Annotated in this window: 43 protein-coding genes, 4 tRNA genes and 2 pseudogenes (1 of these 49 running past the window's edge); 18 read left to right on the top strand and 31 right to left on the bottom strand. The window is 61.0% G+C overall.

All coding sequences use genetic code 11. The annotated features are described in order from the left end of the window. Positions 1 to 218: pseudogene (locus tag F6S08_RS10285) on the top strand (IS481 family transposase); the annotation flags it as partial. Positions 219 to 353: 135 nt separating this feature from the next. On the opposite strand, the gene F6S08_RS10280 reads toward F6S08_RS10285, so the two are convergent. The 4 genes from F6S08_RS10280 to F6S08_RS10265 all read right to left on the bottom strand — a co-directional run bounded on the left by F6S08_RS10280 (position 354) and on the right by F6S08_RS10265 (position 3,530). After that, positions 354 to 1,133: an ABC transporter permease gene (locus F6S08_RS10280; protein ID WP_012723134.1), complete on the bottom strand. Its 780-nt coding sequence runs from the start codon at positions 1,131 to 1,133 to the stop codon at positions 354 to 356. Continuing rightward, positions 1,130 to 2,062, bottom strand: a complete 933-nt coding sequence (locus tag F6S08_RS10275; protein ID WP_027607098.1) for an ABC transporter ATP-binding protein — start codon at positions 2,060 to 2,062, stop codon at positions 1,130 to 1,132. The genes F6S08_RS10280 and F6S08_RS10275 overlap by 4 nt, the downstream gene beginning before the upstream one ends. A 134-nt stretch (positions 2,063 to 2,196) precedes the next feature. Further along, a complete protein-coding gene (locus tag F6S08_RS10270) occupies positions 2,197 to 2,814 on the bottom strand; it encodes a glutathione S-transferase (RefSeq protein WP_315871354.1) in 618 nt (205 codons plus the stop codon). A 56-nt stretch (positions 2,815 to 2,870) separates the two neighbouring features. Beyond that, positions 2,871 to 3,530, bottom strand: coding sequence for a transglutaminase-like domain-containing protein (locus F6S08_RS10265; protein ID WP_065924519.1), 660 nt, complete (start codon positions 3,528 to 3,530; stop codon positions 2,871 to 2,873). Positions 3,531 to 3,721: 191 nt separating this feature from the next. On the opposite strand from F6S08_RS10265, the gene F6S08_RS10260 reads away from it, so the two are divergent. Beyond that, complete coding sequence (locus tag F6S08_RS10260; protein ID WP_065924518.1) at positions 3,722 to 6,169, top strand: acyl-CoA dehydrogenase; 2,448 nt, start codon at positions 3,722 to 3,724, stop codon at positions 6,167 to 6,169. Positions 6,170 to 6,244: 75 nt separating this feature from the next. After that, a complete protein-coding gene (locus tag F6S08_RS10255; RefSeq protein ID WP_010567536.1) occupies positions 6,245 to 6,652 on the top strand; it encodes a PA2817 family protein in 408 nt (135 codons plus the stop codon). Positions 6,653 to 6,721: 69 nt separating this feature from the next. On the opposite strand, the gene F6S08_RS10250 is transcribed toward F6S08_RS10255, so the two are convergent. Next, positions 6,722 to 7,654, bottom strand: a complete 933-nt coding sequence (locus F6S08_RS10250; RefSeq protein ID WP_315871353.1) for a LysR family transcriptional regulator — start codon at positions 7,652 to 7,654, stop codon at positions 6,722 to 6,724. A gap of 89 nt (positions 7,655 to 7,743) precedes the next feature. On the opposite strand from F6S08_RS10250, the gene F6S08_RS10245 reads away from it, so the two are divergent. Beyond that, entirely contained in the window at positions 7,744 to 8,370 is a 627-nt protein-coding gene (locus F6S08_RS10245; protein WP_065924517.1) for a hypothetical protein, read from the top strand. A gap of 145 nt (positions 8,371 to 8,515) precedes the next feature. Further along, the gene (locus tag F6S08_RS10240; protein ID WP_065924553.1) at positions 8,516 to 10,255 is read left to right on the top strand and encodes a dipeptidase; all 1,740 of its coding nucleotides are present in this window, start codon (positions 8,516 to 8,518) and stop codon (positions 10,253 to 10,255) included. A 64-nt stretch (positions 10,256 to 10,319) separates the two neighbouring features. Here F6S08_RS10240 and F6S08_RS10235 read toward each other — a convergent pair whose 3' ends face one another. The 5 genes from F6S08_RS10235 to F6S08_RS10215 form a co-directional block, all read right to left on the bottom strand. Continuing rightward, positions 10,320 to 11,057: a hypothetical protein gene (locus F6S08_RS10235; RefSeq protein ID WP_065924516.1), complete on the bottom strand. Its 738-nt coding sequence runs from the start codon at positions 11,055 to 11,057 to the stop codon at positions 10,320 to 10,322. A gap of 144 nt (positions 11,058 to 11,201) precedes the next feature. Next, positions 11,202 to 11,277: transfer RNA gene (locus F6S08_RS10230), tRNA-Gly, on the bottom strand. 3 nt (positions 11,278 to 11,280) lie between these two features. Then, positions 11,281 to 11,356, bottom strand: a tRNA-Glu gene (locus F6S08_RS10225). 105 nt (positions 11,357 to 11,461) lie between these two features. Further along, positions 11,462 to 11,537 (bottom strand) — tRNA-Gly (locus tag F6S08_RS10220). Between the two features lie 3 nt (positions 11,538 to 11,540). Continuing rightward, positions 11,541 to 11,616 (bottom strand) — tRNA-Glu (locus tag F6S08_RS10215). Between the two features lie 359 nt (positions 11,617 to 11,975). Between F6S08_RS10215 and F6S08_RS10210 the strand changes: the two genes are divergently transcribed. After that, on the top strand, positions 11,976 to 12,746 hold the full coding sequence (locus tag F6S08_RS10210; RefSeq protein ID WP_027607090.1) for a hypothetical protein: 771 nt from the start codon (positions 11,976 to 11,978) through the stop codon (positions 12,744 to 12,746). Positions 12,747 to 12,872: 126 nt separating this feature from the next. Then, a complete protein-coding gene (locus F6S08_RS10205; protein ID WP_315871352.1) occupies positions 12,873 to 13,685 on the top strand; it encodes an alpha/beta fold hydrolase in 813 nt (270 codons plus the stop codon). A gap of 36 nt (positions 13,686 to 13,721) precedes the next feature. Here F6S08_RS10205 and F6S08_RS31375 read toward each other — a convergent pair whose 3' ends face one another. From F6S08_RS31375 to F6S08_RS10190, 4 genes and pseudogenes are all read right to left on the bottom strand, one after another. Beyond that, positions 13,722 to 14,564 (bottom strand): methyl-accepting chemotaxis protein, encoded by an 843-nt coding sequence (locus tag F6S08_RS31375; RefSeq protein WP_370671245.1) that lies wholly within the window; start codon positions 14,562 to 14,564, stop codon positions 13,722 to 13,724. Between the two features lie 18 nt (positions 14,565 to 14,582). Then, a pseudogene (locus F6S08_RS31370) lies at positions 14,583 to 14,780 on the bottom strand (HAMP domain-containing protein); the annotation flags it as partial. A 1,024-nt stretch (positions 14,781 to 15,804) separates the two neighbouring features. Then, positions 15,805 to 17,217, bottom strand: a complete 1,413-nt coding sequence (locus F6S08_RS10195) for a PLP-dependent aminotransferase family protein (RefSeq protein WP_065924513.1) — start codon at positions 17,215 to 17,217, stop codon at positions 15,805 to 15,807. A 202-nt stretch (positions 17,218 to 17,419) separates the two neighbouring features. Beyond that, complete coding sequence (locus F6S08_RS10190; protein ID WP_065924512.1) at positions 17,420 to 18,181, bottom strand: SDR family oxidoreductase; 762 nt, start codon at positions 18,179 to 18,181, stop codon at positions 17,420 to 17,422. A gap of 228 nt (positions 18,182 to 18,409) precedes the next feature. On the opposite strand from F6S08_RS10190, the gene F6S08_RS10185 reads away from it, so the two are divergent. Beyond that, on the top strand, positions 18,410 to 19,417 hold the full coding sequence (locus F6S08_RS10185; RefSeq protein ID WP_065947280.1) for an NADP-dependent oxidoreductase: 1,008 nt from the start codon (positions 18,410 to 18,412) through the stop codon (positions 19,415 to 19,417). A 49-nt stretch (positions 19,418 to 19,466) separates the two neighbouring features. On the opposite strand, the gene pyrF is transcribed toward F6S08_RS10185, so the two are convergent. Next, positions 19,467 to 20,165 (bottom strand): orotidine-5'-phosphate decarboxylase, encoded by a 699-nt coding sequence (gene pyrF / locus F6S08_RS10180; RefSeq protein ID WP_065947279.1) that lies wholly within the window; start codon positions 20,163 to 20,165, stop codon positions 19,467 to 19,469. A 259-nt stretch (positions 20,166 to 20,424) separates the two neighbouring features. Between pyrF and F6S08_RS10175 the strand changes: the two genes are divergently transcribed. Beyond that, entirely contained in the window at positions 20,425 to 21,189 is a 765-nt protein-coding gene (locus F6S08_RS10175) for a response regulator (protein WP_065924552.1), read from the top strand. Then, entirely contained in the window at positions 21,189 to 22,226 is a 1,038-nt protein-coding gene (locus F6S08_RS10170) for a sensor histidine kinase (RefSeq protein ID WP_315871351.1), read from the top strand. Before F6S08_RS10175 ends, F6S08_RS10170 begins: the two co-directional genes overlap by 1 nt. Here the strand turns inward: F6S08_RS10170 and F6S08_RS10165 are convergent. The 8 genes from F6S08_RS10165 to F6S08_RS10130 form a co-directional block, all read right to left on the bottom strand. Further along, positions 22,223 to 23,284 (bottom strand): AI-2E family transporter, encoded by a 1,062-nt coding sequence (locus F6S08_RS10165; protein ID WP_065947278.1) that lies wholly within the window; start codon positions 23,282 to 23,284, stop codon positions 22,223 to 22,225. The two genes, F6S08_RS10170 and F6S08_RS10165, sit on opposite strands and share 4 nt — an antisense overlap. A 71-nt stretch (positions 23,285 to 23,355) precedes the next feature. After that, positions 23,356 to 24,174 (bottom strand): DUF4892 domain-containing protein, encoded by an 819-nt coding sequence (locus F6S08_RS10160; RefSeq protein ID WP_065924507.1) that lies wholly within the window; start codon positions 24,172 to 24,174, stop codon positions 23,356 to 23,358. 102 nt (positions 24,175 to 24,276) lie between these two features. After that, positions 24,277 to 25,131, bottom strand: coding sequence for an alpha/beta hydrolase (locus F6S08_RS10155; RefSeq protein WP_315871350.1), 855 nt, complete (start codon positions 25,129 to 25,131; stop codon positions 24,277 to 24,279). Further along, on the bottom strand, positions 25,128 to 25,931 hold the full coding sequence (locus tag F6S08_RS10150) for an alpha/beta fold hydrolase (RefSeq protein ID WP_027607078.1): 804 nt from the start codon (positions 25,929 to 25,931) through the stop codon (positions 25,128 to 25,130). The genes F6S08_RS10155 and F6S08_RS10150 overlap by 4 nt, the downstream gene beginning before the upstream one ends. A 97-nt stretch (positions 25,932 to 26,028) precedes the next feature. Continuing rightward, positions 26,029 to 26,472, bottom strand: a complete 444-nt coding sequence (locus tag F6S08_RS10145) for a hotdog fold thioesterase (protein ID WP_065924505.1) — start codon at positions 26,470 to 26,472, stop codon at positions 26,029 to 26,031. A gap of 118 nt (positions 26,473 to 26,590) precedes the next feature. After that, the gene (sixA, locus tag F6S08_RS10140; RefSeq protein ID WP_315871349.1) at positions 26,591 to 27,040 is read right to left on the bottom strand and encodes a phosphohistidine phosphatase SixA; all 450 of its coding nucleotides are present in this window, start codon (positions 27,038 to 27,040) and stop codon (positions 26,591 to 26,593) included. Then, positions 27,037 to 27,384: a DUF4389 domain-containing protein gene (locus tag F6S08_RS10135; RefSeq protein ID WP_065939916.1), complete on the bottom strand. Its 348-nt coding sequence runs from the start codon at positions 27,382 to 27,384 to the stop codon at positions 27,037 to 27,039. Before F6S08_RS10135 ends, sixA begins: the two co-directional genes overlap by 4 nt. Before the next feature lie 10 nt (positions 27,385 to 27,394). Then, positions 27,395 to 28,420: an NAD(P)H-dependent glycerol-3-phosphate dehydrogenase gene (locus F6S08_RS10130; protein ID WP_065924502.1), complete on the bottom strand. Its 1,026-nt coding sequence runs from the start codon at positions 28,418 to 28,420 to the stop codon at positions 27,395 to 27,397. 195 nt (positions 28,421 to 28,615) lie between these two features. Here F6S08_RS10130 and F6S08_RS10125 point away from each other — a divergent pair, with 195 nt between their 5' ends. From F6S08_RS10125 to fabB, 5 genes are all read left to right on the top strand, one after another. Then, positions 28,616 to 30,736: a TonB-dependent receptor plug domain-containing protein gene (locus F6S08_RS10125; RefSeq protein WP_323146955.1), complete on the top strand. Its 2,121-nt coding sequence runs from the start codon at positions 28,616 to 28,618 to the stop codon at positions 30,734 to 30,736. Between the two features lies 1 nt (position 30,737). Further along, the gene (locus tag F6S08_RS10120) at positions 30,738 to 31,667 is read left to right on the top strand and encodes an ABC transporter substrate-binding protein (RefSeq protein WP_315871348.1); all 930 of its coding nucleotides are present in this window, start codon (positions 30,738 to 30,740) and stop codon (positions 31,665 to 31,667) included. Continuing rightward, the gene (locus tag F6S08_RS10115) at positions 31,664 to 33,565 is read left to right on the top strand and encodes an ATP-binding protein (protein WP_137212855.1); all 1,902 of its coding nucleotides are present in this window, start codon (positions 31,664 to 31,666) and stop codon (positions 33,563 to 33,565) included. Before F6S08_RS10120 ends, F6S08_RS10115 begins: the two co-directional genes overlap by 4 nt. A gap of 249 nt (positions 33,566 to 33,814) precedes the next feature. Continuing rightward, positions 33,815 to 34,330 carry a 3-hydroxyacyl-[acyl-carrier-protein] dehydratase FabA gene (gene fabA, locus F6S08_RS10110; RefSeq protein ID WP_003210552.1) on the top strand — a complete coding sequence of 172 codons (516 nt, stop codon included), beginning with the start codon at positions 33,815 to 33,817 and terminating at the stop codon, positions 34,328 to 34,330. A gap of 11 nt (positions 34,331 to 34,341) precedes the next feature. Continuing rightward, a complete protein-coding gene (fabB, locus tag F6S08_RS10105) occupies positions 34,342 to 35,562 on the top strand; it encodes a beta-ketoacyl-ACP synthase I (protein WP_074844724.1) in 1,221 nt (406 codons plus the stop codon). Between the two features lie 105 nt (positions 35,563 to 35,667). Here the strand turns inward: fabB and F6S08_RS10100 are convergent, their stop codons facing one another. Next, positions 35,668 to 36,690 carry an amidohydrolase family protein gene (locus tag F6S08_RS10100; RefSeq protein ID WP_315871347.1) on the bottom strand — a complete coding sequence of 341 codons (1,023 nt, stop codon included), beginning with the start codon at positions 36,688 to 36,690 and terminating at the stop codon, positions 35,668 to 35,670. Positions 36,691 to 36,831: 141 nt separating this feature from the next. Between F6S08_RS10100 and F6S08_RS10095 the strand changes: the two genes are divergently transcribed. Both F6S08_RS10095 and F6S08_RS10090 read left to right on the top strand, forming a co-directional pair. After that, positions 36,832 to 37,248, top strand: a complete 417-nt coding sequence (locus tag F6S08_RS10095) for an OsmC family protein (protein WP_065924497.1) — start codon at positions 36,832 to 36,834, stop codon at positions 37,246 to 37,248. 64 nt (positions 37,249 to 37,312) lie between these two features. Beyond that, on the top strand, positions 37,313 to 38,179 hold the full coding sequence (locus tag F6S08_RS10090) for a pirin family protein (protein ID WP_065947273.1): 867 nt from the start codon (positions 37,313 to 37,315) through the stop codon (positions 38,177 to 38,179). Positions 38,180 to 38,225: 46 nt separating this feature from the next. Here F6S08_RS10090 and F6S08_RS10085 read toward each other — a convergent pair whose 3' ends face one another. From F6S08_RS10085 to F6S08_RS10070, 4 genes are all read right to left on the bottom strand, one after another. Continuing rightward, positions 38,226 to 38,954, bottom strand: coding sequence for a dienelactone hydrolase family protein (locus F6S08_RS10085; protein ID WP_315871346.1), 729 nt, complete (start codon positions 38,952 to 38,954; stop codon positions 38,226 to 38,228). A 179-nt stretch (positions 38,955 to 39,133) separates the two neighbouring features. Further along, on the bottom strand, positions 39,134 to 41,038 hold the full coding sequence (htpG, locus tag F6S08_RS10080; RefSeq protein WP_315871345.1) for a molecular chaperone HtpG: 1,905 nt from the start codon (positions 41,036 to 41,038) through the stop codon (positions 39,134 to 39,136). An 89-nt stretch (positions 41,039 to 41,127) separates the two neighbouring features. Beyond that, positions 41,128 to 41,580, bottom strand: a complete 453-nt coding sequence (locus tag F6S08_RS10075; RefSeq protein ID WP_065924493.1) for a PaaI family thioesterase — start codon at positions 41,578 to 41,580, stop codon at positions 41,128 to 41,130. Continuing rightward, positions 41,577 to 42,053, bottom strand: coding sequence for a PaaI family thioesterase (locus F6S08_RS10070; RefSeq protein ID WP_065924492.1), 477 nt, complete (start codon positions 42,051 to 42,053; stop codon positions 41,577 to 41,579). Before F6S08_RS10070 ends, F6S08_RS10075 begins: the two co-directional genes overlap by 4 nt. A gap of 158 nt (positions 42,054 to 42,211) precedes the next feature. Between F6S08_RS10070 and F6S08_RS10065 the strand changes: the two genes are divergently transcribed. Further along, positions 42,212 to 42,463, top strand: a complete 252-nt coding sequence (locus tag F6S08_RS10065) for a hypothetical protein (RefSeq protein ID WP_010211724.1) — start codon at positions 42,212 to 42,214, stop codon at positions 42,461 to 42,463. Positions 42,464 to 42,557: 94 nt separating this feature from the next. Here F6S08_RS10065 and F6S08_RS10060 read toward each other — a convergent pair whose 3' ends face one another. The 3 genes from F6S08_RS10060 to sucD all read right to left on the bottom strand — a co-directional run. Further along, positions 42,558 to 43,295, bottom strand: coding sequence for a DUF599 domain-containing protein (locus F6S08_RS10060; RefSeq protein WP_027607062.1), 738 nt, complete (start codon positions 43,293 to 43,295; stop codon positions 42,558 to 42,560). Positions 43,296 to 43,438: 143 nt separating this feature from the next. Next, positions 43,439 to 44,752, bottom strand: coding sequence for a branched-chain amino acid transport system II carrier protein (brnQ, locus tag F6S08_RS10055; RefSeq protein WP_065924491.1), 1,314 nt, complete (start codon positions 44,750 to 44,752; stop codon positions 43,439 to 43,441). 416 nt (positions 44,753 to 45,168) lie between these two features. Continuing rightward, positions 45,169 to 46,027, bottom strand: partial view of a succinate--CoA ligase subunit alpha gene (gene sucD, locus F6S08_RS10050; RefSeq protein ID WP_003172813.1) — the 3' portion only. It continues 23 nt past the right edge of the window; 859 of the gene's 882 nt are visible here — the last part of the coding sequence; its start codon lies off the right edge, out of view; its stop codon occupies positions 45,169 to 45,171.

The following is a 46,027-nucleotide window of genomic DNA, read 5'->3' as shown; positions in this document are numbered from 1 at the left end:
CCGATGTGGAATATCCGGCAGAAATGAAAGTTCGAAGCGTCAGGCAGGACGGATCGATCAAGTGGAACGGCAAGTTGGTATTTATCAGCGAGGCGCTGTCCGGGGAAAGGATAGGGCTCAAAGAAGCTGAAGATGAAGCTTGGGATTTGTACCTGTGTGATTATCCCTTGGGGAGGCTGGGACGAGGTATGACCCGCGTCCAGGCCTCAAATGTGTAAACGATGTCCCCGGTTTCAGATGTAAACGATGTCTACGGTTCTACATCCCGATAGCGGTATGTCAGTCAGCTTATCTGTAGCTGACACATCGCAATCGGGAGCAAGCCCCCTCCCACATTTTTTGACCGCGTTTTATCAGGTACGCATCCCGCGCCCGCTCACCAGCAGCTTCGCGCAACCGATATACAACACCACAGTCGCCACCAGCATGAAGGTGATCGCCACGCTGATCTTGATATCCGACACGCCCAGGATGCCGTAGCGGAAGGCGTTGACCATGTGCAGCACCGGGTTGGCCAGCGACACGGTCTGCCAGAACGGCGGCAGCAAGGTGATGGAGTAGAAGACCCCGCCCAGGTAGGTCAGCGGCGTCAGCACGAAAGTCGGGATGATCGAGATGTCATCGAAGTTGCGTGCAAACACGGCGTTGATAAACCCCAGCAGCGAGAAGATGGTCGCCGTCAGCACCACCACCAGAATGGTGACGCCGAGGTGATGCACCTGCAGGTGGGTGAAGAACAGTGATAGCAGCGTCACGATCACGCCCACCATCAAGCCGCGCAGTACGCCACCCAGGGTGTAGCCGATCAAAATGGTATGCGGCGACACCGGCGAGACCATCAGCTCTTCGATGGAGCGCTGGAACTTACTGCCGAAGAAACTGGAGACCACGTTGCCGTAGGAGTTGGTGATCACCGACATCATGATCAGGCCCGGCACGATGTACTCCATATAGGTGAAACCACCCATGTCGCCGATCTGCCGGCCGATCAGGTTACCGAAGATCACAAAGTACAACACCATGGTGATCGCCGGCGGCAGCAGGGTCTGCGGCCAGATCCGGGTAAAGCGCTTCACTTCGCGGTAGACGATGGTCTGCAGTGCGACGAGGTTGGGTTGCAGCTCAGAACTCATACCGCCACCTTCGTCAGATTTTTCTCCACCAGGGACACGAACAACTCCTCAAGGCGATTGGTTTTATTACGCAGGCTCAGCACGTCGATGTTCTGCGCCGCCAACTGGGTGAACAACGCAGTGATGCCCATGGCTTTATCCACCTGGACTTCCAGGGTGTGGCTGTCCACCAGGCGGCTGGGGTAGCCGAGCAGTTGCGGCGGTGCCGACAGGTTGTTCTTCAGGTCGAGCAGGAAGGTTTCCACATGCAGTTGGCCCAGCAGGTTACGCATGCTGGTGTTCTCGACGATGGTGCCGTGGTCGATGATGCCGATGTTGCGGCACAGCTGCTCAGCCTCCTCCAGGTAATGGGTGGTGAGGATGATGGTGATGCCCTTCTCGTTCAGCTCGGTGAGGAAGGTCCACATCGAACGACGCAGTTCGATGTCCACGCCGGCGGTGGGCTCATCGAGGATCAACAGGCGCGGTTCATGCACCAGTGCACGGGCAATCATCAGGCGACGCTTCATGCCGCCGGACAGCGAGCGGGACGGCACGTCGCGCTTGTCCCACAGGCCCAACTGGGTCAGGTATTGCTCGGCGCGCTCCTTGGCAACTTTCGCCGGGATGCCGTAGTAGCCAGCCTGGGTCACGACAATGTCGAAAGTCTTTTCGAACTGGTTGAAGTTGAATTCCTGGGGCACCACACCGATGGAGCGCTTGAGCGCCGCCGGGGATTTGTCCAGGTCGTGGCCGAAGATATTCACCGTGCCGCTGGTCTTGTTGACCAGAGTGGAGAGGATACCGATGGTGGTGGATTTGCCGGCGCCGTTGGGGCCGAGCAAGGCGAAGAAGTCACCTTCGGCAACGTCCAGATCGATACCACTCAGGGCCTGGAAACCGTTGCCGTAGGTTTTGGTTAGCTGCCGGATGGACAGAGCGGAACTCATATCGGAATACGCACCAAAGAAGGGAATAGAAAGAGTAGATGAGGGCGCAGCGCAGGTAGTTCAACGGCGGCGCATGACAGGCATGGTGCTTGCCCGCGCCGCACAAGTACAGTCACCTGTATTAATAGTCAGTATTAAGTCAACGCGGTCATGACCGCCTTGCGGTAGGCCGGGCGCTGTTGCAGACGCTGATACCAGGCCTCTAGGTTGGGCATCGCAGGGCGTTCGATGGGCATCTCGAACCAGGCGTAGATAAAGCAGCCCAGGGGAATATCACCTACGCCGAAGGTGTCGCCCGACAGGTAAGCCTGCTCGGCCAATGCATTGTCCACGGTGCTCAGTGCATCGATACAGGCCTGACGCCCGGCGTTGATGCTGTCCCAGTCCTGCTTCTGCGCCGGGGTGCGCACAACGCCCCAGAACACGGCCTTGAACGGCTCGGCGAGGGTCGAGGTGGTCCAGTCCATCCATTTCTCGGCGCTGGCACGCGCCTGCAGGTCGCTCGGGTAGAACGCCGACGCGTGCTTGGCGCAGAGGTAGCGCACGATGGTGTTGGACTCCCACAACACAAAGTCGCCATCCTCGATCATCGGCACGCGGCCATTCGGGTTCAATGCCCGGTATTGCGGCGTGTCTACCACGCCAAAAGCCCCGCCCGCATCAATTGCCTCATAGTCCAGGCCGAGTTCCTCGGCGCACCACAGTGCTTTCCTGACGTTTGATGAATTTTTACGACCCCAGATCTTCAGCATGACCGCGCCTTTTTGTTGATGAACATGGCTGGATGAACGCAGCAGCATACGCCGGTTCACCCGCGGCTCAAATCGCTCGGCAAGTCGCCCGACAAGATCGGCATCTGTTCAGCAAACAGGTGTGGGTAACATTTCTCCAGATGGGCGAAGAAGAAATCCTCGGGCACATCGGGAAACTGCCCATGGTCCACCACGTACTCCATCGAGCGCTGCCCCTGGCGGTTGAATGCATGGAATACGCTGTCGCTGATCCCGTCGAAGTCCAGTGGTGGTACGTCGAACACCTCACAGAGTTGGCGGTTGAACGCCGGCGTCGCCTTGACCCAGCGGCCGTCCAGGTAAAGCTCGGTGTAGCCATGCATGGCAAACACATCGCTTTTGAGCAACGCGATCAGGCGCGGTGTCGACAGGTGATTGCGCACATCCGCAAGACCGATGCGCGCCGGGATGCCGCAGTGACGGGCGCAGGCGGCGAGCAAGGTGGCCTTGGGCACGCAATAGCTTTCGCCGGCGGCCAGGGCGAAGCTGGCATTCAAGGTGGCGGGATCGCGGCTGAAGGTGTAGGGGTTATAGCGAATCGCCTCACGCACGGCGTAATAGAGACTGACCGCCTGGTCACGTAAATTCGCGCTGGAGCCGCGGTGTTTTTCGGCGAACTCCACCACCGCAGGGTGGTCACTATCGATGAAGCGGCTGGGACTCAGATACGTATCCATGAGCTTGATCTCCGAAGGAAGCCTGGAGTTTAACGACAGGTCCGCCACGGAGATAACGACGATTCGGCCAAATGTCGGCGCCTGATGCCAGGTGTTCCCAGTACAACTTGTAACACCCTGATCACCCCGCTTGTTCGGATGCCGACTAAGCTCCCTGGTGGTTTCGCCCCTGGTTTCACGGAGGATTGAATATGCTGTTGTTGTGGATACTGGTTCTGGTGGTCGGCATTGCCTACCTGGCACATCGCCGCGTCGCCCCCCTGCCCGCCCTGGGCGTGGTCGCCGTTTACCTGCTGGCGATGGGCGCCTGGAGCCATGCACCGGGTTGGCTGCTGCTGATTTTCTGGGTATTGATCGCTGTGGTGGCCGCGCCCTTGCTGCTGCCGGACCTGCGCCGCCAATACTTCACCAAGCCGCTGTTCAGCTGGTTCCAGAAAGTCTTGCCGCCGATGTCCGAGACCGAGCGCGACGCCATCGACGCCGGCACCGTGTGGTGGGACGGCGAACTGTTCAGCGGTCGTCCCGACTGGGACAAGCTGCTGGCCTACCCCAAGGTGCAACTGACCGAGGAAGAACAGGCCTTTATCGACGGCCCCACCGAAGAACTCTGCGCCATGGTCAGCGACTGGGAAATCGGCCAGGCCATGGACCTGCCGCCGGCCGCGTGGGAGCACATCAAGACCCACGGTTTCTTCGCCCTGATCATTCCCAAGGAATATGGCGGCAAGGGCTTCTCCGCTTATGCCCACTCCCAGGTCGCGATGAAACTCGCCACCCGCAGCGGCGACCTGGCCTCCACAGTGATGGTGCCCAACTCCCTCGGCCCGGCCGAATTGCTGTTGCATTACGGCACCGACGAACAACGCAACCACTATCTGCCACGCCTGGCGCGTGGCGATGACATCCCCTGCTTCGCCCTCACCGGCCCGCTGGCGGGCTCCGATGCCGGCGCCATGCCTGACACGGGGGTGATCTGCAAAGGCGAATGGGAAGGCAAGGAAACCCTCGGCCTGCGCCTGAACTGGGAAAAACGCTACATCACCCTTGGCCCGGTCGCGACCCTGCTGGGCCTGGCCTTCAAGGCCCACGATCCAGACCACCTGCTGGGTGAAGAAGAAGACCTGGGCATCAGCCTCGCACTGATCCCTACCGACACCCCCGGTGTGGAAATCGGCCGTCGCCACCTGCCCCTCGGCGCCGCGTTCATGAACGGTCCGAACTCCGGCAAGGACGTGTTCATCCCCCTGGAATACCTCATCGGCGGCCAGGAAATGCTCGGCAAAGGCTGGATGATGCTGATGAACTGCCTGTCGGTCGGCCGTTCGATCTCCCTGCCCGCCGTGGGTACCGGCGCCGCCAAGTTCACCAGCCTGGTCACCGGCCAGTACGCCCAGGTGCGCGAGCAGTTCAACGTACCGCTGTCAGCCTTCGAAGGTATCCAGGAAGCCCTGGCGCGCATCGGCGGCAACGCCTGGCTGATGGACAGCGCACGCATGCTCACCGCCAATGCCGTGGACCTTGGGGAAAAACCCTCGGTGCTGTCGGCGATCCTCAAGTACCACCTGACCGAACGCGGCCGTGAGTGCATCAGCCACGCCATGGACGTACACGGCGGCAAGGGCATCATCATGGGCCCGAACAACTACCTGGGCCGCAGCTGGCAGGGCGCGCCGATCTTCATCACAGTGGAAGGCGCGAACATCCTCTCGCGCAACCTGATGATCTTCGGCCAGGGTGCCATCCGCTGCCATCCGTTCGTGCTCAAGGAAATGGCGCTGGCCGGGCGTGAGGACCACGATCAGGCGCTGAAGGAGTTCGACGGGCTGCTGATGCAACACATTGGTTTTGCCGTGAGCAATGCCGCCAGCACCCTGGTGCTGAACCTCGGCGTGGGGCACTTCGAGAAAGCCCCGGGCAACCGTTTGAGCCAGGGTTATTTCCGCGCATTGAACCGCCAGGCTGCCGCGTTCGCGCTGCTGGCGGACCTGAGCATGATGCTGCTGGGTGGCGAGTTGAAACGCCGCGAACGCCTGTCGGCACGCCTCGGTGACGTGCTAAGCCATATGTACCTGGCGTCGGCGGCACTCAAGCGTTACCACGACCTGGATTCGCCGGATCACTTGGAACCGCTGTTCGCCTGGGCCATGGAAGAAAGCCTCGGCGAGTCCGAGCGTGCGTTGGATGAGCTGCTGAGCAACTTCCCGAATAAAGTGCTGGGCTGCCTGCTGCGGGTGATTGTATTCCCGTTCGGACGTCGTCATACCGGTCCGTCCGATGCGCTGGATGCCGAAGTGGCCGCGGTGATTGGCCGCGCCAAAGGCGACCCGACCCTGGAAGAATTGCTGGCCGGCTGCTACCGCCCACAATCGGCAGAAGATCCAGTGGGCGCTCTGCAACACGCCTACGATCTATTGGGTGCCAGCCATCCATTGCAGAAAAAACTGCACACCGCGCTCAAAAGTGGCCAGGTCAAACCCGCTGCCGGCGAACATGCGATCGATGCCGCCCTGCACGCCGGTGTGCTGCAACCGGCGGAAGCGCAGAGCTTGCGCGACGCCGAAGCGGCACGGCGCAAGGTGATCGACGTGGATGATTTCAGCAAGGAAGAGCTGGTACACGCTGAAGGTAAAGTCCGCTGAGTCCGGCGGTCATATAAAAACGGGCGCGAGAGGCATATACTCTCGCGCCCGTTTTTGCTTTAGAGGACTTATCTCGTGTCCAACGTCGTTGCCGATCATCTCGTCTTGCTCGACCACCTGCGCAGCATCCTGGTTGCCGTCGGCGAAGCCGAACAGGTGCCCGAGGAAAGCCACACCCTGTTCCTGGAGCGCTTCGACGAACTGCGCGCCCTGCTGCCGATCGACCCGATCGAAAGCCAGTACCTGGGCCAGGACCTGATGAGCCAGGTCATCCTGCGCTACCCGCAGATCGCCCACCTGGTCCCGCGCGACCTGCTGTGGTTCTTCGGCGGCGATTGCCTGCACTTCATGCCCGACGAAGAACTGGACCTGTACCAGGCCCTGGAAGAGCGTCGCTTTGAAGCCGAACAAAACGACGAACCCTTCGACTGGAACCAGGAAAAGCAACTGCTGGCCATGCCGCAGGACCAAAGCAAACACTGATTGTTCAAGACACTGCATAACTGAATGCGGGAGGGAGCAAGCCCTCCTCCCACATTTTCGACCGTGCGCCTATCGCCGGCGCAATGTCGGCTCCCTCGCCATGCACTCCACCAGATAATCGATAAACACCCGAAGCTTCGGCGGCAGGTAACGCGTGGGCGAATGCAACAACCACGCTTCGCCATGGTAGGACGCAATAAAGTCCCACCCGGGCAGCACCTGTACCAACCGCCCCTCCTCCAACGCATGCCGCGCGGTGAAATACGGCAAGCTGCCAATTCCCACGTGCTGCAACACCGCATCCAGCCGAACGCCGGTGTGGTTCGCCGCATAACGCCCACGCACGCCGACCGTCACCGCCTTGCCGCCCTGGCGGAATTTCCAGCGTGAATCCCCCGGGGTTTCACCGAGATAGATGCAACTGTGCGCCAGCAAATCATGGGGATGCGCCGGCGCACCATGCTCGGCTAGATACTGCGGCGTGGCACAGAGTAAATGCTCAATCGGCAATAACTGCCGCCCCACCAGGCCCGGCGGCGGGCTGTCGGTGATGCGGATGCTGAGGTCGACATTGTCATCGATCAGGTCCACATGCCGGTCCTCGAGGATCAATTGCACATCCACCCTGGGATAACGCCGCAGGAACTCCGGCATATGCGGGTGCACCACAAACCGCCCCACCGCCTTCGGCACACTGACCCGCACCAGGCCCTCGGCCTCGTGGGTGAACTGGCCGCTGATTTCCATCACTGAGCGCGCCGCGCTGACCATTTCCTGGCAGCGCTTGAAAACCTCCTCACCGGCTTCACTCAGGCGCAATTTGCGCGTGGTGCGTTGCAGCAAACGGGTGGACAGGGCCTTTTCCAGGCGCGAAATACTGCGGCTTACCGCCGACGGCGAAACGCTCAACTGCCGCGCCGCTTCGGAGAAGCTGCCGGTCTCTACTACCTTGACGAAAATCGCCATTTCGCCCAGCAGCGGCAAAGGAAGATTGATGCTCATGACGCACAGGTCCATTGATATTTGAGCGGATTATCACCTATCCAGGCACTATTTATACTGCCCGCAGAACCCTGATGCGGATGTAGAAAATGACCGAGCGCCTGTTTTTCACCCATGACCACCTGACCGCCGAGCTTGAAGTACTCAGTTGCACCCCCTGCGAGGGCCAGTTTGCGGTCGTTTTGCAGTCGACGATTTTCCATCCCCAAGGCGGTGGCCAGCCGTTCGATACCGGCTGGCTGGGCGACAGCCAGGTGCTGCGAGTCACCCAGGAAACCGATCGCGTGGTGCACTATGTCAACCAACCGGTGGAACCGGGCCCCATCACCGCGCGGGTCGACGAACCACGCCGCGCCCTGCACACCCGCCTGCACTCCGCCGGGCATTTGATCGGCAACGCTGGCGAAACCCTGGGTTGGATGCCGATCAAGGCGCACCACTGGCCAGGTGAAGGCAAGATCACTTTTATCCGTGGCGAAACCGCGCAAGCCATGGACGCCGAGATCATTCAACAGCAGATCAACCAATGGATCGCCGCCGACTACCCGCGCCATATGGCCCTGGACGACGGCACCCGCGAAGTGGGCTTCGGTGATCTGCCCACCTACGCTTGCGGCGGTACCCATGTGCAAACGCTGGGCGAGTTGGGTCAGGTAACGATCCTGGCGCTTTCGGAGAAAAAGGGTGCGTTGTCGGTGCGTTACAGCCTGGACTAGAGAGCAGAGTCGGGTGCTATCGAGTTTTTAGATAAGCCTCCCAGTGGTCTCCCGGGCACACCTTGGCAGTGGTAGTGTGTCGAAATATTTCTGACATATTGATCAGGAATCCCCCATTTCCCTTTGCAAAGGAATGCCCCTGACCATGCACTTTCGACTCAAGCAATTAGCGGCTGCCACCCTGTTCGCGGCCGGCCTTTCGGTGATGACCACACCTGCCTTTGCCAACATCACCCCAGAGCAAAGCACGGCGATCCTGACGAGCTTCAGCGAAACGTCGGTCACGGATTTCCGTGGTTTCCTCGGCACCCTGGCCAAAGGCGACCTGGGCAAGGCCAACGACGTAGGCCCGGCGATCGGTGCCTTCCTCGATAACAAAACCCTGACCGCCGACCAGCAGAACGAAATCCATCGCCTTTTGGGTATTTACACCCGAGTGAAATACGGCAAAGCCGCCCTCGATACCTTGCGCGAACTGGTGGAAATTCCGACCTTCAACGTGGACGGCATGCCGCAGTACAAAAATCCGGAATTCATCCGGATTGCCGCCAAGATCCAGGCCCTGGCCAAGACCTTCAACCTGAACTTCCGCAACGTCGACAACCGCGTGTACGAGATTTCCCTGGAAGGCAACGGCGACGAAGTGGTGGGTATCCACGCCCACGCCGACGTGGTGCCGGTGACGCCGGAGAACTGGGTGTTGAAAGACGGCACCAGGCTCGACCCGTTCAAGGTCACGCTGATCGGCGACCGCATGTATGGCCGTGGCACCGAGGATGACAAAAACGGCATCGTGGTGGCGATGTACGCCATGAAGGTGATCAAGGAAGAGAAGTTGCCGCTGGCGCGCAATTTCAAGCTGCTGGTGGACACCACCGAAGAAACTTCCGGCGACGCGATCCCCTATTACTTCGAACGCAACCCGACGCCGCAGTACAACCTGGCGCTGGATGGCGGCTACCCGGTGGTGATTGCCGAAAAAGGTTATGGCACTGTCATGGCCACCTTCCCGCGCCGCAAAGGGGAAGGCCAAGGCGCGGAAATCATCGCTATGACCGGCGGCATGGCCACCAACCAGATTCCCTCGGCCTCGGTTGCCACGTTGATCAGCGACACGCCTGCCGAACTGGCCGCCAGCCTACAAAAAGCCGGTACGGAGTATGCCAAACGCAACGGCGGTGACTTCGAAGTAACAGCCAAGGTGGTTGGCAAAGAGGTCAAGCTGACAGTGACCGGGGTTTCCGCGCACTCCTCCGAGCCCGAATCCGGTATCAACCCGGTGTCGCGCATGCTGGAGCTGATCCACAGCATCGACGGCAAGATCGCCCTCAAGCACAACCACATCACCGACGCGGCCCGTTATGCCTCGGACAACTGGGGTCTGGATTATCTGGGCGGCAAATTGGGCGTGGGTTTCTCCGATGATTTCATGGGGCCGCTGACCACCTCGCTGACCTTTGTCGGCCTGGATGACAAAGCCTTCAAGCTGGCGGTGAACCTGCGTGTACCAAAGGGCAAATCGCCGGAGAAACTGAAAGCCGAGATTTCCGACAAGTTGAGCGCCTGGGACAAGCAAACCAAGGTCAACGTGGACTTCACCTACTCGGTCGCCGAACCGATGTACCGCAACCCGGAAGGTGAGTGGGTGAAGGCCTTGTTGGCCGTGGCCAGCGAAAACCTCGGTATGGAGCACAAATTCGGCACCTCGGCCGGCGCGACGTCCGTGCATGAACTGCCCAATGGCGTGCAATTCGGCCTGGCGCGGCCGGAAGTGAAATACACCGGGCACACCGACAATGAGTTCAAGACGGTCGACCAGTTCTTGCTGGATCTGCAGATAGTCACCGAAATGATGGGGCGTATCGGACAGTTGCCGAAGCTCTGACAGCGATTGAAGTGTGCGCAAAAAAACGCCGATCAGTGATGATCGGCATTTTTACTCAGGTTCTTCATGCGCCCTGGTATCGCTTGCGCTCCTGCTCCCGCTGCAACATGTCCAGGGGTGGGTAGTAGATATACAGGGAAGACTCGATGGCAAACCATGCCGACGCCAACATTACCCCGCCCGCTACCACGACCATGCTGGCCAGAAACAGCCCCGTATCACCCAGTACATGCATGGCCGAGAAAATCAGCGAACCAGTGCCGAATCCAAAATATGGCACCGCCCAATCCACGACGGACAGCACCAAACAACCAAACACCAAGTGCGCGACTTTGTTCATCATCAACCGGTGCTGTTCTCGCAACTGCACATGCCGCTGATACCAGCTAAGCAGGAAATCACTGTTTTCCTTCAGTGCCAGGTCCAGAAGGTCGTTGGCCCACACATAACCGATCCCCCTTGAAGGAGGTGTATAGGCATCACCCAAGAGCTTTGGAAAGGCCATTCGCAACCTTGTGCCGATCCCACGAACGATTTCCGTCAACAGCGGCAGAACGAAAGACACCACCAGCGCAAAAGAGGCCGCGGTGACCGCCAGGAACCCCAAGTCAGCGAGCAATGCATCGCTGCTGGTCGTCCACTCCACCAAGGGCGTCCGGGTACGGATTAGCAAAGCGATATCGAGAAACAGCACAACGCTGACAAAGCGCATTGCCCAATGGAAATCCCATGCTTTTTCCAAGGCGCTGATACCCAATGGGGCGACCTTGGTTTCACCGGACGATTGAGAAGTTTCTGCCATCACGCGTGCTCCTTGAACTCAAACGCCAGACTATATCTCGAACACGCCAGGAACTGAGTCAGGAAGATGACAGGTTCAGGCAGATGAACAAATAACGCACAAACAAAAACGCCGATCATCACTGATCGGCGTTTTTGTTGAATATGGAGCGGGAAACGAGACTCGAACTCGCGACCCCGACCTTGGCAAGGTCGTGCTCTACCAACTGAGCTATTCCCGCAAATGGCGTCCCCTAGGGGACTCGAACCCCTGTTACCGCCGTGAAAGGGCGGTGTCCTAGGCCACTAGACGAAGGGGACACGCTACTGAAACACATGGTGTGTATTTCAGTGCCCAGAGGCCTCGTCCGAAGACTTGGTCCTGGTTTCACTCAGTGCCGCCCGAAAGCCACACTGCTTGTAAATTGGAGCGGGAAACGAGACTCGAACTCGCGACCCCGACCTTGGCAAGGTCGTGCTCTACCAACTGAGCTATTCCCGCATATGGCGTCCCCTAGGGGACTCGAACCCCTGTTACCGCCGTGAAAGGGCGGTGTCCTAGGCCACTAGACGAAGGGGACACACGTACAACATTCACTCCCTACCGCGTTTCGCTGTGTGCTTTACGCTGTAAGTGGCGCGCATTCTATGGATGGATTGAAAGGTCGTCAACCCCCAAGGATAAATTTATTTAAATCAATGACTTCGCCCGTGTTTACCGGCCCGCGCGGGGCATTCTGCCCGTCCAGGCCTTGACGCCTATATTCTGGCGTCCGACAAGGCGCTATAGTTCGTTCCAGCAAGTGATGGCAATGTGCATCTACGCAGGGAGCGGCTACTTATATAGAAGAACTACCTGGGTAACTGGTCGATCAGTCCTATCCGTCGACAAGCCCAGTCACTACACTCCACTGTAAACCCTATCAAAGAGGTCACACCGGTGACACCACTCATGATCACCCTGCTGGTAATTGCCGGGATCGTAATACTGATCGCCATTGGCTACATGAACCACGTGGTGGAAAACAACAAGCTGGAAAAGAAGCGCACCGAGATCGAGCTTAATGATCGCCTGCGCCGTTGCGGTGAGATCACCGAGACCTTCCCTGGCCAACTGATGACCCCGGCGCTCAAGCTGTTATTGGCCCGCCTGGAGCTCAACGTCAATCAGCGCCTGTTGAACCTCAACAAGACCAGTGCACCGCTCAAGGCCCGTATCACCGAGCTGAACACGCTGGTGGCCCAGGGCGAGTCCATCCCGGTGAACAACCCGCCGGCGCCGATCCAGACCGAAGCCAAGGCCAAGGACGTGCGCTTCCTGCTGGAAGCCCTGCATGGCCAGGTCACCCGCGCCGCCCAGGACGGGTTCCTGCCGACCAACGAAGCCAAGCACTGGATCAAGGAAATCCGTCATATCCTGGTGCTGTTGCACATAGAGTTCTTCAACAACCTCGGCCAGCACGCCTTGCAGCAGGGCCAGCCTGGCCAGGCGCGCCTGGCCTTCGAGCGTGGCGTGCAGTACCTGCGCAAGCAGCCTGAACCGGTGCTCTACAGTGCACAGCTGCAATTGCTGGAAGGTCAACTGGCCCGCGCCAACTCGACCGTGCTGGCTAACAGCAAACAGGCGGCGGAGGAAGTCAACGAATTGACCGAAGGCATGAAAGAAGTCGACGCCGATGCCGAGTGGAAAAAGAAAGTCATCTACGACTGATCTGCCCACTCCCCTGGGGTGAGCGGGCTGCCCGCTCGCCCCAACATGCCATCAATTTGCATCTATCGCCCCGCCCCCGACTAGCGTAAAAAAGTGCCCCTCACTCCGTGAAGTCAGAGGCCCGCTATGCCTATCGCCGTCATTGATGGACAACCGCTGCATTACGTCGACCAGGGCACCGGCCCTGTCGTCCTGCTCGGCTCAAGCTACCAGTGGGACCGCGACATGTGGGCCCCGCAGATCGAAGCCCTGTCACAACAGTACCGGGTCATCGTGCCCGAACTGTGGGGCCACGGCGAATCGGGCCAACTCCCCGCCCCCACCCACACCCTCGACGACCTTGCGCGCCAGGTCCTGGCCCTGCTTGACCATTTGGAGATCGCACAGATCAACCTGGCAGGCCTGTCGGTGGGCGGCATGTGGGGCGCACGCCTGGCATTGCAGGCCCCCGAGCGGATCAACAGCCTGGTGCTGATGGACACCTACCTCGGTGCCGAGCCAGAGGCCACGCGCCAGTATTACTTCTCGTTGTTCAAGATGATTGAAGATGCCGGCGCCATTCCTGAGCCGTTGCTGGATGTGATCGCGCCGATCTTCTTTCGCCCCGACATCGACCGCGAATCGGCGCTCTACCAGGATTTTCGCAAGTCACTGCAGGACTTTCCCCGGGAACGCCTGCTGCACAGCATCGTCCCCCTGGGTCGATTGATCTTCAGCCGCGAAGATGTACTGGAGCAACTACCGCGGCTGGACGCCGATACCACCTTGGTGATGTGTGGCGAACAGGACAAGCCTCGGCCACCCGCCGAATCCGAGGAAATGGCCGAACTGATTGGCTGTGCCCTGATCCTGATTCCAGACGCCGGGCATATCTCCAGCCGGGAGAACCCGGATTTCGTCAACGAAGCGCTGCTGACCTTCCTCGCCAACCACGCCTGATCGCCCTCCCTTTTGATCGCCGCCTCGGGGCGGCGATCAAAGGCGGAAGTGCCCCACCATCCCCTTGAGCTCCGCCCCCAACTGCGCCAGCTGGATGCTCGACGCCGCATTGCCCTGCATGCTCAACGCCGATTGATCGGCACTCGCACGAATACTGGTGACACTACGGTTGATCTCTTCGGCCACCGAGCTCTGCTCCTCAGCCGCAGCGGCAATCTGCTGGTTCATCTGCTGGATCAACGACACCGCTACCGCAATGCTGCCCAGGGCACTTTCGGTTTCCAGCGCATCGCTGACCGCCAGCTTGACCAGTTCGCCACTTTGCTGGATCTGCTGCACCGATGATTGCGCCGCGCTGCGCAAGGTACTGACCAGCCGCTCGATTTCTTCGGTCGACTGCTGGGTGCGCTTGGCCAGTGCCCGTACTTCATCGGCCACCACCGCAAAACCCCGGCCCTGTTCGCCTGCGCGGGCGGCTTCGATGGCTGCGTTCAGGGCCAGCAGGTTGGTCTGTTCGGCGACGCTTTTAATCACGCTCAGCACGGTGCCGATATTCTGGATTTCGGCACTGAGGCTCTCGATGCTGGTGCTCGCGCGTGTACTGGACGTGGCCAACAATTCGATACGCTGCAAACTCTGGCGCACCACCTGCTGGCCGCTGTCGACTTTTTCATCCGCCGTCTGCGCGGCTTGTGCGGCCTGCTCGGCGTTGCGTGCCACATCGTGCACGGTGGCGGTCATCTGGTTCATCGCGGTAGCGACCTGCTCGGTTTCTTCCTTCTGGCTGCTGACCTCGACATTGGTCTGCTCGGTCACGCTGGACAGCGACTGCGCCGAGCTGGCCAATTGTTCGATACCGGCCTGCAGGCCGCTGACCATCTGGCTAAGGCCGCCGCCCATCTGTTGCATCGCCTGCATCAACTGGCCGATTTCATCACGGCGGCTGACCTCCATGCGCCCGCTCAGATCCCCGGCGGCAATCTGTCGGGCTACCGCGATCACACTGCGCAGCGGCGCGACAATCAAGCGGGTAATCACCCAGGCCGCAATCAACCCCACCAGCAAGGCCAGGGCCGACGAGCCAATGATCAACATCGCGCTTTTCTTCAGTTGCGCCTGCATCGACAGGTCTTCAGCGTCATAGGCCTGGTTGACCCGGCTGACGACTTGGTCAGCTCGATCATGCAGTTGTTTGTAGACGACTTTTTCCTGGGCCAGCAGGCCGGTGTATTCCCCCAGCTTTTCGCTGAAGGCGGCGATATGCCCGGAAACTTCGTTGAGCACCGTCTGATAACCAGGGTCCTTGACCGACGTTTTCAATTGCTCGACCTGGGCCAGGGCCTGGTCGGCCTGCTCGATCTTGCCTTGCTCGGCGTCGTCAGCATCCGCCTTGCGGCTCTGGTCCAGGCGCACATGGGCTTCGTTCATGGCCTGCAACATCAAGCGGGAAACCTGACTGATCTGGCCTGCCTGCTCGATAAACTCGGCCCCCTCCTTACCTTGGCTTTCCTTGAGGCCATAGGCGCCGTCGTCCGCCAGCCCGGCCTGCAATACATCCAGGTTATTCGCCACGCTGGACACCGACCAACTGGCCATTTCCAGCGCCAGATCCTTGGTCTGCGTCAGCTCGACAAACTCATCGAACGCCTTCCGGTAGGCTGCCAGAGCCTGCTCAACCTCGGCCATCACCGGCACATTCGCCGCAGACTGGGCCTTGAGGCCGGCCGCCTGGGCCGCCAGGGCATCGAGACTTTCATGCAAGGCGTCGACGGCCTTGGGGTCGGTGTGCAGCGCGTAGTCCTGTTCGATCAGGCGCACCTTGAGCAAGCCGCTGTTGAGCGACGACATGGCCTTGAGGCCTTCAAAACGCTGGCCAACGGTTTGCAGGGACCACACGCCGATAGCCGCGACCAACGCCGTCAGCAGCAGCACCAGGGTGAAGCCCAAGCCCAGTTTTTTCGCCATACCCAGGTTGGCGAAACGTCGTTGCACGCCTGAAATCATTGCACTTGAATCCTCTTGCAATGGCGGACGCCATCAAGTCCGATGGACAAGCAACGAGATTCGCAATCAAAAGGCACTGAGCACAAGGCACTGGCGCCACAATAATGGCAAAAAGCTACACACTCGTCGTTTTCAGAATGGTCGAGGTCGATCTGGCGGGCCCCATCGCACGGAACAACGCCAAGGCACGTTGATCAGTAGCATAGGCGACATTAAGGCGTAGCCACTCACTGTGCCCGCCGGTGGGACTGAACAACGCTCCGGGCGACAACAACACCCCCAACTGCCGGGCGCACGCCTGCAACCGCGAAGGCTGCGCCGTCCCCGGGCGTGCCCACAGGAACATACCGCCGGTGGGTACGGCGAACACCTCCCACTCTTCGTCCTCCAGCACTTGCAGGGTCACGGCCATTTCACTGCTCAACCGCTTGCGCAGGCGCTGCACCCACTTGCGATACGTGCCATTGGCCAGCAACGTGGCGACCACCGCTTCAGCAAACCGGGAGGTGCCGAAGCCGCTCAAGGTCTTGAGGCTGGCCAGTTGCGTGATGATTGCGCTGCTGGCGCAGAGGTAGCCCACGCGCAAGGCGCTGCTCAGGGTCTTGGAAAAACTCGCGACGTAGATCACCCGATCATCATGGGGCAATGCAGAAAGCCGCGTGCAACTGGCCTGTTGCAGATCGCCGTAGACATCTTCCTCGATGATCAGGAAGTTCTTGCGGTGTGCCAGTTCCAGCAAGCGCTCGGCCACCAGCCGGCACAGGCTGGTGCCCGTGGGATTGTGATAGAGGCTGTGGATGAACAGGCACTTGGGATGATGGTGCTGCAGCAGCGCTTCAAGCGCCGGGAGGTCGGGGCCGCCTCGGGTACGCGGTACTTCCAGCAGTTGCACGCCCTGGAACGCCAGCTGCCGATAGAGGTTGGCATACCCGGGGGTTTCGACCACCACGCTGTCGCCGGCCTTGAGCAGCGTACGTATCAGCAGGTCCTGGGCATGGCTGGCACCTGCGGTGGTCAGGATGCGCTCCAGGCTGGTGGCGATGTGAATCTGGGTCAGGCGCTTGAGCAGTTGCTCGCGCAGCGCAGGCAGACCCAGAGGGGTGCTGTAGTTGAACAGGCCGGCCGTGTCGGTGCGGGTGACTTCACGAATCGCGTAACTGATGTCATCGCTTTCGCGCCAGGCATCGGGCAACCAGCCACAGCCCAGCTTCAACTCGCCCAAAGGATTGTCGGCAAAGGCGCCCCACTCGCGCTCCGCCCCCTCATACCAATTGCCTTCGTGGCAGGCAGCCGGCTGGGCCACCACAAATCCCGAGCCCTGCCGGGGCGCCAGCACCCCTTGGGCGACCATCCGTTCGAATGCTTCGATCACGCTGGATTGGCTGAGCAGGTTATCCAGGGCCAACTGGCGGACGGACGGCAAGCGCGTTCCGGGGCTCACGCCGTCCTTGCGAATCCATTGCACCACTGCACTGACGATTTGCTGCACTACCGGTACAAGGGCCTGTCGATCGATCCCTAAATCCATGAGCCACTCACTTCAACTGTCTGTTATCAACCCGGAGAGTTAAGCACAGAAGCAGCAGGTTTCCGGCTGCATAAATTTATTAAATTATTGATTTTATTGACTTATTTACCTACTGACACATATTCGGTCACAGCGTTTTGCCAGCTTTGGAAAAGCCCCACGCGCGCCCAGACGTTTTCGAACAAGGGGCCGGCGCCAGGTCCTAGATAGCCGTCGCGCCACCGTCCACGGCCAAGGCGTGGCCGGTGGTGAACGCCGCTCCGTCGCTGCACAGGTACAGCACTGCGCTGGCGATTTCCTCCACCTTGCCGATACGCCCGACCGGGTGCATGGCGGCGGCGAATTCGGCCTTGCGGGGGTCGGCTTCATAGGCGCGCCGGAACATATCGGTATCGATCACCGCCGGGCAGACGGCATTGACGCGGATTTTCTTCTTCGCGTATTCGATAGCTGCGGACTTGGTCAGGCCGATCACCGCGTGCTTTGAGGCCGCGTAGATACTCATCTTCGGCGCCGCGCCCAACCCCGCCACCGACGCGGTGTTGACGATGGCCCCACCGCCCTGGGCCAGCAGCAGCGGCAACTGGTACTTCATGCACAACCACACACCCTTGACGTTGACGCCCATGATCGCGTCGAACTCATCCAGGCTGCCGTCCGCCAGCCTGCCCTTCTCGATCTCGATGCCGGCGTTATTGAACGCATAGTCCAGGCGACCATAGGCGCCGATGGTCTGTGCCATCAACTGCTGCACATCCGCCTCCTGGGTGACGTTGCAGCGCACGAACAGCGCCTCGCCCCCGGCCTGGTGGATCAGCGCGACCGTACCCTCGCCGCCAGCTACGTCCAGGTCGGCGACCACGACCTTCAAGCCTTCGGCGGCGAACGCCAGCGCAGTGGCGCGACCAATACCGGCGGCGGCGCCAGTCACCAGGGCGACCTGGCCGGAAAACGTCATGCTCATGGAGGATGTCCTATTGGGATTAATGGCAGTGGCACGAGTCTAGCCAACGCCGAGACGCACACGTCAGCACTATCAGAAGTCCGGTTAGTGCTGCATGAGTCATAGTGATAAGGCAACCGGGCTCACTATCAATGGCACCTATCGATGAGCATTCGCACCCTAGGCTGACCTTGCCCCCGGGCCGTCCAAGGTCTATCAATCATGCTTCACTTCTAAAGAGTCCTTGCCATGACCGCCCAGACCAACCGCCAATTCCTGCTCGCCAAACGCCCGGTCGGCGCGGCCACGCGGGAAACCTTCACTTACCAGGTCGTGCCGGTGGGCACGCCCGGGGACGGGCAGGTGCTGGTGCACAACGAATACCTGTCCCTCGACCCGGCCATGCGTGGCTGGATGAATGAAGGCAAGTCCTACATTCCGCCCGTAGGCCTCGGCGAGGTCATGCGCGCGCTGGGTGTAGGCAAGGTGATTGCCTCGAATAACCCGAAATTCGCCGTCGGGGACTACGTGAATGGCGCCCTGGGCGTGCAGGATTACTTCCTGGGCGAACCGCGCGGCTTCTACAAGGTCGACCCCAATCTGGCGCCCCTGCCCCGCTACCTGTCTGCGCTGGGCATGACCGGCATGACCGCCTACTTCGCACTGCTGGACACCGGCGCGCCCAAGGCCGGTGAAACCGTGGTGATCTCCGGCGCGGCCGGTGCCGTGGGCAGCATTGCCGGGCAGATCGCCAAGCTCAAAGGCTGCCGCGTGGTCGGCATTGCCGGCGGCGCCGACAAGTGCAAGTTCCTGGTGGATGAGCTGGGCTTCGACGCCGCCATCGACTACAAGAACGAAGACGTACCCGCCGCCCTGAAGCGCGAGTGCCCTAAAGGCGTGGATGTGTATTTCGATAACGTCGGCGGCGACATTCTTGACGCGGTGCTCAGTCGGCTGGCGTTGAAAGCCCGCGTGGTGATTTGCGGGGCCATCAGCCAGTACAACAACAAGGAAGCGGTGAAAGGCCCGGCCAACTACCTCTCACTGCTGGTCAACCGCGCAAGGATGGAAGGCTTTGTGGTGATGGATCACGCGGCGAACTTTGCCGCCGCCGGGCAGGAAATGGCCGGCTGGATGGCCCAGGGCAAGCTCAAGAGCAAGGAGGATATCGTCGAGGGGCTGGAGACGTTCCCGGAGACGCTGATGAAGCTGTTCAACGGCGAAAACTTTGGCAAATTGGTGCTCAAGGTCAGCTGATACACGGCAGATCCGCGCGTTCCCACGCGAACGTGGGAACGCGCATCGATCAGGCGATCTCGGCGACTACCGCCGCCAACGCCTTGGCCGGATCCGCCGCCTGGCTGATCGGACGACCGATCACCAGGTAGTCGGAACCCGCGTCCAGTGCCTGGCGCGGGGTCAGGATGCGGCGCTGGTCGTCCTGGGCACTGCCCGCAGGGCGAATCCCCGGGGTCACCAATTGCAACGACGGATGGGCAGTTTTCAAGGCCTGGGCTTCCAGCGCCGAGCACACCAGGCCATCAAGGCCGGCTTTCTGCGCCAGGGCGGCCAGGCGCAGCACCTGCTCCTGAGGCTCGATATCCAGGCCAATGCCCGCCAGGTCCTCGCGCTCCATGCTGGTCAGCACGGTCACGCCGATCAGCAACGGCTTGGGGCCGCTGCGCTGTTCCAGCACTTCGCGGCAGGCGGTCATCATGCGCAGGCCGCCGGAGCAGTGTACGTTGACCATCCACACGCCCATCTCGGCCGCAGCCTTGACCGCCATGGCGGTGGTGTTGGGGATGTCGTGGAATTTCAGGTCGAGGAACACCTCGAAGCCTTTGTCACGCAGGGTGCCGACGATTTCCGCGGCGCAGCTGGTGAACAGTTCCTTGCCGACCTTGACCCGGCAAAGCCTGGGGTCCAACTGGTCAGCCAGCTTCAGTGCGGCGTCACGGGTGGGGTAATCCAGGGCGACGATGATAGGAGTCTGGCAGGCGGACATTGGAATGGGCTCTCAGGCAAGTCGAAATCGGCGCGGATTGTAGCGCAAGCAGCGCCGTTGCGGGATCCGATGATCGGTAAATACTGACCAACCGCCATCAGCCAGGCATTCCAGATGATTATTTCAAAGCTGATACATTCATGACATGCCCACAACACTCCCTGCCGCTAGCCTCGCCCGCACGACCCACCGACCAGCACTACCAGCCATGGGGCTGGGCGCCTATGCTGACCGTAACAACCAGGCAGATGATCGCACTATGCATACCCCTTCCGTCCCCGTGAACGACGAGCAAAAAGGCGCGGTGGTCGCCGATGACAAGCGCTGGAACACCCGTGCGCTGATCGTCGACGACGATGTGCCGATCCGCGAATTGCTGATCGACTACCTGGCACGCTTCAATATCCTCGCCACCGGCGTGACCGACGGCGCCGCGATGCGCCTGGCCATGCAAGCCGAAACCTATGATGTGGTGGTACTCGACCTGATGCTGCCGGGGGAAGACGGCCTGACCCTGTGCCGCTGGCTGCGCGCCGAATCGGATATCCCGATCCTGATGCTCACCGCCCGCTGCGAGCCCACCGACCGCATCATCGGCCTGGAACTGGGGGCCGACGACTACATGTCCAAGCCCTTCGAACCCCGTGAACTGGTAGCGCGGATCCAGACCATCCTGCGCCGCGTGCGCGATGACCGCACCGAACAGCGCGCGAATATCCGCTTCGACAACTGGCGCCTCAACAGCGTGTTGCGTCAATTGGTGGCCGACGATGGCCTGGTGGTGCCGCTGTCCAACGCGGAATTCCGCCTGTTGTGGGTGTTTATCGAACGCCCGCGCCGGGTGCTGAGCCGTGAGCAGCTGCTTGATGCCGCCCGTGGCCGCTCGATAGAGGCCTTTGATCGCAGTATCGACTTGCTGGTGTCGCGCCTGCGGCAAAAACTCGGGGATGACCCCAAGGCACCGCAGTTGATCAAGACCGTGCGCGGCGAAGGCTACCTGTTCGACGCCCGGGATATTGGCTGATGCGCGCGCCCTTCAACACGCTGTTCGGTCGGCTGTTCGGCGTGTTACTGGTGGCGATTGTGCTGGCCCATGGGCTGGCGTTCTTCTGGTTTCACCACTACGGCCAACCGCCGCCGCCCCCTCCTGAGCGATTTATCGAGCAGCCGGACGGGACCCTGGCGCCGATGCGCGACAAGCACCCACGCCCCTGGTTTGGCGGCCCGGTGGTGCCCCTGACCTTTCAATTCGTCTCGTTGATTATCGCGGCCTGGTACGGTGCCAAACTGCTGAGCCGGCCGATACAGCGCCTGAGTGAAGCGGCGGAACGCTTGAGCCTGGACCTCGACAGCCCACCCCTCGATGAATCCGGCCCGAGGGAAGCACGGCAGGCCGCCTCGACCTTCAACCTGATGCAAAGGCGTATTCGCGAGCAGGTCAGCCAACGCGCGCGCATGCTCGGCGCCGTCTCCCATGACCTGCGCACCCCGCTGTCACGCCTCAAGCTGCGCCTGGAGCAGATCGAGGACACCCGGCTGCAGGGCCAGATGCGCCAGGACCTGAACGACATGATCGACATGCTCGACGCCACCCTGAGCTACCTGCACGAACAGCGCACCAGTGAAACCCGGCATTGGCTGGATGTGCAGGCGCTGGTGGAGTCCATGAGTGAAAACGCCCAGGACCAAGGCTCCGATGTGCAATGTGCGGGCAGCTGCCTGCCCTTGCAGGTGCAACCGATGGCCCTGCGCTCATGCCTCAACAACCTGATCGACAACGCCTTGCGTTATGCCGGCACCGCCCGCGTGGAGCTGGAGGACAGCCGCGAAGCGCTGGTCATCCGTGTGATCGACCACGGGCCGGGGATCGCGGTCGATAAGCGTGAGGCAGTGTTCGAGCCGTTCTATCGGCTGGAAGGCTCGCGTAACCGCAATTCCGGCGGCGTTGGCCTGGGCATGACCATTTCCAAGGAAGCCGCGGAGCGCCTGGGCGGCCGCCTGAGCCTGGAAGAGACCCCAGGCGGCGGCTTGACCGCCGTGATGTGGTTGCCCAGGGCTTAAAGGGGCTTGTCTTCACGCCGAACCTGGGCCTGGGTTGCGCTCCAATCCATCAGCAGGCTGTAGGCCACGGCCAGCAGGGTCGGGCCGATAAACAGGCCGATAAAGCCAAAGGCAATCAAGCCGCCGAAGACCCCGAGCAACACGATCACCAGCGGCAGGTTGCCGCCACGGCTGATCAGGTAGGGCTTGAGCACGTTGTCCACGCCGCTGATGATGAACGTCCCCCACACGCCAAGGAACACCGCATAGGTGTAGTCGCCTTTCCACGCCAGCCAGGCCGTGGCCGGGATCCATACCAGCGGCGGGCCCATCGGGATCAGGCTGAGCAGGAACGTCACGATCCCCAGCACCAACGCACCCGGCACGCCGGCGATCAGGAAGCCGATCAGTGCCAGCAGGGCCTGGGCGGCGGCAGTGCCGATCACACCGTTGACCACCCGCTGCACCGTACCGGCCACCAGTTCGATGTAGTAACCGGCACGGTCACCGATCAGTCGTTCCAGCAAGCGATGCACGAACATCGCCAGACGCGGCCCATCACGATAAAAAAAGAACACGAACACCAGGCTCAGGGTCAGTTCGAGGATGCCGCCGCCGATCTGCGCACTGCGCGCCAACAGCCAATTGCCCACCTGCCCCAGGTACGGCTTGAGGCTGACCATCAGCGCCGCGCCCTGCTCGTCGATGCTGTTCCACATGCCGACCAGGCGTTCCCCCACAAAGGGAATCGCCCCCAACCAGGCTGGCGCCTCGGGCAGCCCATCGACCTGAATATCCTTGATCAACGCCACGGCATCGCGCACATGGTCCGCGAGATTGAACCCCAGCCATACCAGCGGCACCGCCACCAGCAACATCCAGCCCAGGGTCAGGATGCCGGCGGCCAGGGATTCACGGCCACCCAGCGCGCGGGTCAGCAGCACCATCAGCGGCCAACTGGCAAACGCCAGCACCGCCCCCCAGAACAGCGCCGACCAGAACGGCGCCATCACCCAGAAGCTGGCACCAAACAGCACCAGCAGCAGGATTTGCACCAGCAGGCGATCGTTATTGAGCATGGGGTATCTCTAGAAAAGGCTGTAGGAAGAGAGCTTAGGCGAACGGCACGGGTCCGTTCGCCCTGTTGCGGTCAGCGTATCAGATGCAGGTGCAGGCCTTTGGTTTCAGTGCTGCCGGTTTCCAGGCGCGCGGCGCGCACGCCTTTGTCGACCAAAGCCTGGCGCCAGGCTTCGGCTTTCGGGCCGGTCAGGCTGACGCGCAAGGTCGTATCGAGGTTCAAGCCCCGGGAAATCAGGGTCAGCCAGGTGTCGTCGGGGTCGCCGCCAAGCGCGGGGAAATCCAGCTCACCGGTGCTTTTGAGCTCGCGCAACAAGGTGGCCGAGGTGGGCAACAGGTCGCCCAGCGGTGCGCCGGCATCCAACTGCTCCACATGCAGGTAGGCACGACGGTTGCCTCGGGTGATGCCGTAGATGGCCACCAGGGAGTTTTCCTGCGGGGCGGCGAGACGCAGCAGCAGGTATTCCTGCTGGCCGTCGGCACCTACCAGCTTGGCATTACCGAACACTTCGTTGGCCCACAGGCTGCTTTCACCGCAATCGCGGGCCTGGCACCAGAACAACAACTGCGCGCCGTTGGCCTGCAACGCTTCGCGCGTCGACGTGAACGCAGCACTGGAGGTGTGTTCGGCAGGCAGCTCGTAGGTAATCGCTGTGGCTTGCCCACGGGCGGTGGCCTGGCCCTCATAACGCAACTGGCCACTGATCTTGCGGATCGCCCCCATGGGGTAGATGCGTTCCTTTTCTTCAGCGGGACGGTAATCGACGATCTGTGCGTCGACCTGACGGGCCACGGCAGGCAGGTCCTGGCTTCCCGGCACATCGGCGGCGAACACCAAGGGGCTGAAACAGCACAGTCCGAGGGCACGTATACATCCTTTACGCAGGCTCATCGGATCGGTGAGCCCTGGCCATCAGAGGTCGCAGCAGTGTTGAGTTGGTTCATGGTTGACTCCCTTTCAATCCGCCCAGCCTCGGCAGTTGACCGCCCCAAGTCAAGGCGCGGAGAAGAACCGATTGAAACAGTCTGCAACAAGGACCGCACCAGGCTCATCATTCAGGTGTAAATGATGGCCACCCGGCAACGTGGTTACCGTAAAGGGTAGCTGGGAAAGCAATTCGGGATGTTTCGCCAACATGCCATCGGCGGCGACCACCAACTGCGTAGGGCAACCCACGCGGCGCACGAAAGCCATCGCCTGCTCATCGGTCAGGCGCATCGGCGATGCCAGGGTCAGGCGACTGTCCGAGCGCCAGGTATAACCGCCCGGCACCGGCATCAAACCGCGCTGGGCCAGCAGTTCTGCGGCTTCACGGCTCACGGCGACCAGACCTTTCATACGCGCCTCAACCGCCCGGTCGAGGGTGGTGTAGACCGGCTTGCGCTTATCCTGCAGATTCAATTGCGCCTGCAAGGCCATGCCCAGGCGCTCGGCGGCGTTCTCACCGCTGGCAGTGGGCGGGATCACGCCGTCAATCAAACCCAGGTGCGTCACCCGTTCCGGCAAGGCACCGGCCAGCACCAGGGACACGATGGCGCCGAGGGAGTGGCCGAGTAATGCAAAACGTTTCCAGCCCAGTTGCTCGGCAACGTGCAGCACGTCGTGGACGTAATCCCACAAGGCATAACCGGCACCTGTAGGACGATGCGCCGAATGCCCATGGCCGGCCATGTCCAGCGCCACGATACGCAAACCCGCAAGCTTCGGCGCCAGGCGTGCAAAGCTGTTGGCATTGTCCAGCCAGCCATGCAGGGCGATCACCGGCAAACCGTCCTCGGAGCCAAACAGATGGGCCGCCAACTCAATGTGCGGCAGGCTCAGGCGAACCTCTTCGACGGGTGTGCTCATGCGCAGCTGCGCTCCCGGGCTTCCCAGCGGGCGAACAGGGTCTTGATCAAGGTCGCGGTGTCCTGGGGGCGTTCGAGGGGAAACATATGGCCGCCGGGCATGGTGAGCATTTCGCCCATGGGCAGACGGTCGACGCCGCTGGCGTGGTGACGCATCACCACGCGGCTCTGGCGACCGCGCACCACCGCCAGCGGCACTTTCAATTGGCGCACCTGGCCGGGACTGGTGTGGGGCACGCCCCGGTAGATGCTGATTTCGGTGGCCGGGTCGAAACGCAGGCGCAGGCGATCACCCGCCTGGTACAGGCCGTGTTGCAGGTAGGCGTCGAAGCATTCCGGGTCGAAGCCTCGGAACAGGGTCTTGCCGGCGAAGTAGCTGCGCGCGGCGTCCAGGTCGCTGAATTCCTCACGACGGCCCAGGGTACGGCCGGCCGGCGTGAGGCGGTCGATAAAACCGAAGCGCTTGGCGGCGCGGATCACCCAACGGTCGGCGCGGGTCAATACCGGCGAATCGAGCATCACTACCCCGCGATACAGCTGCGGGCAGCGCAGGGCCGCGTGCAAATGCAGCACGCCACCCAGGGAGTGGCCCACGCCCCAGACGGGCTGCGGTTGCTGCTCCAGATGATGGATCAACTCGTCCACCAGGTTCTGCCAGTTATCGTCCACTGGAAACCTGGGGTCGTGACCGTGTTGCGGCAAGTGAGCCACCGCATACTCCGGGGCCAGGGCGGCAAACAGCTTGCCGTAGGTGGCCGAGGGGAAGCCATTGGCGTGGGCAAAAAACACGTGCTGCGACATAGCGGATCCATCTGCAAAAACCGAGATTGATTGTCACCAGGCCCAAGCCCCACAGCAATGACTGTAACTGCCAGGAATGATGACACTCACGCCACACCTATCGCGCCGGAGGGGTTTCGCCCAAAGGCACCACGGCCATGGTCAGCCGTGAGACACAGTTGCACTTGCCGTCATCGGTGGTCAGGCGAATGTCCCAGACCTGGGTGGTGCGGCCGATATGGATCGCCTTGGCCACCGCCGTCACCCGCCCGCTGCGCACACCGCGCAGGTGATTGGCGTTGACCTCCAGGCCCACGCAATAGAACTTGCTCGGGTCGATGCACAAATAGGCCGCCACGGAGCCGACGCTCTCGGCCAGAACCACCGACGCACCGCCATGCAGCAGGCCGTAGGGCTGGTGAGTGCGGTGGTCGACCACCATGCTGGCGGTGAGGGATTCCTCGTCGAAGCTTTCAAAACGGATGTCCAGCAGTTCACCGATGGTGTTTTTCTGGCCGGCATTGAGTTGCTCGATATTCGGTTGGGTGCGCCACAAGCTCATGGAATTGTCCTTATTGGTTTTATTACGGCCCTAATCCTGCCACACAACTGCCTCGCTGCGCTCGCTCCAACGAAAAGCGACGGACATAAGACCCGATCCTCTGTGGCCTGGCGGTAGCCTACGGATTCTTCAAGCTGACCAGGCTCATCAACCCCGCCAGCGGGAAGTCGCCCTCAAGCTCTGCCAGGCTGGCGGTGGACATCGGCTGCGGCTGGCGCTGATGGCCATGCTGCAGAAAACTGATCAAGCTGCCGACCAGGGGCTGATGACTGACCAGCAGCACGTTGTCATCACTGTCGAGCTTGCTCAGGACCTCCAGCGGATTGCCCTCCGGCGTGAGCCAAGGCACCGTGCGGATGTCCGGCGCAAAACCCAACGCGTCCCGCACCAGCTGTGCAGTTTGCTGCGCCCGCACGTACGGGCTGGCAAGGATCGCGCTGAGCGGCTGGCCGATCAGGTGCGCAGCACTGCGCAACACCTCGGCGCGGCCATGCTCGGTGAGGTTGCGCTCGGCATCCGTGCGGGCATGCGCCTCGGCCTCACCGTGACGCAAGACCCACACCTTCATAGCTTCGGCTCCTCATCCCGCACCGGGTGCGGCGCCGGCGGCACGCTGTGGGCGGCTTCGCCCTCGGGAGCGCGCGGGGTTGGCCAGTCGGCGAACGGCCAGGGCTTCTGCTCGGTGTGGAAGCTGCCAAAGCGGCCGATCTGGGCAAGAAACTGGCTGAGGCTGTCGCCGAAGTTCATCAGGCCGAGGTTCGGCGCGCTGTAGACCAGGCGGTAGATCAACTGCACCACCACCAATGCGCCGAGCAGGAACTGCGCCACCTGCCACACCAGGGCAAACACCAGCATCCACAGGATGCGCAGGACAATGGACTCGTACTTGGGGGCTGCTTTTGGATCGTTCATGGCGCGTTCCTCAGTTGAAACCACTGGTGGAAATAAAGTCGACGTCGGTTTTGGGCTCGGCCCGCATCAGCAACTCGATGACCTGGTTCAAGGTGCGCCCTTCAAACAGGATCGCGTGCAGCCCGGCGACCAGCGGCATGTACACGCCGACTTCCTGGGCCTTGGCCTTGAGCACCTTGAGGGTGTTGACCCCTTCGGCCACTTCACCCAGGCGCGTCACCGCGTCTTCCAGGCTCAGGCCCTGGCCCAGGGCGAAACCCACCTGGTAGTTGCGGCTTTTCGGCGACGAGCAGGTGACGATCAAGTCGCCCACGCCGGCCAGGCCCAGGAAGGTCATGGGGTTGGCGCCCTGGTTCACCGCGAAGCGGGTCATTTCCGCCAGGGCACGGGTAATCAGCATGCTCTTGGTGTTTTCGCCCATGCCCAGCGCCACCGCCATGCCGGCGATGATCGCGTAGACGTTTTTCAGCGCCCCGCCCAGTTCCACGCCAAAGCGGTCGCCACTGGCGTACACGCGGAAGGTCCGGCCATGCAGCACCGCCTGGACGCGCTCGCACAACGCCTCATCCTCGCTGGCGATCACCGTGGCGGTCAGCGCGTGCTCGGCGACTTCCCGCGCCAGGTTCGGCCCGGACAGCACGCCAATGCGCGCCTGGGGGGCGATCTCGGCGAGGATTTCGCTCATCAACTTGAAGGTCTGCGCCTCGATGCCCTTGGTCAGGCTGACCAGCAGCTTGCCCGCCAGGCGCTCGGCATGGGGCGCCAGCACCGCGCGCAAGGCGCTGGAAGGCAGCGCAACAAAGCACAGGTCGCAGTCCGCCAGGGTGGCCAACAGGTCGGTGACCGGCTCGACCGCCGGATGAATCTTGATGCCTTTAAGGTAACGCGGGTTTTCGCGGTGTACGCGAATGGCCTCGGCCTGCTCGGGATCGCGCATCCACTGGCGCACCGCATGACCGTTCTCGGCCAGCAGGTTAGCCACGGCGGTACCAAAACTTCCGCCTCCCAGGACCGCAATAGGGCGCTGTTCAGTCATATGCAATCCGTTAATCCATACCAGTGGCGATGGCGGCATTATACGGGGCGACCCGCTTGCGGCCAGCCCCCGTATCAAATCGTGGGCCTGTCGGGAAATGCCACGCCTGTGGGACGGAATTGCAAGGGCGGCGACTGGCAAATAGCCTCGCCTCGGTTAACATGGACGGCTATCCGTCACTATCAAGGCCATGTCGTGTATTTGGGCCCTCCTTCCCGTTCATCTCTACTGCTTATGCTGTTGTGCAGTGCACCTGCGCTGGCTGACGACCTGTTCCTCGACAGCCAGCCGCTGCCGCAGGTATTGACCGCCACGCGCCTCAAGCAATCGGCCGCCGCCGTGCCGGGCAGCATGACCGTGATCGACAGCGAGTTGATCAAGGCCAGCGGCGCAAGGGATATCAGCGAGCTGCTGCGCCTGGTGCCGGGGATGATGGTCGGCTACACCACCGGCAACCAGGCGGCGGTGAACTACCACGGCACCAGCGCCAGCGATGCGCGCCGCATGCAAGTATTGATCGACGGGCGTTCGGTGTACCGCGCCGGCCTGGCCACGGTGGACTGGAGCGACATTCCGGTGGCGATGGAAGACATCGAGCGCATCGAGGTCTTCCGCGGTCCCAACACCGTCAGCTACGGGGCGAATGCCTTGATGGCAGTGGTCAATATCCTCACGCGCTCACCGGCCAACAGCCATGGCTCACGGGTGAAGGTGATTCGCGGTGAGCGCGGTATCAATGACTTTTATGCCAGCCAGGGCGTGGGCTGGGAAACCGGCGATCTGCGCCTGTCGCTGTCCGGGCAACAGGACGATGGCTTTGACAGCGATGCCGTTGGCGCCGACCGCCGAGACGGCCGTCGCCTCAACCGCTTCAGCCTGGCAGTGAGCCAGACCTTGAACGCGCAACAGAGTATCGACTGGCAACTGAATGCCAAGGAAGGCACCAACCAGCGCCCTTACACCTACACCCCCGTATTCGCCGGGATTACCGAGGGCGGCGACAATTCCGATGTCACGGCCAAGGACTACGCCGGTTCCCTGCGCTGGAACTTTGATTTCAACCCAGAGCACAGCCTGTATATCCAAGGCTCGGCCCAGCAGTGGGACCGCCGGCAAATCTGGAAGGCCTGTGACGCCAAGGTCTCGTTCAGCCCCGAGCTGACCCAGTTGTGGCAGCTCAACCCCAACTATGCCGAACGGCTGGCCCGGCATATGGACACCTACAGCCAGGGCACCGCGCCACCGGGCAGCGCCGCCGAACAAGCCTTGGCCAACCAGGTACTGGACCAGTGGCGCAACGGCGCCAACCAGAGCGTATGCGGCGACATCGACCAGAGCACCCGCGAAAGCCGCTACGATGTGGAAATCCAGGACACCCTCAGCCTGTCCGACAGCCTGCGCCTGGTCAGCGGCATGAATTACCGCTACGACCGCGCCGACTCCGATACCTACTTCAACGGCACCCTGGACGACACCACCTGGCGCCTGTTCGGCCAGTTGGAATGGCGCGCCAGTGAACATTGGCTGCTGCAAGGCGGCGCCATGTTCGAAGACACGCACCTGAGCGGCCATTCGCTGACGCCAAGGGTGGCGGTCAACTATTTGATCAACCCGCGCCACGGCTTGCGCGCGGTGTACTCGGAAGCCATCCGTTCGCCGGACATGTTCGAGAACAATGTCAACTGGAGCTACCGCGTCACCAACCTCAGCTCACCGACCTATGGGCAGAGTTCCGGACAGTACTTCGTGAAGACGCGGGGCCCGGGCAACCTCGACAAAGAACTGATGCGCTCGCGGGAACTGGGCTACAACGGCTTCTTTGCCGACATCGGGCTGAACATGGACGTGAAGGTGTTCTACGACGAAATCACCGACATGATCAGCTCGCCGCTGCGCAATAACCAGTACATTGCCAGCAACGCCAACAGCTCACGCTTCACCGGCGCCGAGTCCCAGTTCGACTGGCGCGTGAGCAACGCCGACCGCCTGCGGCTGACTTACGCGTATGTCGACGCCACCACCAGCAACCCACTGGACAAAGCACAGACCGCGCGTAACAGTGGCTCGGCCGGCTGGTTGCGCGAATGGGGCCAAGGTTGGTCCAGCGCGCTGTTCTACTATGGCGACGACGCACTCAACCAATATCGTTTCGAACGGGTCGACCTGCGGGTGGCCAAGCGCATTGCCCTGGGCAAAGCCAACGTGGAGCTGGCCGGCATGTTGCAACAACGCCTCGATAACCAGCCCACCACCTGGGCCGACAACACTTACGACCATCGTCACGTACTCTACTTCAGCGCGGAGCTGGAGTTCTGAGATGGGCGACTCGTCACGGATGACCTTCTTCTTTATCTATAAGTTGCGGCGACTTGCCGGGCTGCTGGCCGGCCTGTTGCTGTGCGCACCGGCGTGGAGCGCCGAGATCCTGCTGACCGCCGCCGAAGACGGCGCCGGGGTGCAGGCCTTTACCCAGGCGCTGGCCCGGCAACGCCCCGAAGACCGCGTCACCTTCACGTCCCTTGCGGCCTTGCCGGCACCCAGCCACCTGCCCGCCGGCACGCGCCTGATCCTGCTCGACCTGCCCGGCCTCGACTGGCGCCTGCGGGATACCCAAGGGCCGCCGACGCTGGTACTGCGCATCAGTCGGCTACAAGCCCATCAGCGCCCGGAGGCCTCACGGCACGCGCGGGTCAGCCTGTTGTGGAGCGACCCGCCGCTGGAGCGGCAGCTGCGCCTGATCAGCAGCGTCCTGCCCCAGGCACGGCGCATCGGTGTGCTCTACGGCACCGACAGTGAATTCCTGCTGCCCGAATTGCGCCAGCACGCGGCGGCCCTGGAGTTGGAGATCGTGCCGCAGCGCTGGGACAACACTAACGACAGTCGCCCGCTGCAAACCCTGTTCAGGAACAGCGACGTGCTGCTCGGCCTCGATGACCCGCAGCTGTACAACCCGAAGACCGCTAAAAACCTGCTGCTGAGCAGCTACGCCCAGCAATTGCCGCTGTTCGGGCCCAATGCAGGGTTTGTGCGCGCCGGCAGCCTCGCCAGCACCTACAGCGACCAGGACGATTGGCTGGCGGTACTCGATCGTTTGCTCGACCAGCCGCCGGCCGCTTGGCCACGCGCGCTGTACCCCGACCACTTCAAAGTCGTGGGCAACGCGCAGGTCGCACGCTCACTGGGCATCGAACAGGTGGACGAAGCCAGCGTCGCCGCCCGAATGGCCGAAGGAGAAAAACGCCCATGACCTTGCGTCGTCGTTGGGACATCAATACCCGCACCCAGCTCATAACCCTGGGCCCGGCGCTGTTGCTGACGTTGCTGTTGATCAGCTTCTTCACCTTCGTGCGTATCCAGGACCTGCGCCAGGAACTGGACCACACCGGCCAATTGATCGCCAACCAACTGGCACCCGCCACCGAATATGGGGTGATCTCGGGCAACAACGATGTGCTCGACAGCCTGCTGCGCGCCACGCTGGCCACGCCCCATGTGCGCTTCCTGGAGATTCAGGACAGCAGCGAAAATATCCTGGTGTACGTCGAGCAACCCGCGGAGAAACACGACCGCGCGCTGTCGGTCAAAGTGTTCCAGGCGCCGATCCGCCTGCAGCATATCCAGTTGGGCAACGACTTTTTCCAGGACAACCTTAACGAACCCAAGGCCCCCCGCGCGGACTATCTGGGCCGGGTGATCGTCGGCATGTCCAATGACGCCTTCAGCCAGCGCCAGCAGGAGATCCTGTTCAAGGCCGGTATCCTCGCGCTGTTCGCCCTGCTGTTTACGTTCCTGCTCGCCCGGCGCCTGGCGGCGAGCCTGTCGCAACCGATCAGCGCCATGGGCAATGCGGTCAAGGCCATCCAGCAGGGCGACTACAAGACGCCGCTGCCGATTGTGGATGACTCGGAGCTGGGCGACCTGTCGCGGCATATCAACAACCTCGCCGAAGGCCTCAACCAGGCCAGCCGCGAACAACAGCAGGCCATGGCCCAGTTGATCCAGACCCGCGAAGAGGCCGAACGGGCCAACAACGCCAAGTCAGACTTCCTGGCCATGATGAGCCACGAACTGCGCACGCCGATGAACGGTGTACTGGGCATGCTACAACTGCTGGAAACCACCGACATGACCGAGGAACAGACCGAATACGCGGCGCTGGCCTCCGAATCCACCGAGCATTTGCTCAAGGTGATCAACGACATTCTCGACTTCTCGCGCATCGAACGCGCGGCCCTGGAGCTGGAACATATCCCCTTCAACCTGGCCGACCTGATCAACAGTTGCGCCCAGGCCTTCCAGCACAGCGCCCAGCAGCGCGGGCTGGCGCTCAAGCTGCCGATCCCGCCCGGCATGGACGCACTGCGGGTACAGGGCGATCCGACGCGGATCCGCCAGATCCTGGTGAACCTGATCGGCAATGCCTTGAAGTTCACCGAATACGGCACCGTCAGCGTCGAGCCCCATTGGCAGGTGCTCGACCATGAGTTGGTGTGGTTCACCTGCACCGTGCGTGACAGCGGCATCGGGATTTCCGCCGAGCGCCTGGAATTGATGTTCGATGCGTTCCAGCAGGCCGACAGTTCCATTTCAAGACGTTACGGCGGTACCGGTCTCGGGCTGCCCATCGCCCGTACCCTGGCCGAACGCATGGGTGGCACGCTGCGCGCGCAGAGCGAAGAAGGCCGTGGCTCGGTGTTTACCCTGGAAATCCCGCTGGCCATCGACCCCCACAGCCAGCCGTCGATCGCCCTGGATGCCGAGGGCAAGCACAGCGCCGGCGAGGGTCGCCATGTGTTGCTGGTGGAGGACAATCCGGTCAACCGCGCCGTGGTCGAAGCCATGCTGCGCAGCCTGGGCTTTGAAGTCAGCCTGGCCACCGATGGCGCCGAGGCGATCCGCAGTGCCGAGAGCCTGATATTCACCGCGATCCTGATGGATTGTCGCCTGCCCTTGATCGACGGTTATGAAGCCACCCGGCAGATTCGCCAACTGCCCGGCTGCGCCGACCTGCCGATCATCGCCCTGACGGCCAACGCCTTGCAGGGCGACCGGGAAGCCTGCCTTGCGGCTGGAATGAACGATTACCTGGCCAAGCCGTTCAAACGCACGGATCTGCAGCAAATCCTGCAGCGCTGGGTGCAATAGCGGCGCGCCACTAGCCAACTCCGACTGGCGTGAAAGACGAAAGTGCGGCAGTCTTAGGCACCCGAACGGGCCCATAAACAGGCTCGGTTTAAAATTTCAGTGAACAAGTGTACATTCAGTACCTTGCCGCTGTGACTTTCACTACAACGCAATAGTCTATGTGTAGGCTGCCGACATGAGGCATGAACGCTTCATTCGGTTCGGGAAGATTTGCCCTACCCTGCCGCATGGGATTATTGAGGAGCTCGCATGACCAAACAAAACGCCTTTACTCGGGAAGACCTGCTGCGCTGCAGTCGCGGTGAGCTGTTCGGCCCAGGTAACGCGCAACTGCCCGCCCCGAACATGCTGATGGTGGATCGCATCACCCATATCAGCGAAGAGGGTGGCAAGTACGGCAAAGGTGAATTGGTCGCCGAGCTGGATATCACCCCGGACCTGTGGTTCTTCGCCTGTCACTTCGAAGGTGACCCTGTCATGCCTGGCTGCCTGGGCCTCGACGCCATGTGGCAACTGGTCGGCTTCTACCTGGGCTGGCAAGGCCTGCCAGGCCGTGGCCGCGCCCTGGGTTCGGGCGAAGTGAAGTTCTTCGGCCAGGTCCTGCCGACCGCCAAGAAAGTCACCTACAACATTCAAATCAAGCGCGTCCTCAAGGGCAAGCTGAACCTGGCCATCGCCGACGGTTCGGTGACTGTCGACGGTCGCGAGATCTATACTGCCGAAGGCCTTCGGGTCGGCGTATTTACTTCCACTGACAACTTTTAAGGGTTATCCGCATGCGCCGCGTCGTTATCACTGGTCTGGGCATCGTTTCTTGCCTGGGCAATGACAAAGAGACCGTCACCGCTAACCTGCGTGCAAGTCGCCCTGGCATCCGCTTCAACCCGGAATATGCCGAAATGGGTCTGCGTAGCCAGGTTTCCGGCTCCATCGACCTGCCCCTCGAAGAACTGATCGATCGCAAGATCTATCGCTTCGTGGGCCACGCTGCCGCCTATGCCTACCTGGCCATGAAAGACGCCATCGCCGACTCCGGCCTGAGCGAAGACCAGGTATCGAACGTACGCACCGGCCTGATCGCCGGCTCCGGCGGCGCATCGACCCTCAACCAGATGGAAGCGCTGGACATCCTGCGCGAAAAAGGCGTGAAGCGCGTTGGCCCGTACCGTGTCACGCGGACCATGGGCAGCACCGTTTCGGCCTGCCTGGCCACGCCGTTCCAGATCAAGGGCGTGAACTACTCGATCTCCTCCGCATGCGCCACCAGTGCACACTGCATCGGTACCGCCGTCGAGCAGATCCAACTGGGCAAGCAGGACATCGTGTTCGCCGGCGGCGGCGAAGAAGAACATTGGAGCCAGTCGTTCCTGTTCGACGCCATGGGCGCCCTGTCCACCCAGTACAACGAAACCCCGGAAAAGGCCTCCCGCGCCTACGATGCCAAGCGTGACGGTTTCGTCATCGCCGGCGGTGGCGGCATGGTGGTGGTCGAGGAGCTGGAGCACGCCCTGGCCCGTGGCGCCAAGATCTACGCGGAAATCGTCGGCTACGGCGCCACTTCCGATGGCTACGACATGGTTGCGCCAAGCGGTGAAGGCGCCATCCGTTGCATGCAGATGGCCATGTCCACCGTGGATACCCCGATCGACTACCTGAACACCCACGGCACCTCGACTCCGGTCGGCGACGCCAAGGAAATGGAAGGTGTACGCGCGGTATTCGGCGACAAGGCTCCGAAAATCAGCTCCACCAAGAGCCTGTCGGGTCACTCCCTGGGCGCCGCCGGCGTTCACGAAGCGATCTACTGCCTGCTGATGATGGAAGGCAACTTCATGGCCGGTTCGGCCAACATCGACGAGATCGACCCGGTCGTCGCCGATATGCCGATCCTGACCAAGACGGTTGAAAACGTCAAAGTCGACACCGTGATGAGCAACAGCTTCGGCTTCGGTGGCACTAACGCCACCCTGGTCCTGAAACGCTGGCAGGGTAAGTGAGCCCCGCAGGTTGATCACATGAAAAGCCCCGACTGGTTCGGGGCTTTTTTATGGGCGACGGGATTTGAGACCGCAACCGCATTTGCGTGAGACGAAAACGCAATATCAACGCGCACCCTCATCGCCGCGAGGTTTAGGCAGGATGGCCAGGAAGTTGTCCCTCGCCACTTTGCGGGCAACGTCTTCAGGCAATGCATCAAGGAAGACATCAAAGCGGTGCATTTCCTCACCCAGCTTGTTGAAACGCCCGACGACATCCGAACCCAGCATAAAGCGCTCCGGGAAGCGCTCCACCAGCGTTACCCACTCCGGCCGAGGCTTGCCCCCATCATCCAGCAAGTACGGCGTGAGCATGCTCCAGGACAGGTCGATATACAGGTTGGGGTAAGCCTCGAGCATACGGTTCAAGGTGGGTAGCAAAAAGTCCATTTGCACCTGGTGGCGGTGAATTTCCTTGCTGGTGCCGGCGTGAGCCCAGATAAAGCGGGTGTGCGGGTGGTTGCGCAGCGGCTCTTCCACTTCGGCGAGGTACAGCGGGTTACGCTCGCGCTTGGAGGTGATGTTGGAGTGCAGCATCACCGGCAAGTCGTTTTCCGCCGCCAGGTGATAGATACGCGTCATGGCCTCGTTGTTGGCGCGCGGGGTATCCCCCGATGTGAGGGCGGTAAGGTCGTCGTGACGGGTAAACACTTCACCGATGCCCTGCCACAGCCCCGGGTTGAGGTCGAGCATGCGCTGGATATGGGCATCCGAATTCTTGTCATTGGGGTTGAAGCCGGACAGAAATGGATGAAAGTGCTGGCGCTGTTCAGGTGTCAGTTTATTTACCGCTGCGGCAACAATCACGTCCGTGGCGCTGTACCAATAGGCATCCGCGTCATCACCGGTGTAGTAGCGCGGGCGCTTGGGCTCGTCTTCGTGCCATTTCTTTGCGACGGGAATGCCGGAAATCATGACATGCTCGATGCGATTTTCTGCCATCGCCTTGAGCAACGTGTCCATCCCCGCCGTTTCCTGGAAGAAATCCACGTAATGCAGGTGGGCATCGCTGTAGGCATAGTCGCGAGTCTGCGCGGCAAGACTGTTGGCGGCGAGCAACAGGGCGAGACTCAAGCGGGTCAAGGGCACGGTATAACCTCGATAAGGGCGAATACCGGTAGACCTTGCGTGTCGTACCGGGGTTCAGCCGGCAAAAAAATGTGGAACACCCCCGTGCCAGCATGCTCTATAACTGCATGACCTTCCTTCTGCCAACCCGTGAGGTTTGCCATGCCTGTTACCGTCAATACGCTGAACGCCGACAACTTCCGCCACAGCGTCAATATCAATAACCACGAGCTGTTTACCGACCTGCCCAAGAGCCTGGGTGGTGACGACTCGGCGCCCTCCCCCCACGATTACTTCGACGCCGCGCTGGCATCGTGCAAGGCGCTGACCGTCAAGCTCTATGCCCAGAAAAAAGACATCCCCCTGACCGGCGTGACCGTGGAAGTCACCCACGACGCCAGCGAAGAGCAAAAGGGCAAATACAGGCTCAACGTCAAGCTGACGCTCAAGGGCGTACTCACCGACGAACAGCGCGACGAGCTGCACCGTGTGGCCGATCGCTGCCCGGTACACAAGCTGATGACCACCGCCGAGGTCACCATCGAAACCCGCCTCTCTGAAGGCGCGTTCAGCCAATAGCGGCAACCTCCCGTCGAGCGGGTTATGCTCATTACCCTACAACCCGCTCAGACTGGGACGCACCATGACCACCCTCACCGTGATCCGCCCACGCCCCGAAGATGTCGAAGGCCAGCCGATCCTGCGCCCGCTGCCCTCGCGGGAATGTCGCAGCGTCGGGCCCTTTGTGTTTTTCGACCATATGCTGCCTACCCGCTATGCACCGGGCAGCGGCATGAACATCCGCCAGCACCCGCATATCGGCCTGTCCACCCTCACCTATCTGTTCGAAGGCGCACTGCAGCACAAGGACAGCCTGGGGTCGGATCAAGTGGTAGAGGCCGGTGATGTCAGCTGGATGACTGCAGGCGGTGCAATCGCCCATGTCGAGCGCACACCCGAGGCACTCAAGGCCCACGGTTTCAGCATGCATGGCCTGCAAGTGTGGCTGGCGTCGCCCAAGGACCACGAAGCGGGGCCGGGACACTACAGCCATCACCCTGCAGCGAGCCTGCCGGTGAGTGACAACCTGGGCGTGCGGATTCGCCTGATCGCCGGCAGTGGCTTCTGCCTCAAATCACCGGTGCCGGTGCTGTCGCCTACGTTGTATGCAGATGTACACATGCAAACGGCCACGACCCTGCTGATTCCTGACGAGCACGAGGAACGCGCGGTGTATGTGCTGGAGGGTGAAGCCCAGTTGGAGGGTGAGCGGCTTGAGGTGCACAGCCTGGTGGTATTGCCGGCCGGGCAGGCAATGACCCTGTTCGCCGAGAGCGATTGCCAGTTGGTGGTGTTTGGCGGAGCACCGCTGGATGGGCCACGGCGGATCAATTGGAATTTTGTCGCGAGCGATCCGTTGAAGATCGAGCAGGCCAGGCAACGCTGGGCCGCTGGGGATTGGCCGACGGTGCCGGGTGAAACTGAAAGAATTGAGTTGCCGGTGAGATAGCTATCGGGGGCAAGCCCCCGATGACGCCGGAACAGGCGCTGAAGATTCAGCCCTTGAACACTTCATCCAGCAAGTTATGCATCGACCGGAACGCCCGTGCAGCGGTCTTGGCGTCATACATCATCTTGCCCGGCACATTGGTATCCGGGTCAGTGAAGGAATGCACCGCACCGCCGTAGCTCAGCAATTGCCAATCCACGCCGGCCGCGTTCATTTCATCTTCGAACGCCGGCAGTTGCTCTTTCGGCACCAACGGGTCGGAAGCACCGTGCAGTACCAGCACTGGACCCTTGATGTTTTTCGCGTCTGCCGGGTTCGGCGTGTCGAGGGTGCCGTGGAACGATACGGCAGCCTTCAATGGCGCACCGGTACGTGCCAGCTCCAGGGAGCAGCAACCGCCGAAGCAGAAACCAAAGGTGGCCAGCTTCGAGGTGTCCACTGCCGCTTCGGTCTGGCCCTGCAGCTGCTCAAGGGCAGCCTGCATGCGCTTGTTCAGCAACGGGCGATCATTCTTCAACGGCATCATTGCGGCGCCGGCTTCATCGCCATTCGACGGGCGCACGGTTTGCCCGTAGAGGTCGGCGATCAGCACCACGTAGCCCTTGGCGGCAACGCTCTTGGCGATCTCCTCGGCACCCGCACTCACCCCCATCCAGTTCGGCGCCATCAGCAGGCCGGGCAGCGGGTTCTTTTGGCTGGCATCGAACGCCAGGCGGCTTTCATAAGACTGGCCATCAATCTGATAGACCACGGAACGCACAGTGACTTGGCTCATCATTTTCTCCAGTTGAAGATCACTAGAACGGAAATAGGCTGTAGGTGCGAGCTTGCTCGCGAAGAACCTCAACGATCACGCGGGCAACCTGACACCCAGCGCCGCCCGCAGTTTTTTCGCGAGCAAGCTCGCTCCTACAAACGAAAAAACCCGCCGAAGCGGGTTTTTCTACAACGGTATCAAACCGACAGTTCAACCAACAGCTTGTTCAGTCGGCGCACGTAGGCGGCCGGGTCCTTGAGGCTGTCGCCAGCGGCCAGGGCCGCCTGGTCGAAAAGGATGTGGGACAGGTCGCCAAAGCGCTCTTCGCTCTGCTCGCCGTCGAGTTTCTCGATCAACGGGTGAGCCGGGTTGAATTCGAAGATCGGCTTGGAGTCCGGGACCTTCTGGCCGCTGGCTTCGAGGATCTGGCGCATCTGCATGCCCAGGTCCTGCTCGCCGATGGCCAGGATCGCCGGGGAATCGGTCAGACGGTGGGAAACCCGCACTTCGCTGACGGCATCGCCCAGGGACGCCTTGATCCGCTCAACCAGGCCTTCTTTGGCCTTGGCGACCTCCTCGGCTTCTTTCTTCTCTTCCTCGGAGTCCAGGTTACCCAGGTCCAGGTCGCCACGGGCCACGTCGACAAAGGATTTGCCGTCGAACTCGTTGAGGTAGCTCATCAGCCACTCATCGATACGGTCGGTCAGCAGCAGCACTTCGATGCCTTTCTTACGGAAGACTTCCAGGTGCGGGCTGTTCTTGACCTGTGCGTAGGTTTCGCCGGTGAGGTAGTAAATCTTGTCCTGGCCTTCCTTGGCACGTGCCAGGTACTCGGCCAGGGACACCACCTGCTCGCCCTCTTCACCCTGGGTGGAAGCAAAGCGCAGCAGACCGGCGATTTTTTCCTTGTTGGCAAAATCTTCCGCCGGGCCTTCTTTCATGACCTGGCCGAAGTTTTTCCAGAAACCCTTGTATTGCTCTGGCTCGTTCTTCGCCAGTTTTTCCAGCATGTCGAGTACGCGCTTGGTCAGCGCCGACTTCATGGAATCGATGATCGGGTCTTTTTGCAGGATTTCCCGCGACACGTTCAGCGACAGGTCATTGGAGTCGACCACACCCTTGATAAAGCGCAGGTACAGCGGCAGGAACGACTCCGCCTGGTCCATCACGAACACGCGCTGCACGTAGAGCTTCAGGCCTTTTGGCGCTTCACGCTGGTACAGGTCGAACGGCGCACGGGCCGGCACGTAGAGCAGCGAGCTGTATTCCAGCTTGCCTTCGACCTTGTTATGGCTCCAGCTCAGCGGGTTTTCGTAGTCGTGGCCGATATGCTTGTAGAACTCCTGGTATTCCTCGTCCTTGATATCGGTACGCGGACGGGTCCACAGGGCACTGGCGCGGTTGACGGTTTCCCATTCCTGGGCAGGCTTCTCTTCACCTTCGGCAGCCGCTTGTTCTTTCGGCAGCTCGATCGGCAAGGCAATATGGTCGGAGTACTTCTTGATGATATTGCGCAGGCGCCAGCCGTCGGCGAACTCGTCTTCACCGGATTTGAGGTGCAGGACGATGCGGGTACCACGGTCAGCCTTGTCGATGGTGGCGATTTCAAATTCGCCCTCGCCCTTGGAAGCCCAGTGCACGCCTTCGCTGGCGTCAAGGCCGGCACGACGGCTGAACACTTCAACCTTGTCGGCCACGATGAAGGCCGAGTAGAAGCCCACACCGAACTGGCCGATCAGGTGCGAATCTTTCTTCTGGTCGCCGGACAGGTTTTTCATGAAGTCGGCGGTACCGGATTTGGCGATGGTCCCCAGGTGGGTGATCGCATCTTCACGGCTCATGCCGATACCGTTGTCTTCGAGGGTGACGGTATTGGCGTCTTTGTCGAAGCTCACACGGATTTTCAGTTCCGCGCCGCCTTCCAGCAGTTCAGGCTTGGACAGGGCTTCGAAACGTAATTTGTCGACAGCGTCAGAGGCGTTCGAGATCAATTCGCGAAGGAAGATTTCCTTGTTGGAATACAGCGAATGGATCATGAGGTGCAGCAGTTGCTTCACCTCGGTCTGGAAGCCCAGGGTTTCCTTTTGAGTTTCCACACTCATGGTCATCAAACTCCAATTGGATGGCAGTGGCCGCGCCCTGAAGGGTTGGCGGCGGGTTGTCATCAAAGTTGGGGGCTAAGAGCAGGATTTCAAGGGCGGACCACGTCCTCGATCTTGAAATGCGCACGGGCGGTGGCGATGGGCTCGGCGGCGGTGGTTTGCCAGGCGGTGATCGCCACATTCGCCACCCGTCGGCCCTGGCGCCACACCTGGCATTTGGCGTAAGTGTCGCGAAACTGGCCGGCGCGCAGGTAATCGAGGGAGAAATCGATGATTTTCGGGAGGCCCGGCGCTCCGGTAAACACCAGCAGGTGCAACGCCGCTGCCAGTTCCATGAAGCCGGCAATCACCCCGCCGTGAAGCGCCGGCAATATGGGGTTACCAATATTGTCCTTGTGGGCCGGCAGGCGAAACAGCAATTCATCCCCCAGCCGGGTGCATTCGATACCGATCAGTTTGGCGTAGGGAATCAGGTCCAGCAGCGCCTCGTAGTTGCCGCGCTGATGAGCCTGTTCCAGGCGGGTCTTGAATCGATGGGTCATGCCTGCTCTCCCTTGATCGCGCGCCCCAACCCGTGGGTGCCCTTGAGACGCTTGCCCATGCGCATGAAAGTGCCCACCACATGGGCGATGGGTTGTTGCGGATCGTCCTGGTAGGCAAAACCACGGGTGAAGATCACGTCGGTGGTCACCCGGTAGCATTGGGCGAAACCATATACCGGCTTATGCGGCTCGGCGGGATGCATATAGTCGACACGCAGGTCCAGGGTCGGGCACACCTCGAACTCCGGCAGGACACACAGGGTGGCCATGCCGCAGGCGGTATCCATCAAGGATGTCAACGCGCCACCGTGGATCACGCCGGTCTGGGGATCACCCACCAACTGCGGGGCGTAAGGCATGGCCAACGTGATGCCCTCCTCGCTGGCATGATGAACGCTGATACCCAGCACCTGACAATGGCGCAAGGCCGAGACAAAGCGCGTCGCGCGCTCTAACAAGGGATTTTCGGTCATTCGTTGCAGACTCTTATTAGTGTTGATGGGCGAAATAGACGGTGCGGGCGAAAGTTCCTTTGAGGTCGTTGTTTATATATCTGTGGAATAAAAGGAACTAATGCTGAACGGCCATGCTCGAAAGGCCAGTAGATATCTTCACTAAGGAGAAACACCCCATGCGTAAGACTTTAGCTATTTCCATGATGTTGGCCGCTGCCCTCGGTCTCGCTGCTTGCGACAAGAAATCCGAAGACAAAGCCCAAGATGCCGCAGCGCATTCTGAGCAAGCTCAAAAAGACATGGCGAAAGCTCAGGATAAAGTGAACGACGCTGCGAAAGAAAACGCCGATGCTGCCAAAGCTCAGGCTGAATCGAACGAAGCCGCCGCAAAAGAAGCAGCACCAGCTACTCCTGCCACCGGTTCCTGATACCGCAGCATGAAATAGCTTCGCTGCAAAAAGAAAGCCCGCTTATATAGCGGGCTTTACTTTGCCTGTTGTTTTTAACTCAGCGCGTCACGCATTAAATCTCCTCTTTGGCGGGCTCAGGCATCGGTGTATCCGTCTGCGTATACACCATCACTTGCAGTACGTCGGAATGAAACTCCCGGCGATACAACACAAACACCACCCCGGCACTCATCAACATGAACAACCAGGGGCTGACGAACCACGCCAGCATGGTCATGCCGAAGTAATAAGAACGCAGGCCAAAGTTGAACTGGTTGGCGGCCATGGAGATCACCCGCGCCGCACGCAGGGCAAACGCCTTGCGCTCCTGCTCCGACACATGCCGTTCACCGATCATCGGTGCCGACCCGACCAGCACCGCGGCAAAGTTGTACTGGCGCATGCACCAACTGAAGGTGAAGAAGGCATAGACAAAGACCAGCGCCAGGCAGAGCAGCTTGATCTCCGACATGCCCTGGGAGGCCTGCTGCACCATGGGTATGTCCGCCAGCAATGACACCGCCCGCTCGGAAGCCCCCAGCACCGTGAGAATGCCGGCGAGGATGATCAAGGTGCTGGAGGCGAAGAATGAGGCATTACGCTCCAGATTGCCGATTACGCTGGCGTCGGCGATGCGGTTGTCACGCAGCAGCATGCGGCGCATCCAGTCCTCGCGATACAAATGCAGCACGCTGGCCAGGCACGCGGTGTCTCGGGCTTTCCAGGTGGCATAACGGGTGTAGCCGCCCCAGCACAGGATGAACCAGAGGGCGGCAAGCAGGTGGATCTGATTGGCTTCGACGAACGACATGCGGGTCCTTGCAGAAAGAAGATTGAGAAACTTTTTGCGTCTGTTCGACGTTAGCGCAAAGAAAAAGACACTGCCTTGCGCTCAAAAAAAATGCCCCGTATCGATTGATACGAGGCATTTCCGTACTGCATGAAACCCGCTTGTTATGCGATGGCTTCGCTGCGCTTACCCAGCATGCGATCAATGACGACCGCCACAACCAGCGTCATCACCGACGGCACCAGCCACGCCAGGCCTTGCTCGCTCAGCGGCAGGTTCGCCAGCTGCGAAGGCATCCAGCCTGCCAGGCCTGCGCCCTTGAGCGCGTCGATGCAACCAAAGATGAACGACACCAGCATCACCGGCCCGACGATACGGCCCTGTTCCTGCCAGAAGTCTTTGCAGAAGCTCAAGGCCACCAGCACGATGCACGGCGGGTAGATCGCGGTGAGTACCGGGATCGAGAACGCAATCAGCTTGGTCAGGCCCAGGTTCGACACGAACAGCGAGAACAGCGCCAGGATCACTACCAGGGTCTTGTAGGACAGCGGCAGGATTTTGCTGAAGTACTCGGCACATGCGCAGGTCAGGCCGACGGCAGTGACCAGGCATGCCAGGGAGATCAATACAGCCAGGAACCCACTGCCCAGGGAACCGAAGGTGTGCTGAACATAAGCGTGCAGCACTGCGGCGCCATTGGCAGCGCCGGCAGCGACTTCATGGCTGCCCGACCCGAGGCGGAACAGGCTGACATACACCAGCGCCAAACCGACGCCGGCAATCAACCCGGCAATGATCGCGTAGCGGGTGATCAGCTTGGGCGATTCGACACCACGGGAACGGATCGCATTGACGATCACAATGCCAAACACCAGCGCCCCCAGGGTATCCATGGTCAGGTAGCCATTGATAAAGCCCTGGGAAAACGGTGCGGCGACGTATTCCGGGGTGGCGACACCCACCTCACCTGCCGGCAGGGCAAACGCGGCAATGCCGAGGATGGCCAGGGCGATGATCTTCAGCGGCGCCAGGAAGCGACCCACGGTGTCCAGCAGTCGGCCTGGGTACAGGGAGACAAAGAACACCACCAGGAAATACACCGAGCTGTAGAGGAACAGTGCCAGCGGGCTTTCGCCGGTCAGCGGCGCCAGGCCCACTTCAAACGACACGGTCGCGGTACGCGGGGTGGCGAACAGCGGCCCTACCGCCAGATACGCCGCCGCCGCGAGCAGGCCACCGGCGATCTTGCCGATCGGGCTGCTCAGCGCGTCCATGCCGCCACCGACCTTGGCCAGGGCGATCACGGTGACCACCGGCAGGCCAACGGCGGTGATCAGGAAGCCCAGCGCCGCCATCCAGACATGAGGCCCGGACTGCAAACCAACGATAGGCGGGAAGATGATGTTGCCGGCGCCCACGAACAGGGCGAAGGTCATGAAGCCCAACGCCAGGATGTCCTGGCTTTTCAACACTTTCATTTGAGGAAATACCACACTACTGAATCGGAATTTAGAGAGGGATTCCCTATGGATGAGGGAAATGCTGCCGGCCCTTATGGGCACCGACCGATCTAGCGCGCAGCTTCCTTTTGGGAGGCGGACGCATAAAGAGGCGGCTAGGGTACAGAATTAGCCTGACAAACGCACTGTTGCGGGGCGTGCTGTCCGATAAGCGACATCTCGATGTCGCGTTTTCATACTTAATTTGGCAATACAAACAAAATTGTGGGAGGGGGCTTGCTCCCGATAGCGGTGCGTCAGTCCCACATCAGCTGGCTGATGCACTGCAATCGGGTCAAGCCCCCTCCCACATTTGAATCGTCAACAATCTGCAGAATGCACAAAGGCCACCCGAAGGTGGCCTTTGTTGGTAAAGCGTCAGCTAAGCGCGAGGCTTACTTGACAGCCCAACCGGTCAGCTCGGCCAAGGCCTTGCCGATGTCTGCCAGCGAACGCACGGTTTTAACGCCTGCGTCTTGCAGTGCAGCGAATTTCTCGTCTGCAGTGCCTTTGCCGCCAGAGATGATTGCGCCAGCATGGCCCATGCGCTTGCCCGCAGGGGCAGTCACACCAGCGATGTAGGAAACAACCGGCTTGGTCACGTGTGCCTTGATGTAGGCAGCCGCTTCTTCTTCAGCCGAACCGCCGATCTCACCGATCATCACGATCGCTTCGGTCTTCGGGTCTTCCTGGAACAGCTTCAGGATATCGATGAAGTTGGAGCCCGGGATCGGGTCACCGCCGATGCCGACGCAAGTCGACTGACCGAAACCGGCGTCAGTAGTTTGCTTCACAGCTTCGTAGGTCAGGGTGCCGGAACGGGAAACGATACCGACTTTACCTGGCAAGTGAATGTGACCTGGCATGATGCCGATCTTGCATTCGCCTGGAGTGATCACGCCTGGGCAGTTAGGGCCGATCAGGACTACGCCCAGCTCGTCGCACTTAACTTTAGCGTCCAGCATGTCCAGGGTAGGAATGCCTTCGGTGATGCACACGATCAGCTTGATGCCGCCGAATGCCGCTTCCAGGATCGAGTCCTTGCAGAAAGGAGCTGGAACGTAGATCACGCTGGCGGTGGCGCCAGTGGCAGCTACAGCGTCTTTCACGGTGTTGAACACTGGCAGGCCCAGGTGCTCGGTGCCGCCTTTGCCCGGGGTTACGCCGCCAACCATCTTGGTGCCGTATTCGATGGCTTGCTGGGTGTGGAAACTACCTTGCGAACCGGTAATACCCTGGCAGATAACTTTGGTG

The sequence above is a fragment of the Pseudomonas sp. JV449 genome (assembly GCF_032424295.1).
GTDB classification, from domain to species: domain Bacteria; phylum Pseudomonadota; class Gammaproteobacteria; order Pseudomonadales; family Pseudomonadaceae; genus Aquipseudomonas; species Aquipseudomonas marginalis.
The sequence above is the reverse complement of the archived record's forward strand: the minus strand, read 5'-3'. Positions and strand labels throughout refer to the sequence as shown.

Coding starts and splice junctions, on each gene's coding strand:
- F6S08_RS10205 (WP_315871352.1), top strand. CDS start 12,873: ATGCCTATCGCCGTCATTGATGGACAACCGCTGCATTACGTCGACCAG.
- F6S08_RS10280 (WP_012723134.1), bottom strand. CDS start 1,133: ATGAGTTCTGAGCTGCAACCCAACCTCGTCGCACTGCAGACCATCGTC.
- F6S08_RS10155 (WP_315871350.1), bottom strand. CDS start 25,131: ATGAGCACACCCGTCGAAGAGGTTCGCCTGAGCCTGCCGCACATTGAG.
- F6S08_RS10120 (WP_315871348.1), top strand. CDS start 30,738: ATGGGCGACTCGTCACGGATGACCTTCTTCTTTATCTATAAGTTGCGG.
- F6S08_RS10165 (WP_065947278.1), bottom strand. CDS start 23,284: ATGCTCAATAACGATCGCCTGCTGGTGCAAATCCTGCTGCTGGTGCTG.
- F6S08_RS10235 (WP_065924516.1), bottom strand. CDS start 11,057: ATGGCAGAAACTTCTCAATCGTCCGGTGAAACCAAGGTCGCCCCATTG.
- F6S08_RS10270 (WP_315871354.1), bottom strand. CDS start 2,814: ATGCTGAAGATCTGGGGTCGTAAAAATTCATCAAACGTCAGGAAAGCA.
- F6S08_RS10245 (WP_065924517.1), top strand. CDS start 7,744: ATGACCGAGCGCCTGTTTTTCACCCATGACCACCTGACCGCCGAGCTT.
- fabA (WP_003210552.1), top strand. CDS start 33,815: ATGACCAAACAAAACGCCTTTACTCGGGAAGACCTGCTGCGCTGCAGT.
- F6S08_RS10185 (WP_065947280.1), top strand. CDS start 18,410: ATGACCGCCCAGACCAACCGCCAATTCCTGCTCGCCAAACGCCCGGTC.
- F6S08_RS10060 (WP_027607062.1), bottom strand. CDS start 43,295: ATGTCGTTCGTCGAAGCCAATCAGATCCACCTGCTTGCCGCCCTCTGG.
- F6S08_RS10075 (WP_065924493.1), bottom strand. CDS start 41,580: ATGACCCATCGATTCAAGACCCGCCTGGAACAGGCTCATCAGCGCGGC.
- F6S08_RS10190 (WP_065924512.1), bottom strand. CDS start 18,181: ATGAGCATGACGTTTTCCGGCCAGGTCGCCCTGGTGACTGGCGCCGCC.
- F6S08_RS10175 (WP_065924552.1), top strand. CDS start 20,425: ATGCATACCCCTTCCGTCCCCGTGAACGACGAGCAAAAAGGCGCGGTG.
- F6S08_RS10095 (WP_065924497.1), top strand. CDS start 36,832: ATGCCTGTTACCGTCAATACGCTGAACGCCGACAACTTCCGCCACAGC.
- F6S08_RS10240 (WP_065924553.1), top strand. CDS start 8,516: ATGCACTTTCGACTCAAGCAATTAGCGGCTGCCACCCTGTTCGCGGCC.
- F6S08_RS10150 (WP_027607078.1), bottom strand. CDS start 25,931: ATGTCGCAGCACGTGTTTTTTGCCCACGCCAATGGCTTCCCCTCGGCC.
- F6S08_RS10250 (WP_315871353.1), bottom strand. CDS start 7,654: ATGAGCATCAATCTTCCTTTGCCGCTGCTGGGCGAAATGGCGATTTTC.
- htpG (WP_315871345.1), bottom strand. CDS start 41,038: ATGAGTGTGGAAACTCAAAAGGAAACCCTGGGCTTCCAGACCGAGGTG.
- F6S08_RS10065 (WP_010211724.1), top strand. CDS start 42,212: ATGCGTAAGACTTTAGCTATTTCCATGATGTTGGCCGCTGCCCTCGGT.
- fabB (WP_074844724.1), top strand. CDS start 34,342: ATGCGCCGCGTCGTTATCACTGGTCTGGGCATCGTTTCTTGCCTGGGC.
- pyrF (WP_065947279.1), bottom strand. CDS start 20,165: ATGTCCGCCTGCCAGACTCCTATCATCGTCGCCCTGGATTACCCCACC.
- F6S08_RS10085 (WP_315871346.1), bottom strand. CDS start 38,954: ATGAGCCAAGTCACTGTGCGTTCCGTGGTCTATCAGATTGATGGCCAG.
- F6S08_RS10275 (WP_027607098.1), bottom strand. CDS start 2,062: ATGAGTTCCGCTCTGTCCATCCGGCAGCTAACCAAAACCTACGGCAAC.
- F6S08_RS10070 (WP_065924492.1), bottom strand. CDS start 42,053: ATGACCGAAAATCCCTTGTTAGAGCGCGCGACGCGCTTTGTCTCGGCC.
- F6S08_RS10115 (WP_137212855.1), top strand. CDS start 31,664: ATGACCTTGCGTCGTCGTTGGGACATCAATACCCGCACCCAGCTCATA.
- F6S08_RS10135 (WP_065939916.1), bottom strand. CDS start 27,384: ATGAACGATCCAAAAGCAGCCCCCAAGTACGAGTCCATTGTCCTGCGC.
- F6S08_RS10160 (WP_065924507.1), bottom strand. CDS start 24,174: ATGAGCCTGCGTAAAGGATGTATACGTGCCCTCGGACTGTGCTGTTTC.
- F6S08_RS10260 (WP_065924518.1), top strand. CDS start 3,722: ATGCTGTTGTTGTGGATACTGGTTCTGGTGGTCGGCATTGCCTACCTG.
- brnQ (WP_065924491.1), bottom strand. CDS start 44,752: ATGAAAGTGTTGAAAAGCCAGGACATCCTGGCGTTGGGCTTCATGACC.
- F6S08_RS10145 (WP_065924505.1), bottom strand. CDS start 26,472: ATGAGCTTGTGGCGCACCCAACCGAATATCGAGCAACTCAATGCCGGC.
- F6S08_RS10130 (WP_065924502.1), bottom strand. CDS start 28,420: ATGACTGAACAGCGCCCTATTGCGGTCCTGGGAGGCGGAAGTTTTGGT.
- F6S08_RS10195 (WP_065924513.1), bottom strand. CDS start 17,217: ATGGATTTAGGGATCGATCGACAGGCCCTTGTACCGGTAGTGCAGCAA.
- F6S08_RS10265 (WP_065924519.1), bottom strand. CDS start 3,530: ATGGATACGTATCTGAGTCCCAGCCGCTTCATCGATAGTGACCACCCT.
- sixA (WP_315871349.1), bottom strand. CDS start 27,040: ATGAAGGTGTGGGTCTTGCGTCACGGTGAGGCCGAGGCGCATGCCCGC.
- F6S08_RS10090 (WP_065947273.1), top strand. CDS start 37,313: ATGACCACCCTCACCGTGATCCGCCCACGCCCCGAAGATGTCGAAGGC.
- F6S08_RS31375 (WP_370671245.1), bottom strand. CDS start 14,564: ATGGTCAGCGGCCTGCAGGCCGGTATCGAACAATTGGCCAGCTCGGCG.
- F6S08_RS10170 (WP_315871351.1), top strand. CDS start 21,189: ATGCGCGCGCCCTTCAACACGCTGTTCGGTCGGCTGTTCGGCGTGTTA.